The organism is Rubritalea squalenifaciens DSM 18772 (assembly GCF_900141815.1).
GTDB classification, from domain to species: Bacteria; Verrucomicrobiota; Verrucomicrobiia; order Verrucomicrobiales; family Akkermansiaceae; genus Rubritalea; species Rubritalea squalenifaciens.
This window is the reverse complement of record NZ_FQYR01000008.1, coordinates 1-57,671: the sequence shown is the minus strand read 5'-3', so window position 1 is coordinate 57,671 and position 57,671 is coordinate 1. Positions and strand designations below refer to the sequence as shown.

Here is a 57,671-nt window from a genome sequence, read left to right as displayed (position 1 = left end):
ATTACAGAATTATGGCCCCCCATGCCCACGGCGATCTTAAGGATCGTTCCCGAAGCTTGGGTGGTGCTGTCTGGTAAATGGAAGGGAGCGGGAGGTGAAGTGAGGCCTTTTAAGTTGGGAGGGAGCTGCTTGATTCTCAAGTAGTGAACGAGAATGCCCGTGTCCAGCGCGCCGGATGCCCCGACGGTGTGGCCGGTGAATGGCTTAAGGGGGTGGAGGGAGACATCATTTTCTGGTTCTAGAGCTTCTAGCAGGGCCTGCTTTTCAGCCATGGCGTGCAGCAGGGTGCCGGAGGCGTGTGGACAGACGGCGGCGACTTCTGGCTGGATTGTGTCTGATAAGTCATGGACAGCCTTGGAAAGGCATTCGCGCAGACCATGGCCATCTGATGGCATGCCAATGGGGGAGTCTGCGTCTGAATTGCACCAATAGCCAGTGAGCTTGGGCGCCGTCGGTACATCCTCTGTGGTAAGTACGAGGGCGCAGCCCGCTTCTCCCGGGAAGAAGCCGGAAGTCTCCGGGTGATAGGGGTCATTGATACCGTTGGTACTGAGAACTCCCGTGTCTTGGTAATCCCTGACTATGCCTTCGACCAATGGAAGTTCTACTCCCAGCACGATGACGTGACGAACGATGCCGGACTGCAACATCATCCAGGCCATGCCAATGGCATCCAGGGAGGCTGCACAGCCGGAAGAGATGACTTGCCACGGGCCGGTAATACCGAGCTCGATAGAAACGGCGGAGGCGATTTCCCCATGCATGGAGTTGGAGGCCGCCATGAGTTTGAAGGGGCGTCTTCCTGGCCAATCGTGCAACCAGGCATTGCCTCGGGAGGATCCGCCGATGACTGCGGCTTGCTTGAGATCCGTGCCGCTGAGGCCTGCATCTTCAATAGCCTGCTTGGCGCAATAGAGGGCGAGAGCTGAGGCTGGTGCCCATTTGCGGGAATTGAGGATCTCGCGGTTCTCGATCCAAGAGCCTTGCAGGCCGTCGGTATCCATAGCATCTCCCAGCAGGTCACTGAGTGGGCGTAGTCCCGTAGTGCCAGCTTCCATGGAGGAAGCGTGCTCGGCGGGTGTAATGCCCAGACCTGATACGCAGGAGATGCCTGTTATAGAGACTGGTTTCAAGGGAGCTGAACTTAGCTTAGCCGCAGCAAGGGGAGAGTGGCTTGTCACACTCAGGTGCTGGGGCATCCATGGCAGGGTTTGGCTGCTTGGCGCTGAGACCGAGAGTCTCGATCAGCTTAAGGTCTTTCTGAACCGCAGGGTTCTTCGCGGTAAGGAGCTTGTCCCCGTAGAAGATGGAGTTTGCTCCAGCAAAGAAGCAAAGAGCCTGACCTTCCTCAGAAATTTGGGTACGGCCTGCAGAGAGGCGAACCTTGGCCTTTGGCACGGCTATACGAGCCACGGCGATCATGCGAACCACGTCAAAGATAGTCACTGGATCAGAACCTTCGAGCGGAGTGCCAGGCATTGGCATGAGAGAGTTGATCGGCACAGATTCCGGCTGCGGGTTGAACTCGGAGATGGTTTCGATCATCTTGAGGCGGTCGTCTGGTGTTTCACCGAGACCAAGAATACCACCACAGCAGACAGACATGCCAGCATCCTGCGCGTTGCGGATGGTGCGGAGGCGGTCGTCGTAAGTGTGGGTAGAGACGATGTTCGGGTAGTGCTCACGTGAGGTGTCCACATTGTGATTGTAGGCAGTTACGCCAGCCTCTTTGAGGATCTTGGCTTCGTCTGGTCCGAGTTCGCCGAGGGTGACACAAACCTCCATTCCCAGCTTGGAAACGTCCTGGATGATATCGACTACCTGGTCAAAGCGCTTGGTGCCTTTGCGGACACCGCGCCATGCTGCACCCATGCAGAAGCGGGTAGAGCCAGAATCTCTGGCGGCTTGAGCACGCTCCATGACGGCTTGCTTTTCCATGAGGCGCTCGACTTCAACACCAGAGTTGTAACGAGAAGACTGTGCACAGTAGGAACAGTCCTCCGAGCAACCGCCAGTCTTGATGGAGAGCAGAGTGCAAAGCTGGATTTCGTTGTCGTTCCAGTTTGCATCGTGCACTGCACGTGCCTGCTTGAGGAGATCAAAGAGGGGTAGCTCGTAGATGCGTTTAAGTTCGTCGAATTTCATGAACGAAGGTAAGTTGGAAGTGATGAAAGTGGTTTACTGTGACCAACGACCGGAAACTGACGGAAGTTTGCCGTGAGTCAAGGTCGCGTAGTCAGTTTTTCCTACGGCACCGATCAGAGGTACCCCTGTGGCTGACTTCCAGTACTTGCTCATGCTTTCAGCTGTGTGGCAACCCCAGCTTTTACAAATTGCACCTTTGGCCAGTGGGCGTCCACTCAGTGAGCGTAGTTGGCTCTCGTGTAGCCAGGCGGCGCTGGCCCCTAAGATCTGTGACGAGTAGTCGAGCAAGAAGCAGTGCTTATTCGAGTGGCCAAAGAAATCAAACGTGGCAACGGAGCGGGCTGGCAGTCTGTTGAACTTGGAAATGAAGTCATTGCCGGAGCTGATCCAGACGAGGCGGGCATTGCGTTTGGCTGCCTGCTCGGTAATCCAGGTCGTGTAGGGTTTGCCGTCCTCGCGGCCACGCTTATCATAACCAGTGCGGTAGACGTACCAGACGAAGGAGGTGCCCTCCGTGCCATAGGCTCGGCGGATCTCATCCATGCGTAGAGTCGAAGCGCGTACGAAATTTGCCCACCATCGGTCATGGCGATCACGTTCAGTCCGGTAGTTTTCCCACTTTCGGAGCGCAGGTCCACCTGTAAGAATGACGTGTTGTGCAGCTTCCAGGAAGCCAACGGATGCAAAAAGGCAAATCAGTAGCAAGGCTATACGCTTCATGTTTCTAGGCTGCACCATAATGGGGGTGGAGGAAAGTTTGAAATGATTGAATTTCAACTCAGTTTCCAACGGCTTCGATGCGTGCTTTGACCGCCATCTCGAAGGCTTGGGTGTCCCCATAGCGTTTGATGGAGAACTTGACGCAGCGTCGCTTGCCAGGAGCCGGAGACCAAGTGGCTTGCCAGAATTGGTAGCTGATTCCGTTTGCCGCGCAGACGGTCACTTTGGAGACACCGACCACTCCAGAAGAGTTTCGTGTGGAGCGTTGGCAGATGCGTGCTCGGTCATCATTCTCCAATTTATCCAGCAGAGCGTCACGCCAGTCTCGCGCTGCTTGAAGAGAATTCTGAGTAGAGCCAAAATTACCATCGGCAAAGAACTTGGCGTACTTGATGCCGCGCCGCTGGAGCCGGACCTGCCAACCAAAAGTGCATGAATCGGGAAGATCGATTCGGGCAATGGCATAGTCTGGGTTGGTCTCGGGCATAAGCTGTTATTAACCTTTGCGGAGTCTGACGCAATTGTCAAATCGTGCGTATTGCTCTCATCGATCAGCTTGTGGGCTGCGTGACAGAAAAAATTTCCCAATGACCTTCTATGACACTTGGCTTGCGACGGGGGAGCGGCTAGGGTGCATGGCTTATGAGATGCCCCTGCTGCAGCCAGAAGATTCACAAGAGTGCGGAAGCATGTCCGCACTGCGGTGGAGACTTGCTGCGGCTCAACAGGGTCTACCGAAATTTTGATAAGCGGGTACGGCGCCCGCATGACGTAGCCGGTGTGCTGCGTGTGCAGCAGCGCCGCAAAATGGAAGCTTGGATCAGGAGTCTGGAGAAGGCGTTTCCAGATCTCTTTATCTCAGTAGCCTTGGTGGCGTTAAACGATGGCCAGGATGTCCGTTCTTATGGTTTCTGGCTGCTCAATACAGGTGAGTTTGATGATGTGCCCTCGACGGCTTATGAAGAGGGTGGGGTGATGCTTGTGTTGGATGTTCACAAAAAGCAGATGTGCTTGCATTTTGGTTATCTGTTAGATGATCTGGTAGATGAAGTGGAGGCTTTTGAAGTGGTAAGCAAAGCGCATCCATACTTACTGGAGGCTGACTATATGAATGCAGTCGAGTTGGTGCTGAAGAAGCTCAAAGCCTTCCTGGTCAAAAAAGCACGTGAGTCCAGACGGCTCAGCCGTAAACTTGCGAAAGGAGGCAAAGTGTGAAGTTGTCTTTGATCGTCACTGTGGTGAGTCTCCTCGGGCTTACATCCCTGCTTGCTGCCAAGAGTAATCTGCCGCCTCTACCGACCTGGAATGAGGAAGATCTGCAAAAGCTTAAAAAGGGAGAGCTCGTCCCCGGCCAAGCCTTGTTGACTGAAAAAGGAATTCCTAAGAAGGAGGAGGCTGAGAAGTCCGAAGACCCTAAAGATGTGCTTCCGGACAAAGCGGCTGAGAAGCTGGAGATCAAGCCCGTACCTGAAAAGCCAGAGATCGACCCAATTCCTCTTCCGGACCATCGTTCCGAACTTCCTGAGAAGCTACTGGCGAGGTATTTCTCCTCGAAGCCTGATAGCAATCTGATCGACCCGCAGCGTTTGCTAAGTATGCAGGAGAGGGCCGATCTGAGTTATGCGCTTGAGATGCATACTCACGAATCTCCTGTTCCCATCTATCTTTACCTTTTTGATAACCAGCAGAAATTTCCGGATGCCTATGAGCCAGATCAGATCTATCAGCAGTTCTTCAGAGAGGACGGAAAGCCTGTGGTGCTTGTCTATTACTTCATTGGGCAGCCTGAACGCTCACGCTTCTATCTAGCAGGTGGAGCCAGCGAGGTAGTGCCTGACTGGCGCAAGCGTGAACTTCTCTCGAATGCCAAGCATACTGCCCGAGAGAAGTCCGAGGTGTTTTCTCAGTTAGAGGATTTCGTGGGGCAGCTGTCCATGCGTCTGTTTTGGGTAGAACAAATCATGGCTAAAGCGGTTCTTCCTGTGATCGAGGACGAGCTACCGGTGGATCCGGCTGAGCAGAAAGCGGTTGGGGCTCTCGATAAGCTGGCGAGTTTCTGGTACGACACCTTGGCTCCCAAGTTAATGGCGATGCTTGGAGCGGTGCTCGGCCTGAGTTTACTCTGTGGTCTCTGGTGGATCTACCAGTCGACGCGTAGGTATCATTTTGCGGAGCTGCCCGTGAAGAAGAGGCTATCGGGAAACCGAGGGGCGAATTGTGGTGGAATAGTTCATTATAAAGACCCTAATCAGCCTCCATCAGCTCAGAAAGAGCAGTTTGATGAGGTGCTCTGACATGTGTGTGAAGTTCCCATTTGCGTTCAATTATGCTGAAAACGCACCATTACTTGCCTGTTCCGGCATTTAAAACGGTAGTTTTTGTTTTTTGAGCAATTTTTTCTTTTGTTTGCGGGAAATTGTGTCAATTTGTTCACGTTCCTGAGGGAACAAAGACGATCCAGTAGAGTTATCTGTTCTTATAGGTTAGGGGGTTTCCTTTAGAATGGTCTACCGGGTCGTCTTTTTTTGTGCTTTGATTGAACTTAGTTGTCTCTGATTGAGACTAATTGTAAGCTCCTGAACGAATATGCCACTTCGTGGCGTTATAGTACTGAACATGAGAAAGCTTTTTCCACTGAAACCCTTACTCGTTCTCACCATCCTGACGAGTGCCTTTGGCATCCAGGGTGCTCTGGCTGAGCGGCCTTATTTTAATGACAAGAAAGTTCCTGATTCGCGTGAGGATCTCTTGGCGATTCAAGACGCCTTGACTTCAAGTCTGGAGAAGGCGCGCGCAGCTACGGTGTGCATTCAAATTGGCAAAGGTTCTGGTAGCGGGGTGATTATTTCTGAGGATGGACTCATCCTCACCGCGGCACACGTAACAGGCGCTACGAATAAGAAGCTCAAGGTGATCATGGAGGACGGTACAGAGCTTGAGGCTGTCTCTATGGGGCTGAATTCAGAGAATGATGCCGCCATGATGAAGATCACGACCGAAGGGAAATATCCGTTCGTGGAAATTGATTCAGCAAAGTCATTCGATGAATCAGATCTCAAGCTAGGTGACTGGGTGTTCTCTCTTGGCCACTCAGGAGGATTTGATAAAGAGCGGGGATCCGTAGTGCGACTGGGTCGTCTCGTGCGCATTGCGAATCATACGATTCAGTCTGACTGTATTCTGATTGGTGGAGACTCTGGTGGTCCCTTATTTGATATGAATGGCAAGCTGATTGGCATTCATAGTCGTGTAGGCAAGGTGCTAGATCAGAACATGCACGTACCGATGCATGTGTATCATACTTTCTGGAAGCAAATGAGCGAGGGAGAGTTTATTGGTGACGGGCCATTTGCGCAACGCCCTGTACCTGGTTCAGGATTTATTGGAATCGCTGTCAAAGAAGTCGAGGGGGGGCTTGAAATCACTGAGCTTGATGAGAAGGCTCCAGCCAAGGCCGCTGAAGTGAAAGTGGGGGATATTCTAATCAAGGTGAACGATGATGTTGTCCAAAAGCGTGACCAAATGGCCAAGCTTATGAAGCAATATGCGGCTGGTGATGAGCTAGAGTTGACTTTGCTGAGGGAAGGAAAAGAGCTTACTGTGAAGGTAGTTCTGGATAAAAGATAAACGGTGAAACTGAGAAACGTGATGATGAAAACTTTTGGACTAGGGGCTGTGGCAAGCCTATCTCTTCTTCTGTCTTGCTCCAATCTGCCTCTTTGGGCTCAGGCAAGTCTGCCAGGAGAGCAGCGCACGAACGGGTATGATGTGGAAGCGGCCTTTGAGCCGCAGAGACAAGTCTTGCAGGGGAGTTCTGCTGTCTTCTATACAGGACGTAAGAATTTTCTCTACGGTGTCGTGATGAGTGAAGATGGTTGGATTTTGACCAAGGAAAGCGATATTCATGGTGCGCAAGATCTCTCAGTCCGTGTAGATAAAAACAAATATACGGAACCGAAGATTATGGCGAAGGACGGTCGCTGGGATTTGGCTTTGGTGAAGATTGATGCTGAGGGGTTGACTCCGGTAACCTTTGCTGAGTCGAGTGCCATTCCTCAGGGGAGCTGGGTGATCGGTAATGGCTCATCAAGTCGAGCCAATCGCCGAGTCAGTATCGGTATTATCAGTGCTAAAAGCCGCAAGATCGATGGAGCCGCTCCGGTCGTTATGGGAGTTCAACTCGAAGAAGTGGAGAATGGTCTGAAGATCAATGATGTGACTGCGGATACCGGTGCCGCGAAAGCCGGTCTACTTAAAGGCGATATCATTACCAAATTTGAAGGGGATACAGTTCTCAAGAGAGAGAGTTTGATTGAGAAAATCTTGGATAACATTCCTGGTGATAAAGTGGAGGTGGAGTACCTTCGCGGCGGTCAGAAGATGACAACTGAGATGGAACTGATGGCTCGTGAGGATGCTTTTGGTGAGCAGCAGAAGTCCCGGAATGACCAAATGAGTGGAGATGTGTCTGGTCGCCGTAACAATTTCCCTCGGGTGCTGCAGACTAACTTGCCCCTGAACTCTCGTACTGTGGGTGGTCCCTTGCTGGACCTCAACGGCATGTGTATCGGGATGAATATCGCGCGTGCCAACCGTGCAGAAAGTTACGCGATTCCCCTTGAGGAGTTGAAGGAGGTTTACCAGAAGCTGCGCAAGGAAGCGTCAGGTAACTGATCTAGTTGTCTCCCGCTGATGTCTGAGACTCATCCTCCTGCTTGGGCAGGGGGAGATCCTTGGGGAGGGTGATGCGGAAGATGTTCACTCCGCCGTGAGACTGCACTAGCTCCAGCTTGCTGTTGTTGATTCGGGCTAGCTCACTGGCGATATTAAGTCCCAGTCCGAAGCCTTTGATGTGTTTCTGGCTACGAGCTTTATCGAGGCGAACGAAGCGTTTGAAGATGCTGTCTTTACGGTCCTCGGGGATAGCTGGCCCGGTATTTTCCACATCGATGCATTCGACACCGTTTCGCTTGTACAGACGGCAAGCGATCGAGCCGTTCTCTTCATTGTACTTGAGCGCGTTGGTGAGCAGATTATTGAGTACTTGCCTCAGTAGAGTGGGGTCCAAGTTGAGTTGAACGTCTTGTTCGATCTGTTTGATGAAATGGATGCCTTTTTCTTCACTAAGAATTTCAGTGTCCTCACAAAGTTCCTCGCAGAGCACGGAGACATTCACATCCTTGATATCGGCCTCGATCGATCCTGAGTCGATGCGGGTGAGCATCAGAAGGCTGTTGATGATCTGCTTGAGCTTTTGTGTTTCCTCGTAGGCCGTGAAGACAGCGTTCTCCATATCGGGGAGACTGTCTGTTTTTTGTAGAGCGAGTTCCAGAGTGCCCTGAAGAGCCGCCAAAGGAGACTTGAGCTCATGCGAGGCATCGGCGCTGAATCGAGCGGCTTGGTGATAGTTGCGCTCCATTCGGTCGATCATCTCATTGATGATCTTAACCACCTCGATAATTTCGGAGCTCTCGTCACCTTTGAGCTGAACTCGCTCGTTCAGGCTGCCCTCGATAATCTTTCGGGAAGTCTGGGCAATGTTTGTAAGTGGCTTCAGTGCGTGAGCAATGATCAGCCAGGTAATTGCGGCTACGATCAACACGAAGATAGGCGCTGCTACTAAAGTGAGATCGAGTGTGTTCTCAATGGGGGCGTTGATGTGGTTCGTGCTCGCCGCCATGATGAGTGTGTAGCGCGGGTTGCTACATGAGATAAGGCGGTGAGGGATACCATTGAGGGCAATCGTATCGATGGGGGGTACGAAAATGATTGGCTCTAGCTGGGTCGGAGAGCGTAGATTCGAATTACTCGTGAAGGTTTTATCAAAGTTTTCGACAGCTTGCTCGCTGGGAAGATAGCTGGAGAGTGTGATGGCGCTCAGGAGGATGTCTGAATTCCGGTAGATGATCTCTTTCTCCCGGTGATCTACTAAGAGAATGTGAATCGGGTCGCCTTCGCTGGGGAGGTCGAAGGGGAAGCTGGACTCTAGCTGGGGGAGGATCCTATCCCAATCGTCGGGCGACGAGATCTGCATGCAAGTCTTGTGCACCAAAGGTGACAGAACAGGGTCGACATCACGGTGCCGTTGAACCTTAAGGTGTTCCCAGCCAATATATAGGAACAAGGAAAGAATCCCTCCGGTGAAAAGGGCTGCTACGATAGTTAGCCTGAGCCGAAGGGACTTATTCATCCTTTACTGATGAGCGGGCTCATTAGGTGGTACCACCTTGTAGCCTACACCTCGTACTGTGTGGATCAGCTTGTGATCTGCATCAGTATCAATTTTCTGTCTGAGACGTCTGATATATACATCCACCAGATTGGTTTGAGTATCATGATGGAAGTCCCATACTTTTTCACAGATCTGTGTACGGGTAAGAACGCGATTCTTGGACTGCACCAGATATGCCAACAGATCAAACTCTCTGGAGGTGAGATCGATGGCTCTGCCATTACGTTTTACCTCTCGAGTGATACGGTCAATGATCAGGTCATCGACTTGCATGATGTTAGACTGCTCCGGGCTGCTACGTCTCATGATAGCAACGAGGCGGGCATGAAGCTCATCCATGTGAAATGGTTTTGGAAGATAATCGTCTGCACCAGCGCTGAGTCCCTCTACACGTTCATCAATTTCTGAGCGAGCGGTTAGGAGGATGACGGGTACATGATTGTTCTGTTTGCGTAGGTTGGAAACAATGCTGAGTCCATCTCTACCAGGTAACATGATATCGAGAACGATCCCATCATAGGGCTTAGACTTTGCTAGTTCATATCCCTCGTCACCATCGTGAACACAATCGACAGTCATGCCGTGCTCTTCCAGTCCTTTGGTGATGAAGGAGGCAATGTTTTCCTGATCTTCTACAACTAGTATATGCATGGCTTTATTGGGGGGTGAGTTTTCTATGCCCCAACATTAGCGACAAATTGTCCATTTGTCTCCCAAAAGATGTAAGAAAATGTTAATTATCCGTCATTTTGTGAGGATTTGCCTCGATATTATGAGCTTCTCCAGACGAATCATGTCTAAATTTTCACCTATCCGTTAGCGGGAAGGTGAGGCTCAAAAGTCGTGCTCAATCTCTGAGCTCGTGATTTGGCGGCTTTTTCAGCTCGTTCTTGAAGGTCTTTCTGCATCCGGAATTTCTTCTTCGGTCTATCAGTAATTCTAGCAGAGGTGCCGTCTGGTAGAATCAGATGCGCTTGCTGGTTATCTTTGAAGGCTGCTTCCAAGATGTTGGTGAGGCGTCTTTGAGCATTTTTTTCCAATATAGGAATCATCAGTTCGACTCGTTTTTCCAGATTGCGGGTCATCCAGTCGGCCGAGGAGATATACATCTGAGGTGAACCTCCTTGGTGGAAGGAAAAGATTCTTGCGTGCTCAAGATAGCGATCAATGACGGACACCACCTTGATGTTCGAAGCTTCCGTAGACTTACTTGTTTTGAGGCAACAGATGCCACGAATATTGAGTCTCACACTGACGCCCGCTTGAGCTGCCTGATAGAGGGCGTCGATAATGTCTTGATCCTGCAGTGAATTGACTTTTGCCGTAATGGATGCCTCTTCGCCCTGTTTTGCCCGGGCCGTCTCACTGGCAATGAGTTCTAGCAGTTTCCGCTTCATATGTGTCGGTGCAGGGACGATACGGCTGAAGTCGATCAGTTTAGATCTTCCGGTAACGGCGTTGAAGAAAAGTGAAGCGTCAGCTCCATACTCCTTGCGGCATGTCAGGTAAGAAGCGTCAGTATAGAGCTTGGCGGTGGATTCGTTGTAGTTTCCTGTGCCTAGGTGGCAGTAGCGCATGAGCTGGCCTCCTTCATTGCGTATGATGAGTGTGATTTTTGCATGCGTCTTGAGACCTTTGACCCCGTAGACGATCTGCACTCCCGCGCGCTGAAGTTCATCTGCTCGTTGAAGGTTTCTCGCCTCATCAAAGCGAGCTTTAAGTTCAACGAGAACGGTGACTTGTTTGCCGTTTTCGGCCGCCTTGATTAGGGCATCAATAATGCGGGATTGCTTGGCGGTACGGTAGAGAACTTGCTTGATCGAGAGAACGTCTGGATCTGTGGCAGCCTCTTCTAGCAGTCGAATGACTGGCTCGAAGCTCTCATAGGGATGGTAGAGCAGGATGTCCTGTTCGGAAATGGAGTCGAACATGGAGACTTGCGGATCCAGCATAGATGATGGTTGCGGTTCCCATACCGGATCTTTGAGTTCGTCATGGCCGGATAGAAATGCGATCTCCATGAAGTCATTCAAAGCCAGAGGTCCAGGGATTTTGAAGACGCTCTTGCTTGGGGCATGGGTTACCTTTTTGATCAGGCTCTCCAAGTCTCGGGAGGTTCCCTTGGGGAACTCAAGTCTAACGGTATTGCTTACCTTCCTCTCAGCGAGGACGTCTTCCATTTCACCTGCAAGATCGATTGCGTCTTCTTCATGTACCGCGATGTCTCCATTACGTGTTATTTTGAAGGTGCTGTGTGAGACGGCGGTCTCACCGGGGAATAGATAAGAAGCATAGTGGGCGATGACATCTTCCAAAAGAACGATGATTTGTTGATCGTTCTCCGAGAGGTAGATGATGCGGCCCAAATGGTCCGGGATGGGAATGAAAGCATGTCTTTGTTCCAAGCTTTCATCATCTTGCAAGGTGCATGCCACGATCAATCTGAGTGCAGGTAGCTCTGGGTCAGTCTGATCCTCATCGTAAGCTAGGGGAGTGAGGAGAGGAATGATCTGCTCTTTAGTTCTCTCCGACAGCTGTTCTGAGAGAAATGGAGAGAGAGTTCTCGGGTGCTTGAAGAGAATATTATGTCGCTCGAGCTCGGGTAGAAGGGTGTCGTTAAGCAAAGAGTATTGATCCGCGATCATCTTCTTAGTCCGAGTCCGAATGGCGGAAAGCTGTTGTAAAGGAGTGAGGCCAGAGAAATCTGGTTTTCGGTTCCCTGTGCGCCTTAGAATCGTTAGTCCACCCACGCGGACTTGGAAGAACTCATCTAAATTTGAGGCAGTGATGGCGAGGAATTTGACCCTCTCGAGTAGAGGTAGGTCTTCCCTCTGGGCCTCGCTGAGAACGCGCTGGTTGAATTCCAGCCAGGAAAGTTCACGGTTGATGTAATTTGCAGACATATTGCTTCTAAATCTTATTTGTCTTCCACGAGGTTAATTTCGAGACCAAAGATGTTCTCGAAGAGGTTGCCTTTGGAGCGCATAGCCAATCGCTCTACATTGGCATCGGTAATATTTTTGAGTAGGAAGTGGATCCGGCGTTTTGAAATACGAATCTCCAGGTCCTTGATGCGGGCAGAGTGGGTGCGCTCCAGAGCATCTGCTACTCGCAGAATGGCTGCTAGTTTACAGACCCGCATACGATCCTCGTCGCTGAGTTCCCGGTAGCCGGAGTGACCAGGCTTAGGTTCTGAGTTTCTGTGATAGCGGGCGACCAAAGCGATGAGTTCGATATCCGTATAGGCAAGACCAAAGATCTCACAGTTTTGGATGATGTACTGGGAGTGTTTGTGATGCGCACGTGAGCTAATGAATCCGCCGCACTCATGAAGGATGGCTGCTATGTGTAGAAGGAGTGCATCCTGATCCGTAAGGCTATGAAGCTCTTGAGTCTGCTCGAAGATGGTGCGGCACAGGTAGGCCACATGTTTAGCATGCTGATTGTTGACGCGGTATTTTGCAGCGATAGATTCAGCGGATCTAACCACTTCTTCCGTAAACTCCTCGGAGAGAGAAGTGGAGCTATAGAGGTCCTGTAACAGGCCTTTTTCATAGTCGCTACCAGGGATGTGTATCGTATCTATATTGAGGGCCCTGGCGATTGTGAGATTGATTTCCAGCGCAGGAAGGAGTGCTTCGGCCGTCTGGTAGTCTACCCGGAAATGAGCCACTAACTCATCGTCTCCCATGCTAGCAGCTTGCCTGCACAACTCGGAGAAATGCTGGAGTGAGCATTGCGTCGTAGACTGTTGCGATTTTTGGATGAATGCACTAACCAATTGGATTTCGTAGCCAATGAGGACAATGTCTTGGATGCCTTGACTTCCATAGTCCTCGCGAATGAGGTCTAGTTGACCACTGACGTGCTCACGAATGACCTTGCGGGAGTTTTTCTGGTCGTCGAGGATGGAGTCGACAGCTTCACTAGTCCGGTGAGTACCCAAGCGGTAGTTGCTGTAGTGCTCAATGCGCCCATTGCGGAACAGGATGGCTCGGGTGTTTCCTGGGCCAACATGCAGAATCAAAGTGGTTCTTTTCTGCATGGACGGGGTGTCGCTGAGGCGGCGCCGGGTCTTCAGGTAAATGAGGCGTGTCATTTCGCCATCATCGAGGATTTCAATATTGATGCCGCAGCTGATGCGAATCCTGTTCAGGAAGATGTCTTTGTTGGTGGCCTCTGAGAGGATATTGGTGGCTACAAGGCGAGTATTCGCATTGTTCGGCTCGATTCCGAGTTCCTGTAGACTGGCGATGAACCCTTGAATAATCGTGACGCAGCGCTCGATAGTTTTCCGTGAGAGTTTGCCCTTGCTGAATACATCGTGAGCAATGGGGGTCGACTGTTGAAGGAAATCCACGTGCTCCATCTGTCCGCTCCCAGTGTCTGTCATGGCCAGCAAGGAAATCGAGCTGGCGCCGATGTGGATGGCCGCATTGAGATCGGGAGTGTGTGGCTGATGGAGGACTTCCTTCATGGGTGTCTTTGATGTCATGATTTAGGCGAGGGGGGACAAGGTACAGACTGTGACATTTCCGGGACACAGGTCACAAGCAATGATGTGTAACTCAAATGCCTTGATTTGTCCAAATATGATGGTTGAGAATCTTTTCGCGGAGGGGGCTGTTTGCCTGGAGTGCATTTCATGTCTCTCTAAACAATGATGTATCAGTATGGTGTTAGGGTGTAAATAGCACTCGCTGGCATCTGCCAATATTCTATTCAGAAATGAAAACATACGCAGCACAGATTCAAGTAGAGACGCGAGGTAAAGGAACTTATTGCTTAACAGGTGAGGTGGAGAGGGTGTTGAAGGATTCAGGAGTCAGGCAAGGTACGGTCACTGTCTTTGTGAAGCATACCAGTGCCAGTTTGGTACTCATGGAGAATGCGGATCCCACAGCGAGAAGGGATTTAGAGGAGTTTTTTGAACGGCTTGTGCCAGAGGATACGGAATACTTTATCCATACTTATGAGGGTCCGGATGATATGCCTTCCCACATCCGGATGGCCTTGACGCGCAGCAGTGAGGTGATTCCAGTGATTCGTGGAACTATGGCACTAGGTACCTGGCAGGGTATTTATCTTTTCGAACATCGTAGAGCTTCCCATGTGCGCAATTGCGTTGTCATGGTCATGGGCGAAGAGTAGCGTTGATACGTGAAAGAGAAGCTCATCGCTGTTGAGGAGGATTTTGCCGTCATCGATGAATCAGATGACTGGATCGTCGTGGATAAGCCGGCTCCTCTAATCGTGCACCCTACGAATAATTACAAGCCGGAGCCCACACTCATTGGTGGGGTGGAAAGCCTACTCGCCTATGAGATGATCAATGGTGCGCGCCTCTCAATCATCAATAGACTGGATAGAGAGACAAGCGGTCTGGTGATTATTGCCAAAAACCGAACGGCAGCCAGAGCTCTGTGCCGGGCGATGGAGCGCAGACAGGTTGAAAAGACTTATGATGCGCTCGTCTTTGGTTGGCCTGAATGGGAATCCAGGTTTGTGGATGCCCCTATCCTGAGAAAAGGAGAGATTACGCCGTCTCCAATCTGGGTGAAGCAAATGGTGCATGATGAGGGTAAGGCCTGTAGCACAGGGTTTGAGGTGGTTGGGCGTGCCATGGTTGGAGAAGTGAAGGTCACGCATCTGAAGGCCAAGCCTCATACAGGTAGGATGCACCAGATTCGCGTACATGCTGCTCACCTCGGTCACCCTTTGGTCGGGGATAAAATTTATGGGGCTGATGAGACCTGCTACTTGCGCTTCATCGAGACCGGTTGGACAAAGGAGTTGCAGCAGGCTCTGCTGATGCCCAGGCAGGCACTCCATGCCTGCGGGATGAAGGTGCTGCTGGATGATGGCGAACTGCAGTGGAGCACTGGGCTAGCTGCTGATATGAGATCATTTTTGGATGGCAAGCCGTGTCTTGGGCTCTCATGATGAGTTTATGGCAGATCTGAAAAGTATTGTTCAATTTCTCGATGAATCTTTGAATACATGCGGCATTCCGGATTATCCGGGCGCTATGAATGGGCTCCAACTGCAGAACAATGGAGAGGTGACTAAAGTGGCTTCGGCTGTGGATGCCTCACTGCCGGTGATCCGGAAAGCCGTCGAGGCTGGGGCGGACTTGCTAATTGTGCATCATGGTCTGTTTTGGCAAGGAGCCCAGAGGTTTGTCGACGCTCAGTATTCGAAGATCAAAGAGGCCATGGACGCGAACTTGGCGATTTATAGCTCTCACATTCCATTGGATGTTCATCCTGAGTGGGGGAACAATGCTTTGCTGGCCAAGAGTATCGGGTTAGAGAATGCCGAGAGCTATCACGACTGGAAAGGGATTCTCCTGGGGGTCAAAGGTATCGTAAGTGCAAGCTTAGATGAGCTAGTGGCGAAAGTCAGCGATGCTGTAGAGAGCCCTGTGCATGTTTGCAAAGGTAAGTCAGATGGGGGAGTTGGTGTGGTAGGGGTGATCACCGGAGGTGCAGGCTCGGAGGTAGCAGCTATGGCAAACCAAGGTATCCAGACATTCATCACAGGGGAGGGACCTCACTGGAGTTTTCCTTTGGCTGAGGAGTTAGGTATAAATGTCATTTATGCGGGGCATTATGCCTCAGAAACTTTCGGAGTCCGAGAACTCTCAAGAGTTCTTGAAAAAAAATATGAGTTAAACACTCAGTTTATCCATCACCCCACAGGTCTCTAGATTGCGGCAAATAGGACGAATCCTTTATAAACCCATGCATGAAATGCTCTTTTGGTTCCCTTAAGATATGGAAATTATGCTTGATTCTGAACTACAAAGGAGATTAACCTGTAACGGATGAGTACAATTATCGTTGCTTTCTATTTACACCATCTCGTGTAAGCTATGGAAATCTGCGAACTGTATGGTTCTCATCAATCGACAGAAAAAAACGTTCACCCAAAAAATACTATGAAAGAAACATTGAAATTCGCACTTGTAGGTGTGCTTTTCGCAGCAGCACCACTTGCAGGTGCTTCTGAAAGTAATTGCAACGAAGTGGTTAAGATCACCAACTCCGCGATCGCCCAATCCCCGGACAAGGTTCTTGATGTTGTTGCAAAACTTGTCACCAAGCACAAAGACTGCTCCTGTGAAGTAGTCAAAGCTGCCATCATTGCCACTGAGGCCGATAAGGAACTCGTAGGCAAAATCGTGGAAGTAGCTGTTAAGGCTGCTCCAGAACAACTTTCTTTGATTTCAACTTGTGCACTCGTGGTCGCGCCAGATGCTCAAGCTGAGATCGTTTCAGTCGTATCCAAGCATAGCCAGTCCGCTGGTGGCGATTATAGCGCCAAGGCCGATTACAGTGCCAAAGGTAAAGAGCCTCTCCCAATGGCTGCCGTGAAGGCAAACCCACTTGATTTCCCAGGTGTTGGTCCTATCGGTCCAGAACTTGGAAGTACAGGTGGTACCCCACTACTGCCATTTGGTCTCCCACCACAGGCACCGCCAGTTACTCCAGTTTCAGCGACTCGATAAGCTACTAACGCTCTGAACCTACTATCACTAAATAAAACCAACTATATATGAAACTATTTACAGCTAGTGCTCTAACACTTTTGGCGGCTGGTGCTGCTTATGGCCAAGGTATCTTCAATATCGTGCCACACGATGATTCTACCGAATCACTCCCGCTTCAGTACCGTTTGACTGCAGCGATTGGTTATGACGACAACGTTTCTCCTCTTACTGAAGAATTGCCGGATCCTGACTCACTCACAGATGAGTTGGGTGAGCAAGATGCCTTGTACTCACGAGTTGAGCTGGGTGCTTCCTTTGTTTCCATCAGCCCTCAGACAAACTTCAACCTCGATGCTAACGTCAACTACACATACTACTTCGATAACATCGAAGGTGGTGATGATGGTTACGTAGGTACCAGAGTGGCTCTCAACGTAGCGCACAGTGTCAGTGAGAGACTGCGTTTGGTGTCCCGTAACTTCGTAAACTACGGTCTCGAGCCTGACTACCAGTACGGTAGTGCACAAGACCGCCGTAATGACGAGTATCTCTACCTTTCTACAGAGAACGCGATCGGTTACAAATGGACTGACCGTTTCGCTACCTACTCAGGAGTTCGTTACGATACTCTCGACTACGATGAGTCTAATGCAGACCGTAACAACTTCACTGTATTTAATCAGTTCCGCTACATCGGATCACCACAGACAGTTTACACACTGGACTACCGTTACCGCTGGGCTGACAACAAAGGTGCTAGAGACTCTGACAACCAGTATATCCTTCTTGGTGTAGAACACCGTCTCAGTGCCAACTCCGTGGTGATCGCTCGTGCAGGTGCTCAGCTTCGTGATGTTGACGGTGGTGATGACGATACCAGCCCATTCTTTGAGCTTGGTTACCGTTCACGTATCAACGAGCAGTTTGATATTCGTGCTTGGGCCAGATATGGGATCGAAGATTACGATACATCCGTAGATGGTATTCAGTATGATAACAGCCAGACCTTGAGAATCTCTCTTGCGGCCAACTACATGCTGTCTCGCGAAGTGACTTTTACTGGTGGTATCAACTACATCAATACCTCTTATGAAGATGGATTCTCTTCATTCCCACTTGCTGATACATCTGATGTAGATGTTGATCTGATCAACCTTTACTTGGGTGCTACTTACCAGTTCAGCGAGTGTTGCTCAGCAAACATTACGTACAACTTCACCACATCTGACTCAGATTCAGATTCACGTGATTACGACCGTAACCGTATTCAAGTTGGTTTAACTTACGTATTCTAAGTTCTTAAATTTCTGTCGAATAAATCTGAACGTTTAAGCCTTCCTTGTGTCAGAAGCAAGGAAGGCTTTTTTCTTTGCCATCTCCTGAGCGGGATGTAAAAAGTCTGAAAATCCAAGAGGCTATCTAAAATCCGAAATGCAACAGAACAATTCTCTAAACCCAAGCGAGGCTTCACTTCATGCGGTAGATTACTGGCAAATTGTTAAGAACCGGTACGGCATTATTCTTCTAACATTTATCCTAGTGGTAGTTACCGCCGCGGTGATCACTTATGTGATGCCAAAGAAGTATGAAAGTGTTGCTCAAATTGAAATCAAGCCGCTAGGGATTAAGACAGATACTGTCCTGGGTCAGGATACTTCTGGCAGACTCATGACCAGGCAGTTCTTTGCTACTCAATTCCAGTTGATCGAGTCTGAAGAAAACCTCAAAAGAGCGGCTATCCGCTGCCAGTTACCAGAGCGCTGGAATTTGCCCATGCAAGAGGTGGTCAGCATCATGACCAAATCCCTGAATACGAATCAGGAGCGCGGTACTGATCTTGTTGAAATTGCATTTGTGCACAGTAACCGCGAGGACGTTAAAATGATCACTCAAGCGATCGCCGACTCCTACCGCGAAATGAGAATTGAGGATGAGGAAAAGCGTCGTACTGAAGCTAGCTACGAACTGGAGAAGAAAATCCAGGCTCAAGAGGATTTGGTAGCCGACCACCGTAACCGCCTTGCCACCATGTCTCAAAAAACGGGGATTCCTTATGCTGGTGACAAGAACTCCATTGGAGCGGGGTCCAACCCGGCTGAGCTTAACTTCCGTGAGAATGAGCGTCTCTACCAAGAGGCTCTGCGTGACAGGGATAGTTTGAAATCTATTGTACAGCGCTTGGGTGATCTAGACAATGAGGCGTTAATTTCCGCTATGGCCGGTCTTAACCTTCCTGAGATCAAAGTAGTACAAAATCTCAATGAGATGTATCTGGATGCGAGCCGTGAAAGAGGCTCTCTCATTGCTGCAGGCCTTGGGGCTAACCATCCAAGAGTCAAAATGAGCCGCACACGAGTCGAAGCACTCAGGAAGCAACTTGATGAGAAGGTTACCGAAGTACGTGACGTTCTAAAGGATAAGCTGGATCTGGAGAACCAGCGCGTACAGCGACTTTCTAAATCCAAGGATTCAGCTAAAGGTGAGCGTCTGGCGACAGCTTACGATTATACTTTGTTCAATGCATTGGTTCAGGAGTATGAGCAAGCTCGCGCAGTTCTTTCTCAGATCAAAATCAACCTGACCAACGAGTTGCTGAAAGACAATTTGATGGTCGATCCGATCAGATTCTCGAAAGTGCCGAGCGAACCAGCCGCGGATGAATATGTATCTCCCAACTGGACGCTAAATATGGCTCTCGGAGCTGTAGCAGGACTTGTCTTTGGCGTTGGTATTGCCTTTGCCCTGGAGCTCATGGATACCTCTGTGAAAACTCTTGAGGACGTTGAGCGCTTTCTTCAGGTGCCAGTGCTTGCCGTGATTCCACGTGACGTGGGCGTGCTCCACAAGCAGAGCGGAGCGAGCCCAGATGCTGAGGCATACCGGATTCTCAGAACCAACATCGAATTCAACCGTAAGAATCCGGATGATAACTCCATTACCGTAGTTTCAGGTGGAGCTGGTGAAGGTAAGTCAACAACCTTGGTAAACTTGGCATACATCTGTGCACAGGGCGGATACTCCACCTTGATGATTGATGCCGACTTGAGACGTCCTAAGCTCCATACCTTCTTCGATATCAACAATACTGTGGGTCTTACGAATTATCTGACCACTGATTTGATGCTTGAAGATGTGATTCTTCAGACACCGATTGATAATCTCTTCTTCATGCCTTCGGGTATTCTGCCGGCAGATGCTGCTGGAATTCTCAACTCTCGCAGAATGTCTGATCTAGTTCAGGATGTTAAGCAGCGCTTTGACCTGGTGCTTATTGACTCACCTCCGATTCTTGGTGTGAGTGACGCATCAGTACTGGCCAGTGAGGTTGATCTCACCATGATCGTGGTTCAGCATCGTAAACTTCCTCGCAAGATGCTTGTACGTGTGAAGCAAGCTGTGGAAAACGTGGGTGGTACAGTGCTTGGAGTGGTGCTCAACAATGTGGATGTGAAGAGCGATAGTCAGTATCAATACTACACAAGCTACTACACCTATTATGCTCCTTCAGAGGCACCTCAGGAGGTGAGAGCGGCAGCTCAGCCACAGGGTGCCCAGAGTAACAGTGCAGATCTTTACTAATCCCTGAACTGAACTATATTTTAAGCGATAACCTTCCCTCTTACTATGAATAAACTAATCAGATCCTTTCTATTGTCCCTCCTAGGACTTCTTAACCTGAGTGTTTACGCCGCTCCGATTACGTCAGGCGAGAAAGTGACTATCAGTATCTATGGAGTTCCTGCGGATGAGAAGCAGCAGATCAATGGTGACTACATCGTCAGTGATTCCGGGATGCTCTATCTGCCGATGCTTGAAAACGGCATTAAGGCATCAGGTAGTAGCAGTTCAACAGTTGCCCGCCGTATTGAGGCTGCCTACAAGAGTGCTCAAATCTACACGAGCCCTCGTATCACGATCATCACTGTGCGTGACGTAGCAGAATCCAACACAATAGCTCAGAAATTTGTTACTGTTGCGGGGAACGTGAAACGCCCAGGACCGGTACAGTACACAGAAGGTATGACTATCTATGAGGCTGTGGCTGCGGCAGGTGATGCGGACCCATTCGGGGCAATGAACCGAGTTGAACTGCTGCGTAATGGCAAAAAGTATGTATACAACCTGAAGACCACAGCACACAGGACCTTGAAGGTGTATCACGGAGATACGATCACCGTACCCCAGAAAAATTTCATCGGCCAATAAACTGGCTAGCAGATTTTTAATACGATAAGCCGGGCCTTCCGAGGTTCGGCTTTTTTCATGATTGAGTGATTGGCTTCTAGTTGTATTCTAAGGAATTAAGATGAATCTGTTTGGAACCATAAGAGTATTTGCTCTGACTGCTGCTTTCGGCACTGCCGCACCTGGGGATATGTTTAAGGATCTGAGTTCAGATGACTTTAAGGTGCGCGAGGAAGCTCAAAACAAGGTCGAGCAATGGGCTAGGGAGTTAAGCACGGAGGCAATTGCTCCATTGTTTGAGCAGTATAAGCAACTGAAGAGCCCGGAAGCTAGATCCCGAATTGAGTCCATACTGAAAGAGCAAGTGATTCTAAAGCGCTTTGGGGCTGGCCCTGGATTCGTGGGTATTCGGATGCAAGATGGCAACATTCAAGTGAATGGCCAAGTAGTACCAGCAGTGGGGGTGATTGAAGTAGTCAAGGACTCTGCAGCCGAACGTGCAGGTCTTAAGATTGGAGATCATGTCGTGGGGATCGATAAAGTCCAATTCGGAGATGATAATCTAGGCCGAGTGGCGCCATCTCTTGTGTTTTCGAATTATGTTCGTACCAAAGCAGCCAATGATGTGGTGGATTTGAAGCTGCTACGTAATGGTGAGATACTGGACGTCAAAGTGACTCTTATGGCGATGCCGGAGAAAGTGAGGCAACAGCAGATGGATATGAATCTGCAGGATTCAGGTGCTACAGAGACTGAGAAAGAGCGTTATTTCCAACGCTGGTTACTTCAGGAGCTTCGTAAGGCTGAAGCTAAGAAGTAGAGATGCTGATCATGTGAAATAGATCACTCTGTATCGCAATATAGAGCAGAAGGCTCATTCCCAGTAGCATCAGTAGAAAACTCTTTGCTCCCATCTTTAGATGGGTGAGAGTGTACAGAAGATCTCCAAAGACAGGTAATGATATGCCTGCAATCAGCCATAAAAGATCAGTGCGGCCTTCTGCTAGTTTAAGTTTGAAATAGCCAAAGCAGAATAAAGTAATGCCGAATACCGCAGTCCCGAATTGCCATAAATCAGGTTTATACCAAATATAGGCCCCACAAACCAATGTGCCAAAGAAGATAATCAGTAGTTCAATGCTGACTATACTGGCGCATGAAGATAAGATGCCCGAAGATGGCTGATCACTCGTCTCAGGTTTGGACTTGTTTTTGAAAAGCCTGCTGAAAAGAGAAGCCGTGTCAGGTTTATTAGCCTCTTTTACTTTGTCTAAGTACGGTTTTAGTTCCTCACAATCCTGTACCTTGCACCAGTCATCATAGGCCGGGTGCCACACAGAATCCTCTTCACGTAGTTGACCATTTTCAATGAGGCCACCAAGGCTCTCTATAGGAATTGGACCACGACGCTGTCCTTTAATGGTGAAATACCAAATCGAGTTAGGTGCAATGCGTATGACTTGCTCAGCGAGTGCTTTGGGCTCTTTAGGAGCAGAGGGGAGAGGCTTTTTCACCTCATTGAACTCTACTTTTTGATGTTTTTCAGCAAGCTGAGCAGCATGCGGAGGGAGGACAAATTCAGAATCTTTTTCATTACCAGTCTTTGCCTTTTTTGATTCTTCTGGGGCTAGAGACGATGTGGTAATGGGACGAACGTCTAAAGATGCTCGTTTAGACTTGGAGGAAGCTTCCAGTTTGAAGGCCTCGGTCGGGCATTCGACGTTTAATTTGATGAGGGCATTCAGAGCGTCTTTACAGCTCTGGAAGCGATCCTCGGGATTTTTTGATATGTGTTTCTCTACCCAATCACAGAGTTCATGAGGAAGGTCTTTCCGTATCGTAGTGATTGGTTTGTAGTTCCCCAGCATGTGGGAGGCCATTACTTGTACCGTGGTGTCACCGTCAAACGGATGGGCACCAGTGAGCATATAATAGAACAAACAACCTAGGGAATAGACATCAGTCTGCACAGAGACTTCACCTTTATCCAGTTGCTCAGGAGCCATGAAGTAGATGGAACCAATAATCTTTGTGGTTTGTCCGGTAATGTTGGATGCAGAGGGGGACATACCAAAATCCACGATTTTGACCTCATAGTTGTCGCCTTGAGTCGCACATAGCATGAGATTACTAGGCTTTAAGTCGCAGTGTAATACGCTATGCTTATGAGCTACGGATAAGGCGCTGAGAATTTGCGTAGCAATGAAACTGAAATCGCGAGCGAGAAGAAGGTGGCGTTTAATCAACTGCTCTACAGTGATTCCTTTTACCAACTCCATGATGATCTCAGCATGCTCATCAGTAGACTGAATATCGAAAATGGTTACGATATTTGGGTGCCGTAGAGCTGCCAGAATCTTGGCTTCCTCAAGAAGCGTGGACATCAACTCCGACCGGTTTGATCCCTCAGTAGCTTTGAGACGCTTAATAGCGATCTCTCGATTCAATTGGGTGTCTTTGGCTCTGTAGACAGTGCCGAACCCTCCTGAACCGAGTTGCTCAATGATTTGGTGTCTGGTGCTCATGTATTTCTGAGCCAGATGGGGTGGTGGTATATGCTATTCACTCTCTTGGGGGGAGAAGTGGGCTCAACCCTGCAGGAGGCGAAAAACTATTACTATTTTCCTTATTTTGCTCCGTACGTAAAGGTCTAAAACTCTCACTGTGTGTATCTACAATAAATCGCAGTGATTGAATTTCACGATTAGCCTCCAGTAGTTGGGTACTCAGGAATTCGTATTTCTTGGAAAGTTTAGCAAAGTCGGATTCCAATTTGGCTACTTTGACTGCATCTTCAGGATTTGATTGGTAGATGGTTTTCTCCACGGTGGTGGGAACTGCGGGAGTACCTTGAAATGCTGGAAGAGTATTGGAATCCTGGTCAGTTGCTTTGTCGAGATTGTCTGCCTCCTGGGCGCTCTGAGTATTCAATACGTGCAAGGCCGTGCCGATCTGGGATTTATGGTTGAGACCAGCCCCAACTACAACTCCGATGATTAGGGCGCAAAGAAGGGTCAATACTTTCATCGTCCGCTAGAAATTAGTTTTGTGCTTCAGGCTTAGGTAATGTGAGCAAGAGTTCTCTCAAATCTTTGATGGATGTATCCAATGCCGCAGAGGTGTCCGCCAGGAGTTTGGAGGACTGCTTGAGAGAGGATTCAATGTTGTATTTTTGCTGGTATCCGCGTTCAGGCTGGTAACCCGGCTCTAGTACTTGAACTACTGTAGCAGAGTTTTCTGGAGCCAAGACGTAAGGAGTGATTTTAAGTTTAAGCGTTTTACCTGATTTTAGAGAGACGCTATGGGCATAGCTGTGAGATGGGTCAGCTGGGATGTACTGCCAACCAAGTGGAGCTCGCTGCATCGGTTTGGGCGACCACGGAGAAAGTAGTTTGAAAGAGGAATCGTCGCCGTCCAATTGGATCTGTTTTGGTATCTCTGTGCGTACAACTACCCCAGGTTCCTCCTGCTCATCAGTGGTGCTCTCAGCATCATCATCTGAGTTTGACTCGGACTCGTCCCCATTGGAGGAATCCTGGCTGTCTTCATCAGAAGTAACGACCTCGTCCGAAGTGGTGTCTTCGTTCTCATCCTGAGCAAGGAGGTGCTGAGCTCCGAAAATAGCAATGAGATAAATGATAGATAAAGATTTCATTATTCGTCGATGGAAATGGTTGCAGAGCTGTTTTCCTTGAGTGTGTCAGCTGATGGATTGTTATTCTGGGGAAGCGACGGACTGTCTGCGCGTAGGGCTTCGACTGGCTGTGTGGACATCAGAAGACTATTCCATGCTTTGCTGATGTTTTCTCCGTCTTGCTGAAGTTTATTGATCCGGTCCTGATAGATCTCCATGGCCTTGAGAATACGCCTAGCTTCCTCTGCTTGCCCAGGGCCGAGGCGCATACCGCGCGTCATGTAAATTACTGGCACTTCAATGATGAGGCGCTCGGAGTTACCATTTCTCTGGGCAGTGATAATGTGCTGCACGCGGTCATTGGTCTCCTCCCATGAAGCTTTTCCTGCTGTTGAAGGGGTGTTGGCTAATGGGATGTTAGCGGAGCGGGTTGGGTTGACTGGGGACAAATGGGAACCCTGAGCTGAATTCGCTAATCCTGGTAAAGTTTGGTCAGATGGAGGTATGAAGTCAGTAGGATTGCTCAATCTTTCAGTCTGTACAGAGCCAGAATCTTGAGGCGACTGATCAACGTCGTTAAGTTCAAACGTTGAATCATCATCTTTGGGGGGCTTAGACAAGCTAAGCTCATCTTTCTCTGGCGCAGCAGAAATCGTCGTTGGCTTGGTGATGTATAGCCAGCAAAAAAAGGCTGCTGCTGATGTGGTTGTCAGTAGTAGGAATTTGTAAGTCAGGGAAGTGACAAATGATGGTGATGATGATTGCTCGGACATGTGAGACAAGTTGTGTAAATCTATTTAGATTCTATTCTCTTGGCGTATAGGATAGTTACCGCATCAGAGAGGGGAGGGATTAGGGTGATCGTTAGGCTTACAGGAGACACGCTCAATTGTTTAAAAATAGCGCCCTGCACATTTTTGGCCTGTAGCCCTGGTAGCACTCGAGTCGTGCCGTCTTGATTAAGATTGCTGATGCCGTCTGAACGGTAAATTTCATATTTGTGAAACGCGTCAGGCACATCGCTATTGTAGACACGAATGGTCTGGCCGTTACTGAAAACCTTGTAGGTGACTTTAGGGGCGAGCTGTTGGATGCTCTTGCCGTCATGAACACGAGTCTTGCTGCTTACCAGGTAGATGCCAACTAAGTCATAATCTGAGGGCAAGTCGTTGGGGCGAACCAATTCACTGGCTCCCGCTATCGTGGATAGCATGATCAGCAGTGAGAAGACTTTGCTCAGCAAATGACCAGTAGCATCTAGAGGTGAATGAAATCCACGCCAATTGATCATTTTATTTACCCGCGTCCCAGAGGTTGTCGGTTGTGGAACCAGAAGGATCATACACTGTACCACCGTCCATGAACACAGGAGGGCTCTTGGTGATGTCGATCGTCAGAGTTTGATCGTCCAAGCCCTTCACTACAGGAAAGTCAGCGGCGCCATCAGGTAGATAAGGAACAACTTTTTCTTTTGTGAGATCTGTTACGAGCACTGTAGGGTGCTCAGACAAATAGAGGCGTTGTGCAGCATAGACTTCTTTGAGGTCCTCGCTGGCCGCGACTCCTTTTTGCCAATCTCTAAAATAGCCGACACCAAGGAAGGCGCTGGAGACGAGCAGCAACAAGATAAGAATAACAATGGTAAGTTCAATGAGGGTAACCCCCTTACATTTGAAGTGACGGAATTGAGTTGGAGTTTTCATAATTAATCAGAAGAGTTCATGAGGTTGTCGAAGTCTTCGAGCAGTTTTTCATAAAATTCCGTTTGGGAGAGTTCGTGGAAGGCTACAATGCCAATACATATCATGATCAGGGTGAATGTCCACCAAAACACTCTGAACGTGAAGCTTTTACGTTTATTGTTGATGAGCCAGTTGTACCAGTGCTTACCTTCAACAATATTGGTTTTGAAAGTGAGGCCTTCCTTACGATAATCTTCAATAATCGTATCTGCCTTTTTCTTACTTTTCACCCAAATTTTATACTTAAATGGGGTACTCGGGGAATACGGAATCTCACTAACCTTCATGCCCCACCCCTTTTTTTGAGGGGGCTGGATGACTAAGATATTGTACTCATACACAAAGGTTTCGATGAGCCATCGGTCTAATTTCGTCTGCATCATGGCTTTAGGTGATTAGCGTTGATCCATCATTTCTGGTCCCATGAGGAAGATTGGCATGAATACGCCGAGGAATACCAAGGCGATCATGGAGGTCGCTACAAGCATGACTACCAGGTTCAAGACGTTGGTGAAGTCCTCCATCAGCTGTTCACAATCACTTTCGTACATTTCAGTGAGCATGGCCAGCTGGCTGCCCATAGAAGCAGATTTCTCACCAATAGAGAGCATGTGAACTACCTGATCATCTACCGAGGTGTATTTTGTGAAAGCAATCGATAGTGGAACGCCTGCTTTTTCATATTTTTCAGCTGCCATCAGGAGCTCATCATGTAGAGGGGTGCCTTTCACACTAGTCGCAGAGGTGGTGATGGCTTTAGCCAAATTAATCCCGTTGGCATGGAGGAGCTTAATTACGCCTAGGAAGGTGACTTGGCGAAGCCCCATAATGAGTTTGCGTAGAGTACGCCATTTAGACATTACCAAGGTGATGATGATTTGTCTGATTTTATTGGATAAGACAGGTATGGCGATAATGATAGCTAGTGCAATAACACCAACAATCCACCAGCTAATGACAAAATCACTGAGCGTGAAGAAAAAGCGCACCGGGCCCTTAGGTTCGTAGTCTCCCACGATAACCATCTCTTTGATCTTAGGGATGATTTTGACTTGAGAGTAGACGAAGGCGGCAATCAAAATGGGGAAGATCAGAGCGGGAATAAGTACAATCTTACGGATTTTCTTTTTCAGCGCGAGGGTTGATTTAGCTCTTTCTGATAGATCTTGAAAGGCTGCATCCAGACGGCCTGAGTCCATACCAGCTTTGATCAGGCCAAGAGTCATATCGTCGAAACGCTTGCTGCGTTTGAAGGCTTCATAGACGGAAATACCAGCATTGATATCATCGCGAATACCCATCAACGCCGCTGCCATGATTTTATTGGGAAGGCCCTCCGCATAATATTTCAGGGCATCCGCGGTATTGATCTGTGCTTTGATCATGGAGGCAATACCACGATAAAACTGGATCGACTCTTTAGTGCTGAAAGTCTTTGCCTTACTGGATCCGAATAGCTGAATCTCTTTGTTCATGCCAGTCTTTGGTTTTTCACCTGGCCTTGGAGATGAGCTTTGGCTGTGGTTTGCAGTATTGGATTGGATATTATTCATCGGAGTAGGTCATATCGATTACTTTACTTACGGCATCGATGTCGGTTTTTCCTTGTTCCAGGAGACGTAAGCCGCTCTTACGCAAGTTGGGGAGTACTCCTTCATTGGCAATTTGAACCTCCAGCTCGTAGGGAGAAATTTCTCCTTTTGAGAGTTGGTCCGAAACTTTTGGGGTAATGGGAATGATTTCTAGGATGGCAGTTCGGCCGGAATAGCCCGAATTACGACATTCTTGGCAGCCCTCTGGTGCAGCTTCGTAAAGCTTTCTTTTAGCCCAAGATTCATCCAGGTTGAAAGTTCGTAGGTCCAGATCGGTCAAACCGTCAATTTCTACTTTGCAATAGGGGCAGAGTACTTTGATGAGACGCTGCGCACATGCTGCCTTCAATGTTTGTGCGATCTTCCACCGTTCGATTCCGAGCTGTTCGAAACGTTCAATAATTTGAGATGCTCGAGGAGTGTGTACGGTGGTAAGAACTTTGTGACCAGTAACCGCAGCCTCGATGGCGAGCTCAGCAGATTCGGTGTCACGTACCTCACCCATGAGAATAATATCCGGGTCAGAACGCATGAAGGAGCTGATCATTGGTTTGAATTCTGACGGGCTTTTCAAATCACAGTGAGTAATTCCTGGGACTTCATCCTCCACCGGGTTTTCCAGTGTGAGAATATTCACCTCGGGGCGATTGAGCTCACGCAGCATGGCGTTGAGTGTCGTGGATTTACCCGAACCTGTAGGCCCTGACATCACAATAATGCCAGCTGGTACTTTCATGACCTTGCGAATGGCGAACAGGGTTTCCTCATCAAAAGCAAGCGAGCCTTTACCTAGGGTCACGTTCAAGTGGCCTTTGTCCAGAAGACGCATCGTCACGTGATAACCCCGGTAAGTACGGTGGCGCTCGTAACGAATATCAATCGGGCGGTGGAAATAGCTAATGGTAAAACGTCCAGAGATACCACAGGCGGTGCTGCGGATTTCCGTAGGTAGTTTCATCAAGTTCAAAAGATAGGCGTCAATACGGTCCTTGAGCTTCATGGGAAGCTCGCGTTTTGGACCTAAGTCACCGTCGACTCGGAAGGTGTAGTAGAATACTTCCTTCTCCACCTTAAAATGGATATCTGAGGCTCTCTGCTTGACGGCGTCGGCCATGATCGTCGCGGTGAGCTGGGCCATGGGCTCCTCGTATTCTGTGGAGGTAACATCAAAGTCTTTGATCTCGACCTCGAAATCCTCTACGTCAATGGCCTCCAGTTCTGACTTGCTGGGGCCACCGGAAGTCGTCGCGTTCTCAATTGTGCGACTGATTTCATTGGAGAGGGTGACCAGTTTGGCTATTTGAAAGTCAGGAAAGCGTAGGGCCAAGTAATCATCGGGCTGCGGATTCCACGGATTAGAGACTGCTACGATGAGTGTATTATTGTGGATACAGAGAGGTGTGAAGCCTCCCCTAGTGAGAGTGGAGGGATCACACTTCTCGAGTAACTTTCCATTACAGAACTCGGCGACTTTTGGGAAAAAAGGGAGGCCGTTGATTTTGGCCAAGGCCGCCATGAAGGTTGTCTTGGTGACACGGTTTTGCACCTCTTTGTGGTCGAGGTTGGCAAAGTTTTCATCGTGCTCAGTCAGTTCAACCATAATTTGCTGACTGATGAGCTCATTAAAATGCATTCCGTCGAAATCGATCATCTGGTAAAGTGTCTTTCACAAAGGGCTACCCAAGAATCATAATTCAGTCTGACGCAACTTATGAAAGGACGGATGCCTTGGGTTTCAGAAATATATGCGTGCATGGCCTGGCCGAATACAGTGGCTGTCACGGGGTTGACAGAGCCAAGGCCGAGGACATCAGCGTCCTCATTGTATAAGATGGGGCATTTGAAAGACTTTGCCATCTGGTATGCCGCTTCATGCTTTTCGTAAAATGATGTAGGGGTCATCATTGTGGAGGCAAAAGGTGCGGGCAACATATTGGCTGAGAAAGCTTGGGCAATCATGGAGCTGGTGTGCTCCATGATTGCTTCAAGCTGGCTGCTGTCCGGCTCTTGGAGCCGAAGAAGCACTTCTAGTGGTTCGCAGGGCAAACCTTGAGACCACGCATGGATCGTGTAGCCTCGTACCTGATCTAGCTCGCTCTCGTTAGACATGGATGCTTCAGACATGATTGAGCATGTCTGCTCCAGAACGTACTGGTGCCACTCGGAAAAATGTTCTGAGGTTTCAGTGTTCACGTTGTCGTCGGTTGCGAGCATGAGTTTTAGGTTGATAGAAAAAATCCAAGAGGATTATCGGCGCAGGCGGAATCTGCGGCTGTTGTCACTTTGTGAGCTGTTGTAGGTCGAAGAACTGCTGCTACCAGATCCGTGGGTATTGAGTTGTGTCTCGTGCCCAATGTTGTGGAGAGTGCGCTTCAGGTTTGGCTCATGGTAAACACCAGGGTGCTCCTTGCTGATGGACTCATGGTCGCATGGAAGCTCAAGCGTGCTGGAAACTCGGCTATGAGTCTTGTGGTGTGAGTCGTGGTTGGCCGGGTCGTACGTACTCGGAGTTACCACAAAGATGAGACTAGAAGTCTCTTTAGAGGTGGTTTTGTTCTTAAAGAAGAAATTAAGCACAGGTACATCACCAAGAAGAGGAACCTTGTTCTTGTCTGTAATCTCGGATTCTTGGAAGAAACCACCAACAATGAGGGAGTGACCGTCTGGGATACGAGCAATAGTGCTAACGGTAGATTCTCTAACCTCTGGGTAAGAGTTGCCAGATGGTGAGTCAATATAGCGAGTCACAGACGCGGTACGTGGACGCATATTGAGACGAATCGTGCCGTCCGGTAGTACTGTTGGGGTGAGGAAGATAGTGGTGCCAATCTCACGGGTGGTCTCTGGATCCGTAGAATCACTTTCATCAATTTTGTAACGAACTTCCTCAGTCTCAGAAGAACCGGCGGAGGTGTTATTTGTGGTTGTGGTGATAATCGGAATACGGTCGATGACAGAGATTGAGGCAGGCTCATTGTCCTCGGTAATCAGAACCGGGTTGTTTTGAAGTTTGGTAATGCCTCCTTCGTTAAGCGCTCTGAATATCCCTCTAAGTTGGTCTGGAGCCAAGACGATGTCCTCAGCAACTGTTGAGCCAAATGAAGGAAGTCCAAGTAAGCTATTGATACCTGGTACGATTTCTAAAACCTCTTGATCATTCGCACTTCTTCCCAAACTTTTGGACCAATCAACACCAAGAGCTTGTGCCGCACCGCTGTTGACGCGATAGATTTTTACTTCGATGACGATTTGCCCTTTGGCGCGGTCGACACGTTGAAGAAGGTTTTGTACGCGTTCGATACGGTTAGGTGTATCGATGACAATGATTGTGTTCGTCTTAGGCTCGAAGTTTACTATGCCTGTACTTGGGCTGAGAAGTGGAGAGATGAGGGCTTTGATCTGCTCGATATCTTTTGGGCGTAGGTAACGCAGCGAGTAATGCCACTCATTGGCTGGCAATTGATTCAACTGGTCAGGTGTGAGGGCGTAGGCTGTGTCGCCTTTGCGGTAGAGGGTCAGGCCAAACTGGAAGGCGAGATCATTCATCTGCTGAAGTGGATCTCCGTTTCGGAGGTAACCATTCACTTTGAAGTCATCGCCAGAGATGCGGTTATTGTGGAAGTAGGAGAGTCCTGCTTGGGTAGCAAGGAGCTCCATAATATCATTGAGGTTGGCGTCTTGGACGCGGAGACCATCTTCCAGATTGTTGGCATTGACTACGGGTTGGCCAGCAGCTGCTTGCTCTTCACCAGGAAGGGCGACATCTTCTCCTGCAGCTGGTGCCGGAGGAGCAGGAGGTGCAGGTTGTTCATCAGCAGGTGGCGCGGGTGCCGCAGGGTCTTCTGTTGCTGGTTGTGCATCTGCGCCAGGCACAGGCGCTGCATCTTGAGCCATGGCGACGGATGTCGCGATAGCGAACGCTGTCAGGGCTGTCGGTAACCCCTTAGTATGTAGTTTTTTGGCTTTCATGATGTTAGTGTATTTATGCCACTTTAGGTAGGTTAAATGATTAGAAGCATGTATTAACTTCGAAAACAAGGATATTCGGGCTATTTGGTGATGTCGATTTTGTCGTCTTTGTTGCTCTCGGGCAGTTTAAGGTCTTCGGGTTTGCCGAGGTTGAGCCCGCCTCCCAGCTGTAGATAGTGAAATTCGCCTGAGTTGGTGTTACGGAACGCAAGGAGACTGGATGTTGCTCTGGCGAGTTGTACTTCAAAGACCTGTTTCTTGCGTGTTTTAGGATTCACCGCCTCAAGCTTGAGGGTGTCGCCCTTCAGGTAACGGCGTCCATTGATGATCGCCATATTGTTGCCTGCCGCGTTGACCTTGTCTTTCAAATTTCCAATGAGGTCTTTGAGCTCAAGTTCGGGTGTTTTTTCAACGACAGGTGCCTTGGTCTCCTCCTTCTTGGGAGGTGGCGGCGGTTTGGCATTAGGATCTTGATTTTTGCCGAAAGGTCCGTAGGTGCGTTTGTTGATCGCTAACACACTCCTTCGCTTATCGATGAGCTTCTGAGGCTCATTCAAATTAAATCTGGCGGCATTCTGTGTGCTCTCTTCGCCATGCACGCTTGTGATCGCGATGAGTAGGATGAGGGTATTTATTCTTTTGACCATGCCAAGTAAGTGAGGTTGAGGTTGAGAAGTTTACCGCGGCTCGGTTTGACCTGAAAAGAGTATAGGAAAAGATTCGGAGTGGTTGCTTCTAAGGATAAGGTGGCGTTTTGGATTTCTTGGTAAGTGCCGGCGATAGAGAAGTCTATCCCTACAATATTTCTCTTAAGTGTCTGCTCCAGGCTTTTAGCGTTTTGAGAGCGGCTTTCAGAGGTGATCATCATGCTTTGTGTTGGGCTGTTGCTGGCTTCCTCGCGTAAATTCGAGCTGATTTTCTGGTAGACATCGCCACTAACCAATTCTTCCCATGTTTTGAATTGGTTGAGGTTGGAAGAGGTTTTGCTTTTCAGGTCTTGAGCTTGCTGCTGAACCATGAGTTCTTGCTCGTACGCCAGCTTGTTGTTCTCAAAATCTCCCATGAGGCTACCTTTGATGGCGGCAACGATGATGAGCAGGATGATGGTAATAACTAAAGGTATCACAATTCCAAAAAGGATGACTGGGGTGGAATATTGCTTATTCATAGCTAGCTGGTGATGGGTTAGTTGACGGTGATCATGAGAGGATCGTTGTCATTGAAGCTTTGAATGATGGTGATGTCGAATGAGACTGTGAAGGTGGAGCTGGATGACCTTGTATTCATAGAGTTGAAAGTGATGTCTACATTAGGCGCCCTTCTGTAGACATCAGGGTTAAAAGATTCGTCACCAGTTACTTTGTAGACCTCGCGGAACAGTTTGGTGATCCCGTTTTTTGTGTTGAGATCAAAGAGGTGTTTTTTAGAGGCATCTGTGGCTTCCCCTCTAATTCTCCAGGTTCTAGAGAAGGCGACCATGGGCTCGTTTTTCACGGGTGCGGAGATTTGGGTGGAATAGCTGTAATCGTTGATGACTACTTGGGGTTGCTCAGGGAACATCCTAGTAAGGAGTTCCATGTTGGACCATAATAATGATCTTTCCTGTAGCAGATTGTTCCAGGTGTTGTAGCTCGCTAAATCTTTCTGGTACTTCATCAGTTCCATTTGAGCGAGTCCGGGTTCGTAGCCCCAGGCTTCATGAGACTTGGCTCGGATGTAGCTGAAAGCTGAGTATCCTGCGAAGCCTAACACAAGAGTGGCTGCGCTAAGTTTGAGTAGCCGACCGAAGCGGATAATTTTCATCTCAAATTGGCCAGGAAATAGGCTGGTTTCCTCTGTGGGTGCTGGGAGGAAGTCTTGGATGGGCCACATCTCGCGAACCAGAGTGGAAAAGGTGTGGCTCTCCGCCAAAGGGGAGTTGCTGGCCGTCGGCGGGTTTGTGGTGGAGACCACTTCCAGGCGGACCTGGGAAAGCATGGCGGTGGCCGCCATATCTTGTACTCGCCATGGGCGTGTTACGCCGGGGATGGCAGAGGCTGATTGATCTTCTTGAGTAGGTGCAGATGATTCCGACTCTAGTTTGGTTTGCGCTGTTAGGTCGCTCCATTTCCAGGGGCGAGTCATGCCGAGTAGTTCTTTTTTGCCAGAAGCGCTGGGTGCGGTGGGGATGTGAAGTTGGGAGCTGGTTGGGCTGAGCGTGATTACTTCTGAATCCGGCATGATGCTGGATATAGACCCGCTAAGTCCCATCGGTGGCTGGCCGGCCATGGGGAGGATGAATACATGCGGATTGGAGAGTTCTAGAGAGGTTGCCGTGGTGTTGATCGCGCTGGCTGTATTGGGAGCAAAGGGGGCATTGCCGTGGTGTTGCAGTGTGCGAATCAGAATGAGGTCGCCGTGAACGTTGAAGAAGGCCAGAACGGTAAAGCGAGGGTAATGGAGGGCGGTAACAAAGCCGTTTTCAGGGGTGTGCTCTAGCAGCCAAGGGAGGGCGCTAATGGTGCAGAGAGGGGCGCTGACAGCTCGGGTGTTGATTGGAAAGTTGTTTTCTCTTCCGTATTCCCTGAGGTAGCTGAGAAGTTTGTCGTGTTTTCTGGAGAGTGAGATGGCGGTGGCGAATGCGTTGCCGCCTGAGGCTCCTGGATAAGGGAAGAGTCTCCAGGAGTGAGTTTCGTTAGAAATCGTCTGATCTTCAAGAATGGAAGATGGGTTCTCAATGATCAGCTTCCTCAATTCGTCAATTTCAGCGGGGTTCTGGTGTTCCGGGCCCAGCTCGGCGGTTGAGAATTCGTCGGCCACATAAAGGATGACCCCCATGGAGGGTTTGGATTGCTTTGACAAATGTTCGTTGTAGATGCCTTGAAGAATCTCATTCAGTAGCTCGGGGTTGGCTTGAGCTTCAGGGGAGATATTGGGACCCTTCGCCCAGGAGCTTTCGCTGGTATTACGGATATAGGAAATGGCACCTGAGTCGCTTCCGACAAAGATATGAAGCTGCAAATTGATGCCAAGTGAATCCTTGTACCAGTCTGGATTACTTGAGCGAGAGGTTTTGTGACTGAGTTCAATCGCTTGCTTGTATCTTTTGCGGGCAGAAAGTGTTTCAGGTGAGCTGAGGTGCATGGCAGCTTTAAAGTAAGATAAATGGAGAGTTGTTCAGGGCTTCTCTGAGGGGCTTAGCCTAGACTGAAGGTTGGGGGCGCGTTTAGTAAATGACTAAATAAGCGTTGGTGTAGGAGCTTTTGGAAACTGTCTGATTCTTACAGCTTATAGGGGGGGATGTTTTTTTCAAAAAACCCCCTCCTCAGACACTGTTGAGGTGGGGGTTGCGAAAGTCAATGAGCCAAACCTAATAATGGGTATAGCATTATTGCTATGGCTTATTCAACGTGTGTAGTGTCGGAGCATGAAGCGGCAGGTACGCCAGCAGTAACTGTAAGTGAGTAGGAGCCCGCGCCTTCAGATGGGCATACTGGTATAGATGCAGCCAATGGGCCAGTTCCTGTGGTAAGGTCATTCCAAGTAGGGTCCGTGCCGTTGATGTTGATGTATGCAGAAGCAGCTTTGAAGATTGCGTTCTGGTTGATCACGCAAGCAGATCTGTTGGCACTGTCTTTGTAGAACTTGGCACCGATGAAGAGTACGGAGATAAGAACGAGGATCACAGCGATAACCACAGTAAGCTCGATCAGTGTCACACCCTTACGGGACTTGATTTTGGATACGTTCATTTTCATTTTATTATTGGGTTGTGTTTATATTAGTTTTTATTTTTGGTTTTCGAGAATGTGAGGGTGTTAGTCGTCTGAGCGGCCAATTCTCGCGTTCTCAAAATCTTCTAGGGTGATGAGGCCCTGCTGGTGCAGGCGCATCAGGTTGTGATCCCACTGGATGTTTCCGGCGCGACGGATGGCGTCTTCTACGGAGCTGGCGCCATCGTCATAGGCTGCGATGGCTGAGCCAACGGAGTCATCATTATTATGGAGGAATTCGTAGTTAAGAATTCTGCCTTGCTGGCCATTGAGTAGGCCTTGGGAGTGGATGAAAATTAGTGTTTCACCAAGACGGTTAAGGACCGCCTTGTGTTTTTCTTTGGGGTACATCTCCAGGATACGACCAAGGGTTTTTACTGCGCCCGTGGTATGAAGAGTGGAGAGGACCAAGTGGCCAGTCTGGGCTGCCTCCATACAAGTATCCATGGCCTCGCGGTCACGAATCTCACCAAGTAGAATGATGTGGGGGGCTTTACGGAGTACATCTTTAAGACCTTGGCGGTAGGAGGCTACATCGCGTCCGACTTCCTGTTGAGTAACGATGCTGGGAGCCAGGGCGCGCATGCCGGCGATGTCTGGGTCCTCCATATCGTGCGGATACTGGTATTCTACTGGATCCTCAACAGTGACAATGTGTTTGGGGTAATTCTGGCGTACCCAATCAATAAGTGAGGCTAGGGTGGTAGATTTACCTGAACCAGTCGGTCCTGTCACCAGGCAGAGGCCGGCACGTCTCAGAACGCAATGCTTGAGAGTGGTGATAGTGTCAGGGAGAATGCCAAGCGTTTCCAGTGTCGGAATGTTATCGTTAAGAATACGGCAGGTGATGCCGAGACCTGGGGCGCTGAGGTGGGCTTGGATACGAAGTCGTCCAGATACCTCGCCGTTATCTCCATACTGGATACCATTGCAGGAGAAGTCATCTACCAGCTTCTCTTTGAATTGGTTGATGCTGTGACCAATGGGGTCAGCAGAGCGCTCAGATAGGTCATCAAAGCCGTGTGAGGCGTCTTCACGGTTTCTCAGTAGTTCTTTATACACTTTTAGTGTATTGTCGGGAGAGAGGGTACCGAGATCTGGGATGGCTTCCATGCCGTGGTGAGTCTCGATATACATTTCGCGGCCAGCTCTGAGCTGGATGTCTGAGACGCCACGTTGTTGGCAAACTCTGAAGATGGTCTGCAGCAGCTCCTTGCCTGTCATGCTCTCGCTAAACGGGAGTACTCCAGGTTGGGTTGGGAGCGGTGGGGGGGTAGGAATGTTGGCGGCTGCTTCCATGAGATAGGGTTAAGTCATCAATGATGCGGGGTTATCAATTTATCTTAATAAAAGATTAAGAGACGGGCAGCATATTGATGTGAAAGTTGTGATATGAAAAGTAAAAAGTTGAGTGAGGTTTTAAGTTTGTATCTGAATTACTCTTCTTGAAGTGCTAAAAGCATGAAATAAATCTTTTCTGCGATTTGGCGAGAAAAATCTTACAAAATATTCATAAAGCTGTCATCCAAGGGTCGGGTTGCTTGATTTTGCTTGATTCGCAGGGGAATCTCATTTTGGTAGTGATTCAATGTCTAGAGACGTAGGAATCGAATTAAGTGAAGATTTGGCCATAGGGTATGATCGTGTACTCGCTCGTGTGGCTAGCTCTATCAGTTTGGGGGAGGGTACTCACTATCTATTAGCGCGAAATGGTAGAGGTAAAACTACGCTGTTAAGGAGTTTGGCAGGGGTGCTTAAATTGAAGTCTGGAGTCACTGGTGTTAGAGGAGTTGCTCAGTTTGTTGCAGAAGATATCTATTACGACAAGCATCTAACGCCAAAGTCTATTCTTTCATGTGTGCTGCCCAAGGAGAACGTGAAATCTTGCTTGGAGTTTGCGGACAAGGTTGAGTTGGATGTATCCAAAACTTTTCGCGAACTATCTACGGGAAATAAACGTAAGGTGAGTTGGTTGATGGCGGAATTTAGTTGTCTGCCGGGTGAAGGGGATGTTCTATTGTTAGATGAGCCCTTCACGGGGATTGATTCTCACGTTAGAGAGTTGTTTATGGAGTATTGGGCTGAAAATGAAGTGGGTGTTTGCCGGTTGGTGAGTTGTCATCCGGATTTCAACTCGATGAAGATTGAGAGTGCCCTGTTGATATCAGAAGGGGAGATTTGTGCGACCTCGAAAGATGAGGAGTACACTTGGGGAGAGTTGAAGAATTCATTGGTTTAGAGATGAAAAAGTTGATTAAATTATCACTGTCTAGTGTGGTGCATCAAAAGCTGGGGATTCTGGTTGTTCTGCTTGCGATGTTTCTGCCTTTTGTCTTTGCGGAAATGACCAATTATGGTGTGGATGCAGAGGTGTTGAAATTGGCGCGTACCCAGGTGGCTTGGCAGTTTGCGTGGATGGCGTGCCTTTTTTGGTTAACGTATCAAGCCGCAGATTTGGCTGGAAGAAATGCTGATTCAGGTATGGGCTGCTATTTTTATAGTAGGGGAGTGGGGAAGGATGGTCAGCTGACAGCCATTTGGGCCAGTGTCATGATATTTGGCGTCGCCCTTTGTGTGATTCCGGCTCTCATCTCTGTATTGTTTGCGGCACCTGTGCATCCTGATGATTATAAGCATTGGGTAGTGCTTAGTGTACAGCATGTGGCTCTGATGTTGATCGTTGTCAGCTGCTGGGTCATGCTTGCTGTGGCCTTGGCTAGCCGTTTTGGGGTTGTGATCGGGTATCTTGGCGTCTTGGCGATTGGCTTGACTGGTTGGTACGGCGTGGTGCTACTTGGGAAAGTGGCGGCGGCTGAAGAGTCCATGTTCTTGGACTTGGTCTATGTTTCTCTCCACCATTCATACTTGGCGGATCTGACGCACCGTTTTGTGCATAAGCAGGGGGCGATGACGAACCTTGAGTTCATGTCCGTTTTGGAATATCTTGCCGCGTGGGCACTGGTTTTTGCGGGCGTGAGCCGCTTTGTGTTTAACTACAAGCAGCGTTAGTCAGGATGAAAAAGAATGATATCATATGGCTTCTGGTGATCTTATGTGGCTGCGTCGGTGTAGTTATTTCTGGTCGTGCCGTGGAGCAGGATTACAAGCGGGACCTCAATGTGCTCGAGTTAAATGGTAGTCCTTATGGTGAGTTGATTGGTATTTCTGTGCAAGACGCCGTTCATCTTCTGATTCATGCTGGTCAAGGTCACGAGCATCTCAAAGAGGGTGAGTCATGTGAAGTGTGCGGCGAGACGCATGGAGTGGTTAGGGGGCAAGGTTGGAGTCTTTCTGATTGTAAATGGAAGCTTCAAAATCTTGAGAAAGATGTTCGTGCAAATAACTCACCGACTCCGCATGTGGGGGCGGCTTATGCCTTTGAGATGAAGAGGGCTGGAGAGCTGGTGGAGATGGCTTATGAGTTGGATCCCACGAATTATGCAAATTTTAATGCATTGAGTTACTTTTATGCCTCCTCTCTTCTCAAGTATGAGGGTGCTGAGAGTGGATTCGAAGCTGTGCTAGCTCTGTCACAGCGAACCTTGGAAGAATGTGACAAAAAGCCTTTGGATGTTAATGACGCTCTAACCGCAGCATCCGCCACAGAGTCTATACTCATTTATAAGACGAGCTTATCAGGTGGAATGGAAGGAGTAGAGGCTTATCTTCCTTATTATCAAGAGCATGTTAGTCGGGTGCAGCGCTGTCACTGGGTAATTGAACAGAGTAAGCTAAACGGGGCGTTTGATGGCTTGTCAGAATCCAGGAAGGCTGAGCTTGTGGAAAGAGTGCAGCAATTTAATTATCTCCTTAATCAGTACGCGCTTAAGGTCAGGGCTTACAAGCAGGAGTTGCGCGGGAAAAAATCTCTGCCAGAATAGAGATTCAAGCCCTTCAGGTCTCTTTCTGTGCTAGCAGGTAACAATAAAAATGCGCCAGTGAATATTCAGCTGGCGCATGGCTTAATGTTAAGAAGATTGTGCTAACTTAGTAGCTGAAAATCTCGCCTTCGTTGAAGAAGCGCTTGAGTTCAGCAGCAGCAGTTTCTGGGCCGTCGGAGGCGTGGCAGACGTTGGTCATCATGTCTTCGCCGAGGTCGCCGCGGATAGTGCCGGCAGGAGCTTCCTTGGAGTTGGTTGGGCCGAGGAGGTCGCGAACGCGGCCGATGGCGTTTTCACCTTCGAGAGCGAGTGCGATCACTGGAGTCTTCTGCATGAAGGCAACGATCTCTGGGAAGAACGGCTTGTCTGCTACGTGAGCGTAATGCTCAGCGAGGAGTTCGTCGCTGAGGGTCATCATTTTGATGCCACGGATGGTGAGGCCTTCTTTTTGGAAGCGATCAAGGACGGAGCCGGAGAGGTTCTTTTGAACGCAGTCAGGCTTGAAAAGTATAAGTGTGGTTTCTGTTGCCATGCGGTGGGCATTACCGAAGATGACGCTCAGTGACAAGTGTGAATGCAAAGCAAAATCGTCAGGATGAGCGGGGAATGCCTGTGTCAGGAGAGAAATCCCTTGCATTTTGCTCTGGTTGTGATTCTCTTCCGCGTCCCGAAGCAGGGAGGTCTGGCCATGAAGGCTGGTCCTGAACACATACATTCAAAATGAGCAAAAAAGAAATCAATCCAGCAGACTACCAGCTTCACGAAGGTGATACCGGTAGTGCCGACTATCAAGTTGCCCTTCTTACCCAGCGCATCGTTGATCTTACCGATCACCTTGGCACTCACAAGAAGGACGTTTCCAGCCGCCGCGGTCTCCTTCGTCTCGTAGCACGCCGCCGTAAGCTGCTTGATTACCTCAAAGCTAACAACGAAGAGCGTTACCAGAAGGTTATTAAAGGCCTTGGTCTTCGCCGCTAAGTTAAGTTTTAAAGGATTGGCCACGGGATTCCGTGGCTTTTCCACTTTTAGGGGGATGCATGATCCACTGTCATTGACTGCATTTCCTGACTGACAAGTTACCACCAGAGACGCGGATGTATGCTTCTCTGGTGTTGTCGGTTAAAAGAAGAAAATCCGCGACAGCCTGCCCCTTCATGGATGAATGGGTGGATGAAGACCGCGGAGGCAGACGAAAGAACGAAAAGAAATAAGATGAATATACAAAAAGTAACGAGCCAGGTCGGCTCGAATACCATTACCTTCGAAACAGGTAAGATGGCAAAACTGGCAGACGGTGCCGTGACCGTGCAATGCGGTGAAACCGTTATCCTGGTGACAGCAGTGTCCCAGACCAAGATTAGAGAGGGGCAGACTTGGTTCCCTCTTTCCGTTGAATACAAAGAAAAGGCTGCAGCCGCAGGTGTTTTCCCTGGTGGCTACTTCAAGCGTGAAGGTCGTCCTACCGAGAAGGAGATCCTCACTTGCCGCATGACTGACCGTCCTCTGCGTCCACTTTTCCCTAAGGGATACCTCTACGACACCCAGATCATCGCTCTCCTTCTGAGTGCTGACGGTGTGAACGATGCTGATATCCTCAGCATGAACGGTGCTTCTGCAGCACTGGCTATTTCCGACATCCCATTCGCAGGCCCTATCGGTGCCGTGCGCGTTGGCCGTATCGACGGTCAGTTCGTGGTGAACCCGACGTTTGAAGAGCGTGAAGAGAGCGATCTCGACCTCGTCTACGTGGGTAATAAGACCGACGTGATCATGATTGAAGGTGCTGCTGATGAGATTCCAGAAGAGGAGTTCATCAAGGCGCTTCACTTCGCCCAGGAGAACGTGCAGAAGCTCATCGCTGCTCAGGAAGAGCTCGTGAAGCTCGCAGGTAAGCCAACTCGTGAATTCGAAGTTTGCAACGCCAAGCAGGACCTTCTCGACATCGCCTACGAAATCGCAGGTGACCGTATCGAAGATGCTATCTATGCCGCTTCCAAGGTTGAGCGCGGTAAGAAGGTAGGCGCACTTCGTGACGAAGTAGAAGCTGCTATCAAGGAGCGTAACCCAGAAGTAACAGACTTCGAAATCGAGCAGGCATTCGAATTCCTTCAGAAGAAGGCGTTCCGTATCTCCATTCTCGATCAAGGTAAGCGTGCTGACGGCCGTACACCTGGCGATCTCCGCCCACTCTTCGCTGAAGAAGGTCTTCTTCCACGCGTTCACGGTTCCGCTTTGTTCGCCCGTGGTGAGACTCAGGCCCTCGCGGTAACGACTCTCGCTCCAGCAGAAGAGCGTCAGTACTTCGATAACTATGCCGGTGGTGAAGACAGCAAGCACTTCATCCTTCATTACCACTTCCCACCATTCTCAGTGGGTGAGTGCGGTCGCATGGGTGGCCTGAACCGTCGTGAGATCGGTCACGGTGCACTCGCTGAGCGCTCCATCGAGCCAGTGATCCCATCCGAGTCTGAGTTCCCATACGCCATTCGTACCACTTCCGAGGTTCTCGAGTCCAATGGCTCCTCTTCCATGGCGACAGTTTGTGCGGGTACCATGTCTCTCATGGGGGCAGGTGTTCCACTGAAGCGCCCAGTTTCCGGTATCTCCGTAGGTCTGGTAACAGATTTCGATGACGATGGTAACCTCAAGCGCTACAACACGCTTCTGGACATCATCGGTTCCGAAGACTTCTACGGTGACATGGACTTCAAACTCTGTGGTACTCCAGAGGGTGTGACTGGTTACCAGCTCGACCTCAAGCTTCCAGGCCTTCCTCTCTCCATCCTTGAAGAGGCTATTCATCAGGCACGCGATGGTCGTGGTCTAGTTCTCGATAAGATGCTTTCTGTCATCAGCGAGACCCAGTCTATCTCTGAGCACGCTCCTCGTATCGAGACCGTCAAAATCGATCCAGATAAGATCGGTATGCTCATCGGCCCTGGTGGTAAGAACATCAAAGGTATCCAGGCTGAGTCTGGTGCTGAACTGAACATCGATGACGACGGTACTGTAAATATCTATGCTTCCAAGGCTGAGAGCCTCAACCGCGCGAAGGAGATGATCGAAATGATGTTTGCTGAAGTGGAAGTCGGTAAGACTTACACAGGCAAGATCGTTTCCTGCACCAAGTTCGGCGCCTTCATGGAAGTGCTTCCTGGTAAGGATGGACTCATCCACATCTCTGAGCTTGCTGAAGGCCGCGTAGAGAAGACTGAAGACGTTGTCAGCGTTGGCGACGAAGTCACCGCCAAGTGCATCGGTATCGATGACAAAGGCCGCGTGAAGATGTCTCTCCGTGCTGCTTCTCGTGAAGCCAAGCAGGAAGAGCCAGCAGAAGCTTAAGCTTAGCTAGCTCGTATCTGATCAAAAAATAACGCCTCTCTGCTTCGTGCGGGGAGGCGTTTTCATTTTAGGGGTGGGGATGAGCCAGAGATGAAATATCTGGTCCGGTTTATATTCTGGACTATTGTGCGGTTTTCTCGGTGCCTGGAGTTTCTGCCTTGGTATTGATGCTCGTCACATAGATGAGACCACCAGTTCCAAGGAAGCAAACTAGCACGAGAAGGATGATGACAATGAAGAGACAGGACTTCATAGGGCGAAGGTTAGGTCACGAGGGCGGCTGCCGTCCAGCGCGTTTGTTCGGATTTATGAATAAGTTGCAAATATGACTGCTAGGGGATCCAAAAAAAGAGTGATTTTTTAGCAAAAAATACTTGTGCGGAGCAGCCTGTCGTGTAGAAAGCGCTCCGCCGCAGCGCAACAAGCGGGTGTAGCTCAGTGGTAGAGCGCGACCTTGCCAAGGTCGATGTCGTGAGTTCGAATCTCATCACCCGCTCCACTCCCTGCAAAGGGAAGCGCCAAGGCAAAAAACATAATCAGGAACGCGGGTGTAGCTCAGTGGTAGAGCGCGACCTTGCCAAGGTCGATGTCGTGAGTTCGAATCTCATCACCCGCTCCATTAAATTTTCAAGGCTTAGGATCATTCCTAAGCCTGTTTTTTTGGGTCTACACCAATCTTTGATGAAGAGCCCCTTTTTTTGTCTATGCGTGGCGCGGTGTGCTCTGCGGACACAGTTAGATCGTCACACTTTTGAGGCAGGTGTTCTGAGTAGGTAGCAGGAAATAGCGGCATCTTGTATCGCCCTTCAATCTGCTTCACTGAGATATGAAGAACTCCATATATACTTTCATTGTTACCTTGCTATGCGCGGTCATGCCAGCTGTAGCTGATACGCTTATTAGTTCGAATTTTGATGCGAATACCGGAGCCGCCGTTCTCACGGGGGATCTGGATAACTCGACAGGTAGCGCATCAGTAAACATCACGGATTGGGTGAAGGATCCGAGGATCTCCAGTGTTTCTGGACTGACTGCGATCAGTCCAGGTGGTGGCTTTGCCGTAGCCCGCAGTGGCTCCAATGTAGCTGATGAGGATATGGTGGTGATCAATCATAACCTGAATATTTCACCAGCAGCATCCAAGCGGGGATTCAGCGTCAATTTCACCGTGGATTCTGGCAGCTATTGGGATCTGACGAGTCTCGTGGTGAAGGCTGGCCACACCAGTAGTTCAGGCGCAGCACAGGTGTATGCATCAGACCTAAGATATACGCTCAGTGGAGGCTCTCTGAGTTCTCCTGTTACAGGTTCAGTCACGGAATCCTATGGAGACAGGACCCTTCACTCCATTAGCTTTGATCTTACTGGCACAACGATCGAGGCCGGGGAATACACACTGGAGATTACGATGAACAATCTTTCCAGCGGAGGCGCCTATGCGAGTTTTGACGGGATCACCCTGACCGGGCAGAATGATCTGCCATCGCTGCCAGTGATCCATTCCTTCACTGCGGACAAGAGTTACGCTACCGCAGGTTCCACGATCAATCTGCTCTGGGAGACAAGTGATGCCACCAGTCTGTCCATCACTCCGGGGCCGGGAGATGTGACCTCTGTTACCAGCAATGGTGACGGTTCAACCAGTGTTGTCATCTCTGAAACGACTACCTTCACGCTCAGTGCTACAAACGATCTAGGAACTGTGCAGCAAACTCTGGAGATTCTCAGCGGACCAGCTCGCCCGAATATCGTGCTGTTTGTGGTCGATGACTTTGGCCCGCATGACACCTCTGTGCCGTTTAACCTAGATTCCGGGGGGAATCCGGTTGCATACAATTTTAACGAGTTCTACCAGACCCCCAATATGGAAGTACTAGCTTCCCAGGGTATGAGGTTCACCTCTGCCTATGCGCAGACCGTCTGCAGCCCGACGCGCTGTGGTATCATGACTGGGCGTAACAGCGCCCGCCACGGAGTGAGTGATTGGGTTGGGGGAGGAGGTAGTGGATCTCCGGCGAACTGGCGAACCGGTGGTATTGGAGCCTCAGATGTGACTTTGCCGGAGTTGCTCGGTGGTGCTGGCTACCGTACCATCCATGTGGGCAAGGGGCACTTTGCTCAGACATCGGTGGATATTCAGCAAGATATTGGTTTTGACGTAAACATCGCCGGTGGCCGCTGGGGGCACCCACCGTCAAACTACATCGGTACCGCTGGCTATGGCGGACTTCCCGGTCTTGAGGGCTACGATGGATCTTTTTACCTCACACGTGCACTTTCTATGGAGGCGAACAAGGCTGTGGAGAACGCCGTCAATGAAGGTCGTCCCTTCTTTTTACACATGAGTTTTTATGCCGTACACGCACCGTTTACGACCAATCCGGATGCATCTGGTGACTACAGTTCAGCTGTTAATGGCACACACGCGAGTTTTGCCACCCAGGTCGAGGGGATGGACATTGCTGTGGGAGCTATCAGGCAAAAGCTGATCGATCTGGGAGTAGCGGAAGACACTTTCATTATTCTGGTAGGAGACAATGGAAGTGATTCTCCCGCGACCACAGTCAATGGGCTGCCAAGCGGTTCATTCTCGGACTGGCCGATGCGTGGTAAGAAGGGATCCAAGTGGGAGGGCGGGAGCCGTATTCCGATGATCGTAACTTGGGCGCGACCTGATAGTTCCAATACCTTTCAGCAGGCTTTGCCTATACCTGCAAATAGTGTTGAGACGGACATCGTTACCACTTGGGATATTCCCACGACTCTACTTGGTGTCGCCGGGGTAGATACGAGCCTGGAGTTTGGCGAGGACGGTCATGATCTGAGTTCCTATTTGAGTGGTGCAGCAGGGTCTCATCGGCCACAGGAGATTGTCGTGCACTACCCTCACAAACACCGCAGTGATTATTTCTCCTGGATTCGTCAGGGAGACATGAAGCTCATCTACAACTATCAGACGAACAGCCACGAGCTATACAACTTGGCCAATGACCCAAGCGAAACGACTGACTTGGCGAGCAGCGAGCCGGAAACCACCATGAAACTGGCGCGTGCTTTGGCTCAAAAGTTGGACGCAACCTGGGGGAGTGCTGGGGCGCTGAAGCCGACAATCAGTACCAGTGCTCCGAATGGAAATGTGATCTCAATCCCAAACGACCCGTCTGTGGATGTGGATGAAGATGGTCTGGCTGATACGAATGAGGATCCAGATTTAGATGGTCTGATAGATGCTGGGGAGACGAATCCTGACAATGAGAATACGGATGGAGATAGCACCAATGATGGGGATGAGTTGAGGACGGGAACTGACCCGCTGAGTGGAGCTAGCGACTTTTTAGGCACCCTCTCCGGGGATTCTCTACAGGGCTGGTCCGTCACTTGGCCATCCAAGCCGGGTGCTACTTATGCGATCTACAGTAGTGACTCACTCACTACCTGGCCGGAGACGCCCATCGCGACTGTCCCGGCAGCTGCGGCAGGTTCCTCGACCAGCTATATCCTGCCTCAATCCAGAGATCCGCAAAGATTCTACAGGGTGGTACTGAGTCCTTGATGGCCATGGTGTTATCTGAGTGGAGTGAGGTCTGGGCCATTTTTCTCTATAATTGCGCAGGTGCCGACGTTATTCGGCTTGTTTCCTGATTGCGCTGGGTCTAAAAGCCAAAGATATGTGGCACTGGTCCAAATTATCCTCCGTTAAATGGCTCGATGCATGGGAAGAGCGTTTCTATGGCAACCCGAATAGCGTGATCGATGAGATCAAGGGGGGAAAGAGTATCCGTGTTCAGATCTACTGTGAGAGTAAGGAGGAAGCTCTGGTTATCCAAAAGCAATTTGGCGGTTCCGTTCGTCAATTGAAGATGGAGAATTGGGCGGCAATCAATGAGGTGGCCAAGCCTCCTTTGAAAATCCGTGATGCTATCATTATCAGTGGAAGCCGCGATGAGGAGGTAATCTCTCAGCTCCAAGAGGAATATCCGAAGAGACATTTGATCAAGATGCCTGCGGAGATGGCCTTCGGTACTGGTGATCACGCGACAACATCTACCTGCCTGCGCTTTCTCGTCGATATTGCTCGCGAACGCAAAGGGACTGAGTGGGAGATGCTGGACCTCGGTTGTGGGACCTCCGTGCTGGCGATTGCTGCCAAAATGATGGGAGCCAAGGCTGCGGAAGCCCACGATTTTGATCCTCAGGCCGTCAGGGTCTCTAAGCAGAATTTGAAATTGAACGAGATCAAAGGCATCAAAGTATTGGAGAAGGACGTTCTCAAGTGGACTCCAGAGAGGCAATGGGAAGTCGTAGCTGCAAACTTATTCTCCTCTATCCTGCAAGAAGCGTTTCCGACGATTGTGAAGGCCATGCTTTCTGGCGGAGATCTGGTGATATCTGGTATTCTCAAGGATCAATGGGAAGCTACCAAAGCTGTCGCTGAGCAGAATGGCCTCGAGTTTAGTCAAGTCGTGACCAAAGGGAAGTGGGTCGGAGCTCGCGCCAAAAAACGCTAGTCCATGGCCGCGATTGGTCAGTTTTCATGAAGCTGGCATGATAATTTTGCAATGCTGCCCATTTCACTTGCAAGCTGGGTAGGATGAGGTCATTAATGCATCAACTCCGGAGGGGGAGTTGACGTTTTCCATCTAACTGTTGCTTCGCCTCCTGGCGGAACGTTTATATTTTTAACAGCAGCTAGTATGGAAAGCATATCATCACGTATCGAAAAAGTCTCTCCTTCCCTGACCCTTAGCATCACGAATCAAGCTAAGGCAATGAAGGCAAGGGGTGAGGAAGTCTACGGACTCGCAGGCGGCGAGCCAGAAATGGATACACCTGAATTCATCAAGGAAGCCTGCATCAAGGCCATTCAGGAAGGTAAAACCAAGTACACACCTGCTGCAGGTATTCCTGAGCTTCGTGAGGCCATTGCTGAAAAACTGAAGGATGAGAACGGCATCGATTACGATCCTCGTCAGATTTCGGTCAACAGCGGTGCCAAGCATTCCTGCATGAATGCCATTATGGCCATCATTGAAGAAGGTGACGAAGTGATCATTCCTGCTCCATACTGGGTATCTTATCCGGAAATGGTGCGCTTGGTTGGTGGTGAGCCAGTGATCGTAGAAACCAAGGAAGAAAATGGTTGGAAGATCACTCCTGAGGAATTCGAGGCTAACATGACTGGCCGTACGAAGATGATCATTCTGAACACCCCGGGTAACCCTACAGGCGCAGTTTACACAGAAGAAGAGCTTCGCGCGATTGGTGAAGTCGCTCTCATGGAGGACATCATCATTCTTTCCGACGAAATTTACGAAAAGCTGATCTATGGTGAAGCCAAGCACGTCAGCATCGCTTCCCTCAGCAAGGAACTATACGACCTGACCATCACCATCGGTGGCTTCTCCAAGGCATACTCCATGACTGGATGGCGTGTTGGTTACACTGCGGCTCCCAAGGAGATCGCTGAGGCGATTGCCAATCTTCAGGGGCACACCACTTCCAATGCTTGTACATTTTCTCAGTACGGTGCTTTGGCTGCTCTCAAGGAAGAAAGCACCTTCATCGAAGACCTCAGAGCTGAGTACGACGTTCGTCGCCAGTTCATGTACGCCAGACTCGCTGCCATTCCAAATGTCAGCGTAGTAGAGCCTGAGGGCGCATTCTACTTCCTCGTCAACTGTGAGCAGCTGGGCATGACTTCCGTCAACCTCTGTGACAAGCTTCTAAACCGCTATCGCGTGGCCGCCGTTCCTGGCATTGCCTTCGGAAACGACAACTGCATCCGACTCAGCTACTGCACGACTCTGGATGTTCTCAATGAAGGTCTTACCCGATTTGAGGAATTCTGTAAGTCTCACTAAGCTGATTCACAAATTTCTTATCAAACGGCACCTGAGATCAGGTGCCGTTTTTTTTGTGCTGACGTATTTGCAGGAACATAATTCGTTTTTGGCGATAGTAATGGCCTCTCAAGTACGTTAGATTGTTACTATGAAGCTCAGAAGTATTCCCTTGGCCATGGCACTGCTTGGTTTGTGCGGTGTTGGCTTGATGGCTGTAGCCCAAAAGAAAGACGAGAAAGAAGTCAGTAAGCAAGAGAAGGTGGCTGCGGCATTGCCTGAAAAGGCCCCGGCTGAAGCCAAGAAGAAGCGCAAGCTTCTAGTTTTCTCCGTAACTCGCGGATTTCGTCACGGCTCCATTGGTACAGGGAAGATGGCCCTGCAAATGATGGGCGAGAAAACAGGCGCCTATGAAGCGGTTGTCAGTGATGATCTGGCCAACTTTGAAGAAGACAAAATCAAGCAGTTTGATGCGATCTGCTTCCTGAACACAACTATGGAAGTGTTCCTGCCTCCTAAAGGGCAGTGGAACAAGATGAGCGATGAGGAGAAGAAGAAAGCTGAAGAGCGCGATGCGCGCCTCAAAAAGAACCTTCTCCAGTATGTGAAGAATGGCGGAGGCTTTGTAGGGATCCATGCCGCATCCGATACGTTCTACAAATGGTCCGAGTATGGTGACATGCTGGGTGGCTACTTTGATGGGCACCCATGGAGAAGCAATACCAGTGTTTCAATCAAGGTTGAAAAGGGTAAGGAGAAGCACCCTATCGTGGCGAACCTGAATGGTGAGTCTTTGAACTTTAAAGAGGAGATCTATCAGCTCAAAGATCCGTATGATTCAAGCAAAGTGAACATGCTTCTGCGTCTCGATACCGAGAAGTCTGATATGAAAGTGAAAGGGATCAAGCGCACCGACAATGATTTTGGAGTGAGCTGGACCAAGCCATATGGTGAGGGCAGAGTCTTTTACTGCTCACTTGGGCACAATGACTACATCTACTGGCACCCGAAAGTGCTGGGAATCTACCTTGCAGGTATCCAATGGGCTTGCGGTGATCTTGAAGTAGAATAATCACCGAGCTGGTTGAATTTGATAAGGCGCGCTTAGGCTTTTGCTTGGGTGCGCTTTTTTATTTGCTCAATAGCCCAGGTGGCATGTTCGCTCACTAGTTCATTATCTCCCTGAGCGAGTGGCCGCAGGAGGTCAATGTCAGCCTCTGTGCCTGTATTGCCCAGTGCGATACAGACATTGCGGATAAAGCGCGGGTGCTTGATGCGTTTGATGGGGGACTTGGCGAAAATCCTACGGAAATCGTCCTCATCAATTTGCACCAGATCTCTCAGGCTATGTTGGAAGATCTCCTGTTTTGCATGTAGCTGGGTGTGTCGGCTGATTTGGGCAAAACGGTTCCACGGGCAGACCTCGAGACAGACATCGCACCCATAGATGCGGTTGCCCATCAATGGGCGTAGATCCTGGGGGATACTGCCGAGGTGCTCGATCGTGAGGTAGGAGATGCATTTGCGCGCATCGACCCTGTGTGGGCCAGTGATGGCTCCTGTGGGGCAGTTGTCTATACAGCGGGTGCATTTGCCGCAATGGTCGCCAAACGGGCTGTCAGGCGTCAGATCTAGTGTGGTAATCAGTTCACAGAGGAAGAACCAGGTACCAAACTTGCGGTGGATTTGGACGGTGGACTTGCCATTCCAGCCCAAGCCTGCATCCGTGGCGAAATCACGTTCCAGAACCGGACCTGTATCTACGTAGTAGCGCTGCTGGCCACCCATTTCCTCCATGGCAAGGTTCAGATCACGGAGCTTTTCATCAATGATATCATGATAATCTTCATTCCAAGAATATCGCGCGATCTTAAAATCGTGTTCTGCGGGCTGGTCACCGGGGTAATAGTTGAGCGCCAGGGTCACGATCGACTTGGCTCCGGGCAGGACTTCGCGTGGATCCACCCGACGGTGCTGATTTCTTTCCAGCCAGGCCATATCGCCGGCGCAACCGTCCTCTACCCATTGCAAATAGTCGTCAGCATGGGTAGCTGTTTTGGCCGCAGCTATCCTGCAGTCGCTGAAGCCCAATTGCTTGGCGATATGCTGGATATTGGATTTGAGAATGTCTGCGTTTGGCTGCACTGCAGGGCACGATAGGGCTTACTGGAGAGAATGCCAGCGTTCAAAGGAAGTCATTTTATAAAAATGTAATTTTGATCTATTTTTGCCTTGCAAGGAAGCGCAAGTCTCCATAGAAACGCCGCGCCCGAGGGTGCTAGCCAAAAGCAAGCAACCAAAGGCAAGACAGAAAGGAAAAAGGGTAGGTGGCCGAGTGGTTAAAGGCGGCAGACTGTAAATCTGCTCACGAAAGTGTACACTGGTTCGAATCCAGTCCTGCCCACCACCTTTCAGATAAAGGACTTACGAGTGAATCGTAAGTCCTTTTTTGTTGTCCGTACTAGATCTGCTTGCCAGTTGCTTGCCACTTTTCACGGATCCGAATAGGAGCTTTCTGATCCACTCTGAGCCGTATGTTGATGACCAAAATATTTTTTCAGATCGGCTTTCAGGTAGTTTGGCATCCTTAAGTGTTAGTGTTGAGGTGGAGCACATCGTCTGTCTGCGGTGCTCGCTATCACGGTGCAGTGGATCGTAGTAGCTGATACAGTGGCTTTGCTGAGGCTAGTGATTGGTCGATGTTGTTTTCTGGATTGGCTACAAATTCGTACTATGGTTTCCATCTTTGGAAACTACAGTGGAGGAGGTGTTCCCTTGCTACTGAAGATTTCTCCTGGTGAGCTTTCTACTGACCATCGGTGGGTTCAGTAAGCTCGTGTAAAGATGGTTATAAATGTGAGTATTAAAAAACTTGTTTTTGTGTATTTTCAAGGTGTTTACTTTTAGTAGGTTGACGAGGTTTTTTATGGGGATGCTGGTGTGATTATAAAATCAGTGTTTGACTAAGGATGGGGTTTTTGACTTGTTGGTATTAGCAATACACAGGTGTCTGTTAGTGCTAACAGGTGCCGCGTTTTCTTTTAGTAATAAGATTCTACTTACATCATGATCAAAAACCGTCGATTGATTCAATCTGCATCCTTTGGTGCGGCCTTAACCTGCTTAGGTGGCTCAGTTTTCGCTGGAGAACCCGGCAAGCTCACCCGTGAAATCTGGAACAATGTCGAAGGTGGGAAAGTAGAGAATCTAACGGTTCTTCCTCAGTTCCACGGTGGTGCGGACAGTGTGTCCACCATCTCCGGCGCCGAGGCGCCTAGCAACGTGGCGAACAACTACGGCTCACGCCTGCGCGGCTACATCATCGCCCCGGTGACTGGTGACTACACCTTCTGGGAATCCGGTGATGATGCGGTCGAACTCTGGATGTCTGAGACACCGAGTAAATTTGATGCCAAGAAAGTAGCTTGGCACGGTGGCTGGACCTCAAAGAACCAGTGGGACAAGTACGCGACCCAGAAGTCCGAAGCCGTCCGCCTGACTGCCGGTCAGAAATACTACATCGAACTCCGCCACAAGGAAGCGAACGGAGGCGACCACCTTTCCCTGGCCTGGTCCTACCGTGAGGTGCAGCCGGGAGTGAATCTCGCGCTCGAGGCTGGCGTTGTGGCCACCCAGTCTACCACCTACCCGGGTGGAGCCGCATCCAATGCCATCGACGGCAATACCAGCGGTGTCACTGCTGAAGGCGACCCGATTTCCCACACCAAGAACCAGGACGGCTCCTGGTGGCAGGTAGATCTCGGCACCATGCGCTCCATCGACCAAGTCGTGCTCTGGAACCGCAGCTCCTGGAGAAACCGCCTTTCCAACTTCCGCGTCAGCCTGCTCGATGACGATGGCACCGTGATGATCTCCAAGGATTTCCACACCGACGGCACCCACGTTGGTGAAAAACTTGAGTGGTGCCTCTGCAGCGCCATCAATGCCCAGACCGTGAAAGTCGAGCTGCTCGGCGTGACCGCGTCCGGTGAAAAGATCCTCGCGCTCGCGGAAGCACAGGTCTTCGGCCAGCTCTCACCCCAGCCGGTCATCGACCTGGCCCAGCAGTCCGGCGTGACCGTTTCCCAGTCCAGTACCTACCCGGGAGGAGACGCTGACAATGCCCTCGATACAAACACCGGCGGTGTCACCGCCAACGGGGACAAGATTTCACACACCCGGAACATCGAAGGTTCCTGGTGGCAGATCGACCTCGGTCAGGAAAAGACCGTCGAGCGCGTCCTGCTCTGGAACCGCAGCACCTGGCAGAAGCGCCTGGCGAACTACCGTGTCAGCTTCATCGCAGCGGACGGCTCCGTCGTCCACGCCCAGGACTACCACACCAATGGCACCTGGACAGGAGCCACTGAGGACATTGTGCTCAGCCACGCAGTCAGGGCCCAGAAGATCCGCGTCCAGAAGATCGCCGCAGATGCCTACGGCACCAATTTCATCTGCCTGGCAGAAGTCCAGGTCTTCGGGGCGGACGACCGCCTCGAGGTCAAACCTCGCGAGCTGGTAGACGCCAGTGCGCTGGAAAGCTACGACATTGAGCCTAACGACCTGGATGACGACGATCTGGATGATACCTGGGAAACTCTCAATGGCTTCGATACCTCCACCTGGCAGGATGGCATTTACGCCTATGATGCCGACAGCGACCGCGACTACATGAGCAACGCGGAGGAAGCCAAGCGCGGGATCGAGGCATTCATTCCTAACAGCGTACAAGGCACCCTCACCCTCGAGCAGTGGTACGGCGTTCCTTACTACTCCATCCACGAGGCCGCCCAGGAGTCTGACCACGTTTACGAGCAGGCGGACCACATCGAGTTTACCAATGCCAGCACCACGGGCGAGCATGTCCGCTGGAACATGGCCCAGCGCATGCGCGGCTACATCATCGCCCCGGAGACCGGCTCCTACCGTTTCTGGGTGAGCGGCACCAATGGCGTCCAGCTCTCCATCTCCACGGGCGAAGACAAGTACAGTAAGCGCGTGATCGCGGAAATGGGCCCAGAGCTCGGCACCGGCCACGGCATGCATATCAATGATTCTAACAAGTGGGACCGTTTCGTCTGCCAGATGTCAGAGGAGGTGCAGCTGGTCGCCGGCCAGAAGTACTTCATCGAGGTACTGCAGCAGCACGGCCACGGCCACTATCCGCACGCAGACCTCGCCTGGGCACGCCCCGGTCAGGAGCGTGAGGAAATCCCCGCCGAATACCTCTACAGCTACCACCACATCGCTGCCGACGAGGATGACGATTCCCTGCCGGATGCCTGGGAAACCGCCAAGGGTCTCAGCGCTACGGACAATGGCCTGCTCGATCGCGCCCGCGAAGGTGAGAACGGAGACTTTGACAACGACGGCCTGAACAACCGCGCCGAATACCTTGCCGGCACTGACCCGTGTAATGCGGATACCGACGGCGACGGCATCTCCGACGGCCAGGAAGTCAACAGCCACGGCACGGATCCGCTTCAGTCGGATGCTCCAGTGGAAACCATCGCCGGCACCGTGGACGTCACCACCTTCACAGACTCCGAGTACGGCTGGAACTACGTGGACGGCGGTCTGATCTCAGACACCTTCCGTGGCGAAATCAGCTGGAACGTGAACATCCCGACCACCGGCTCCTGGATCATCCAGGTGGACACCCGCCTGCGCGGTACCGTCTACGCCAATGAGACCGTACACGTGAATGCCTCCATCGACGGTACCCCGGTAGGCCGCTACGCCATCACCTACGGCGCCAGCCACAACGGCATCATGCGTGTGCTCACGCCTAACATCAGTGCAGGCACTCACAACCTGACTCTGGAAATTGATAACTTGTTAGGCCGCCGCACCGTGCAGATTGATTCCATCACCGTGCGCCAGCCTTCCGGTGCGGACTATGACGGGGACAACATCCCGGACTGGGTGGAGAACCAGCTTGCCGCCGTGGACTACGTCACGCCTCATGGTACTTCTTCCCGCACTTCCCCGGCCTTCATCGAGGGTGGGGCCCGCATCATCGACGGCCTCTTCCTCAATGGGAACGCCGTACTTCCGAGCACCGACTCCGAGCACTGGTACGCAAACCTGCCTCTCACCAATGGTGAAGACACCAGCTACACCGCGGCCTTTGCCAACGGCCAGCAGGTACAGGGAGACATCTACTGGTGGGCCACCAACGTGCTGGACAACGAATCACTCGTTATCCGCCAGGGCGACACCCTGAGACTGGGTTGCTGGGTCGGCGGAGGACCAGGTGCTAATACCGAGCACCCGAACAACCGCCAGAGCACCGGCAACGGCGTCGTCTCCACCCTCACCGTGGAAGGCCAGAGCACCACGCTTGGAAACAGCAAGGACGTCCTTCTGCACCAGTTCAATACCCCGGGTGTCTACACCGTGGACGCCAGCCACGTCACTGGCGCTACAGGGACTCTCAGCGTCACCGTCGTCGGAGCCCAGCTCCCTGACGACACGACCATCGTGCAGAACTCCGTCAGCTACCTCGACCTGACCGATGCCCAGGCCGACCGCAACCTCTTCTTCGAGACCGGCAAGGGCCTCAACCTCGTCTCCATCGAAGACATCGACACAGACAACTACCGCATGCGCCTCGATCCGGCCAATGGCGGCCACTACGGCCTCGTAGCCAGACTCTACGCCGGCGGCCCGATCGTCGACATCGGGGATGTGACCTCGGTCACTGTGACAGACGCTTTGCAGAACGGGCTGGACCAGACTTACGCCACCCAGAATTATCCGGGCTATTATCTGCTGACCACCCCAATGGTGGTTCAGGATCTGCCTCCAGGTGGAAAGGTGGTCGTGACCATCTTCCGTAACGGCGTCATGTTCCCGGACGGAACCAAGGAAATGACCTTCTACTATGAGGACTTGGTTGATGGTCTGGTCTACCTGCAGTTCCTGCTCCCAGAGGGTCAGAACGGAGGCTATTGCCACAATGTGAGTGTCTACGATGCCGACGGCAAGTTGCTCAACAAGCGATAGTCCTGAGTACACAAAGTAATTGAAGTACAGATTTCTGAACTGATGAGCAGAAAAGTATTTTTAGTCACCTTGCTTTGCGCGGTCACAGCCTTCGCTGGTTTCGTAGGCTGGGCGATGCGAGGAATGTCAGACAAGGGGGGGGAGCTAGCCGTGCAACAGACCCAAGACCTGGAGCTACCTTCAAATTCGCGTACAGCAGCCTTACCCCTGGATGAAGGGATTGAACAGATGAACGGGAGTGAGCTTGCTATGCAGGAAGATCTCTCTTCGGCTATCAGGGCTCTCACAGATCCTACGGTGTCCGAGCGTCTGCGGCTTGATCTGGCTCGTCGTATTGATACGGGGCTGGAGTCCGGTGATGTGGATTATCTCTTCGGCCTATTTCGCCATAACCCCGGCGGCGACAATAAAGTCTGGTGGGTAGTGCTCAATGAGATCATGCAACAGATGGACGCCAAAGGTGTCGGTGCTGACAGGTTTGAGGCGGAGCTCATCCAGCTAGTCAAGAGCAAGGGGGCTCATGAGGTCGCCCGGGACTACGCAGTCCAGCATCTGGCCTTGTGGATCAGGAACCAAGGCTCTGGCCTGAGCCCTGAGAGTTCTGAAGCCGTGAAAATGGGACAAGCCATGCAAGCCATCGCAGACACCATCACCGACCCGTCCCTGTCTGGAACTTCTATCCCGGGAACAGCGATCATGTCGCTGACCCAGGCATCCAGGCAGTTGCCAGAGGAGATCAGCGCTCCTGTCTGGCAGAGGCTAGACCCGCTTCTTAGCTCCATGATGAAGGGGGAAACCAAGGCAGATCTGGGTATGCGTACCTCCATCGTGCAGGCGGTGGCTTTGCGGGACAGCCAGGCCCACCTGCCTCTCATCCGGGAGATGGCCAGAGATGCCGAGATAGATCCTTCCATGCGACTGACATCGATTGCAGCGCTGGGTGTCTACCGCTCCGAGGAGGATAAAAGCTATTTGGAAAGCATCGCTAACAGCAACGACCGCTTTCGTTACGCAGCCCAGTCTGCACTCAAGAAATTTCAAAACTAATTAATCTACCAATCTCACAACCTACTTTTAATTCTATGAATCTACCATCTGTTCCACGATATTGTGTAACTAGCCCTCTGGCAGCGCTTGCCTTGGGAATTTCCCTGTTTTCAGTCAGTAGCCATCAGCTGGGGGCTACTCAGGTCAACCCTCCCTACACTGACCCATCCGGGCCCAAGTGCGGTCCTTGCTGTGAAGGCGGGGAGAATGTGCCGACTAATCCTTCTGGCTCCGGTACTAACAGTCTTCACTGGAATGTCGGGATCGGTGTCTCCAGGCAGGATAAGGACGTGGACATCCAGGTTCTTTCCAGGCAGCCCGCCGTCGAGGGGCACTCCGGCGGGACGAAGCGTACTTTCGAGCAGACCTTTGACAGCCTTTTTCACGATGATGCCATCGGACGTATTTCCCATAAGTTGGAATTGGATGTGGCTGACTTGTCAGGCGATGTCTTTGATCCGGCCGTCCTGAAAATTGCCAGTTCAGGCCATGATGAGCGGATCGAGCTGAACGGCTTTATCAATCAGGTTCTTACAGACAATGCTTTCACTCATGTCGACAAGAATACGGATGGCTTCAGGGTCAGGGTCTGGAACCGCATGGACATTAGCTTAGTCAAGCCATCGGGTGAGACCCTCTACACGGTACCTACTGAAGACCCTCTACAGGACATCACTTTCACCAAGCTGGCCGACTATCAGCTGCAGATCGTCACCAAGGAGGACTTTGGAGCTAGTGGAGTGAGCACCAAGACCCAGAAATTCGTGCAAGACACTGTCAATGACACGATGACCACCTACACTTATGAGGGTGAGGGAACGGGAGGGACACTAGTAGCCCGTGAGGAACTCACGTTCTCCAACAGGGGGGCACGCAAGTGGGACTATACCATCGAGAGAAAGCAGTACCGCGCTGACCTCAATGCAGATGGTACCTACGGAGCCGGTACTCTCGACCTGATAAATCATACCAGCGAAGTCTATCAGGATTTCTCGGAGAGCACCAATACGGCGGGCGGAGATCCGGGAGCCAAGAGACTGGTTTCAGTCGTGGTGGACCCTGGTACAGGAGGTGCTGCGCTGACGACCAC

Annotated in this window: 51 protein-coding genes and 3 tRNA genes (1 of these 54 running past the window's edge); 27 read left to right on the top strand and 27 right to left on the bottom strand. The window is 50.4% G+C overall.

Features of this window, described 5'->3' with window-relative positions; translation table 11 throughout:
- The 4 genes in view from BUB27_RS17555 to BUB27_RS17540 are tightly spaced (at most 58 nt apart) and all read right to left on the bottom strand, a layout consistent with a single transcriptional unit that may run on beyond the window.
- Positions 1 to 1,133 carry the 5' portion of a beta-ketoacyl synthase N-terminal-like domain-containing protein gene (locus BUB27_RS17555; RefSeq protein ID WP_159435059.1) on the bottom strand. The gene continues 22 nt to the left of window position 1, outside the view, so the window shows 1,133 of its 1,155 coding nt (coding positions 1–1,133); it begins with the start codon at positions 1,131 to 1,133; its stop codon lies beyond the left edge, outside the window.
- Positions 1,134 to 1,149: 16 nt separating this feature from the next.
- Positions 1,150 to 2,145, bottom strand: a complete 996-nt coding sequence (bioB, locus tag BUB27_RS17550) for a biotin synthase BioB (RefSeq protein WP_143185195.1) — start codon at positions 2,143 to 2,145, stop codon at positions 1,150 to 1,152.
- A gap of 33 nt (positions 2,146 to 2,178) precedes the next feature.
- Complete coding sequence (locus BUB27_RS17545) at positions 2,179 to 2,865, bottom strand: hypothetical protein (RefSeq protein WP_143185194.1); 687 nt, start codon at positions 2,863 to 2,865, stop codon at positions 2,179 to 2,181.
- A 58-nt stretch (positions 2,866 to 2,923) separates the two neighbouring features.
- Positions 2,924 to 3,352 carry an AP2 domain-containing protein gene (locus BUB27_RS17540; protein ID WP_143185193.1) on the bottom strand — a complete coding sequence of 143 codons (429 nt, stop codon included), beginning with the start codon at positions 3,350 to 3,352 and terminating at the stop codon, positions 2,924 to 2,926.
- A 155-nt stretch (positions 3,353 to 3,507) separates the two neighbouring features.
- Here BUB27_RS17540 and BUB27_RS17535 point away from each other — a divergent pair, with 155 nt between their 5' ends.
- The 4 genes from BUB27_RS17535 to BUB27_RS17520 all read left to right on the top strand — a co-directional run bounded on the left by BUB27_RS17535 (position 3,508) and on the right by BUB27_RS17520 (position 7,539).
- The gene (locus BUB27_RS17535) at positions 3,508 to 4,080 is read left to right on the top strand and encodes a TPM domain-containing protein (RefSeq protein ID WP_143185192.1); all 573 of its coding nucleotides are present in this window, start codon (positions 3,508 to 3,510) and stop codon (positions 4,078 to 4,080) included.
- Positions 4,077 to 5,159 carry a hypothetical protein gene (locus BUB27_RS17530; RefSeq protein WP_143185191.1) on the top strand — a complete coding sequence of 361 codons (1,083 nt, stop codon included), beginning with the start codon at positions 4,077 to 4,079 and terminating at the stop codon, positions 5,157 to 5,159. Before BUB27_RS17535 ends, BUB27_RS17530 begins: the two co-directional genes overlap by 4 nt.
- A gap of 322 nt (positions 5,160 to 5,481) precedes the next feature.
- On the top strand, positions 5,482 to 6,492 hold the full coding sequence (locus BUB27_RS17525) for a S1C family serine protease (protein ID WP_159435058.1): 1,011 nt from the start codon (positions 5,482 to 5,484) through the stop codon (positions 6,490 to 6,492).
- Positions 6,493 to 6,513: 21 nt separating this feature from the next.
- Positions 6,514 to 7,539: a S1C family serine protease gene (locus tag BUB27_RS17520; protein ID WP_143185189.1), complete on the top strand. Its 1,026-nt coding sequence runs from the start codon at positions 6,514 to 6,516 to the stop codon at positions 7,537 to 7,539.
- A gap of 1 nt (position 7,540) precedes the next feature.
- Here BUB27_RS17520 and BUB27_RS17515 read toward each other — a convergent pair whose 3' ends face one another.
- The 4 genes from BUB27_RS17515 to BUB27_RS17500 all read right to left on the bottom strand — a co-directional run bounded on the left by BUB27_RS17515 (position 7,541) and on the right by BUB27_RS17500 (position 13,592).
- On the bottom strand, positions 7,541 to 9,055 hold the full coding sequence (locus BUB27_RS17515) for a sensor histidine kinase (RefSeq protein WP_143185188.1): 1,515 nt from the start codon (positions 9,053 to 9,055) through the stop codon (positions 7,541 to 7,543).
- A gap of 3 nt (positions 9,056 to 9,058) precedes the next feature.
- Positions 9,059 to 9,748, bottom strand: coding sequence for a response regulator transcription factor (locus BUB27_RS17510; RefSeq protein WP_143185187.1), 690 nt, complete (start codon positions 9,746 to 9,748; stop codon positions 9,059 to 9,061).
- 158 nt (positions 9,749 to 9,906) lie between these two features.
- On the bottom strand, positions 9,907 to 12,000 hold the full coding sequence (gene ppk1, locus BUB27_RS17505) for a polyphosphate kinase 1 (RefSeq protein ID WP_143185186.1): 2,094 nt from the start codon (positions 11,998 to 12,000) through the stop codon (positions 9,907 to 9,909).
- Between the two features lie 14 nt (positions 12,001 to 12,014).
- On the bottom strand, positions 12,015 to 13,592 hold the full coding sequence (locus BUB27_RS17500; RefSeq protein WP_143185185.1) for a Ppx/GppA phosphatase family protein: 1,578 nt from the start codon (positions 13,590 to 13,592) through the stop codon (positions 12,015 to 12,017).
- A gap of 233 nt (positions 13,593 to 13,825) precedes the next feature.
- On the opposite strand from BUB27_RS17500, the gene BUB27_RS17495 reads away from it, so the two are divergent.
- The 8 genes from BUB27_RS17495 to BUB27_RS17460 all read left to right on the top strand — a co-directional run bounded on the left by BUB27_RS17495 (position 13,826) and on the right by BUB27_RS17460 (position 21,594).
- Positions 13,826 to 14,248, top strand: coding sequence for a secondary thiamine-phosphate synthase enzyme YjbQ (locus tag BUB27_RS17495; RefSeq protein WP_143185184.1), 423 nt, complete (start codon positions 13,826 to 13,828; stop codon positions 14,246 to 14,248).
- Between the two features lie 9 nt (positions 14,249 to 14,257).
- Positions 14,258 to 15,040, top strand: a complete 783-nt coding sequence (locus BUB27_RS17490) for an RluA family pseudouridine synthase (RefSeq protein WP_234991784.1) — start codon at positions 14,258 to 14,260, stop codon at positions 15,038 to 15,040.
- A gap of 7 nt (positions 15,041 to 15,047) precedes the next feature.
- Positions 15,048 to 15,806: a Nif3-like dinuclear metal center hexameric protein gene (locus BUB27_RS17485; protein WP_143185183.1), complete on the top strand. Its 759-nt coding sequence runs from the start codon at positions 15,048 to 15,050 to the stop codon at positions 15,804 to 15,806.
- A 231-nt stretch (positions 15,807 to 16,037) separates the two neighbouring features.
- Positions 16,038 to 16,607 carry a hypothetical protein gene (locus tag BUB27_RS17480; protein WP_143185182.1) on the top strand — a complete coding sequence of 190 codons (570 nt, stop codon included), beginning with the start codon at positions 16,038 to 16,040 and terminating at the stop codon, positions 16,605 to 16,607.
- A gap of 47 nt (positions 16,608 to 16,654) precedes the next feature.
- A complete protein-coding gene (locus BUB27_RS17475; protein WP_143185181.1) occupies positions 16,655 to 17,884 on the top strand; it encodes an outer membrane beta-barrel protein in 1,230 nt (409 codons plus the stop codon).
- Between the two features lie 136 nt (positions 17,885 to 18,020).
- Entirely contained in the window at positions 18,021 to 20,168 is a 2,148-nt protein-coding gene (locus tag BUB27_RS17470; RefSeq protein ID WP_143185180.1) for a GumC family protein, read from the top strand.
- Positions 20,169 to 20,213: 45 nt separating this feature from the next.
- Entirely contained in the window at positions 20,214 to 20,795 is a 582-nt protein-coding gene (locus BUB27_RS17465) for a polysaccharide biosynthesis/export family protein (RefSeq protein WP_143185179.1), read from the top strand.
- A 100-nt stretch (positions 20,796 to 20,895) separates the two neighbouring features.
- Positions 20,896 to 21,594 (top strand): PDZ domain-containing protein, encoded by a 699-nt coding sequence (locus BUB27_RS17460; RefSeq protein WP_143185178.1) that lies wholly within the window; start codon positions 20,896 to 20,898, stop codon positions 21,592 to 21,594.
- On the opposite strand, the gene BUB27_RS17455 is transcribed toward BUB27_RS17460, so the two are convergent.
- From BUB27_RS17455 to BUB27_RS17380, 16 genes are all read right to left on the bottom strand, one after another.
- Positions 21,584 to 23,299, bottom strand: a complete 1,716-nt coding sequence (locus BUB27_RS17455; RefSeq protein WP_143185177.1) for a protein kinase domain-containing protein — start codon at positions 23,297 to 23,299, stop codon at positions 21,584 to 21,586. The genes BUB27_RS17460 and BUB27_RS17455 overlap by 11 nt on opposite strands.
- Before the next feature lie 37 nt (positions 23,300 to 23,336).
- Complete coding sequence (locus BUB27_RS17450; RefSeq protein WP_143185176.1) at positions 23,337 to 23,801, bottom strand: hypothetical protein; 465 nt, start codon at positions 23,799 to 23,801, stop codon at positions 23,337 to 23,339.
- A 13-nt stretch (positions 23,802 to 23,814) separates the two neighbouring features.
- Positions 23,815 to 24,429, bottom strand: a complete 615-nt coding sequence (locus BUB27_RS17445; protein ID WP_143185175.1) for a hypothetical protein — start codon at positions 24,427 to 24,429, stop codon at positions 23,815 to 23,817.
- Positions 24,429 to 25,181 (bottom strand): hypothetical protein, encoded by a 753-nt coding sequence (locus BUB27_RS17440; RefSeq protein ID WP_143185174.1) that lies wholly within the window; start codon positions 25,179 to 25,181, stop codon positions 24,429 to 24,431. The genes BUB27_RS17445 and BUB27_RS17440 overlap by 1 nt, the downstream gene beginning before the upstream one ends.
- A gap of 20 nt (positions 25,182 to 25,201) precedes the next feature.
- A complete protein-coding gene (locus tag BUB27_RS17435) occupies positions 25,202 to 25,699 on the bottom strand; it encodes a hypothetical protein (protein ID WP_159435057.1) in 498 nt (165 codons plus the stop codon).
- A gap of 1 nt (position 25,700) precedes the next feature.
- Positions 25,701 to 26,111 carry a prepilin-type N-terminal cleavage/methylation domain-containing protein gene (locus BUB27_RS17430; protein ID WP_143185172.1) on the bottom strand — a complete coding sequence of 137 codons (411 nt, stop codon included), beginning with the start codon at positions 26,109 to 26,111 and terminating at the stop codon, positions 25,701 to 25,703.
- A gap of 2 nt (positions 26,112 to 26,113) precedes the next feature.
- Positions 26,114 to 26,533: a hypothetical protein gene (locus BUB27_RS17425; protein ID WP_143185171.1), complete on the bottom strand. Its 420-nt coding sequence runs from the start codon at positions 26,531 to 26,533 to the stop codon at positions 26,114 to 26,116.
- A gap of 12 nt (positions 26,534 to 26,545) precedes the next feature.
- Positions 26,546 to 27,625, bottom strand: a complete 1,080-nt coding sequence (locus BUB27_RS17420) for a type II secretion system F family protein (protein WP_159435056.1) — start codon at positions 27,623 to 27,625, stop codon at positions 26,546 to 26,548.
- A 70-nt stretch (positions 27,626 to 27,695) separates the two neighbouring features.
- Positions 27,696 to 29,393, bottom strand: coding sequence for a GspE/PulE family protein (locus BUB27_RS17415; protein WP_143185169.1), 1,698 nt, complete (start codon positions 29,391 to 29,393; stop codon positions 27,696 to 27,698).
- Positions 29,390 to 29,956 carry an adenine nucleotide alpha hydrolase family protein gene (locus tag BUB27_RS17410; protein WP_143185168.1) on the bottom strand — a complete coding sequence of 189 codons (567 nt, stop codon included), beginning with the start codon at positions 29,954 to 29,956 and terminating at the stop codon, positions 29,390 to 29,392. The genes BUB27_RS17415 and BUB27_RS17410 overlap by 4 nt, the downstream gene beginning before the upstream one ends.
- 33 nt (positions 29,957 to 29,989) lie before the next feature.
- The gene (locus tag BUB27_RS17405; protein ID WP_143185167.1) at positions 29,990 to 31,711 is read right to left on the bottom strand and encodes a type II secretion system protein GspD; all 1,722 of its coding nucleotides are present in this window, start codon (positions 31,709 to 31,711) and stop codon (positions 29,990 to 29,992) included.
- A gap of 80 nt (positions 31,712 to 31,791) precedes the next feature.
- Positions 31,792 to 32,358, bottom strand: coding sequence for a hypothetical protein (locus BUB27_RS17400; RefSeq protein WP_143185166.1), 567 nt, complete (start codon positions 32,356 to 32,358; stop codon positions 31,792 to 31,794).
- Positions 32,343 to 32,879, bottom strand: a complete 537-nt coding sequence (locus tag BUB27_RS17395) for a hypothetical protein (protein ID WP_143185165.1) — start codon at positions 32,877 to 32,879, stop codon at positions 32,343 to 32,345. Before BUB27_RS17395 ends, BUB27_RS17400 begins: the two co-directional genes overlap by 16 nt.
- 17 nt (positions 32,880 to 32,896) lie before the next feature.
- Entirely contained in the window at positions 32,897 to 34,834 is a 1,938-nt protein-coding gene (locus BUB27_RS17390) for a hypothetical protein (protein WP_143185164.1), read from the bottom strand.
- A gap of 257 nt (positions 34,835 to 35,091) precedes the next feature.
- Positions 35,092 to 35,442 (bottom strand): type II secretion system protein, encoded by a 351-nt coding sequence (locus tag BUB27_RS17385; RefSeq protein ID WP_159435055.1) that lies wholly within the window; start codon positions 35,440 to 35,442, stop codon positions 35,092 to 35,094.
- Between the two features lie 66 nt (positions 35,443 to 35,508).
- Complete coding sequence (locus BUB27_RS17380) at positions 35,509 to 36,687, bottom strand: type IV pilus twitching motility protein PilT (protein ID WP_159435054.1); 1,179 nt, start codon at positions 36,685 to 36,687, stop codon at positions 35,509 to 35,511.
- Positions 36,688 to 37,051: 364 nt separating this feature from the next.
- Between BUB27_RS17380 and BUB27_RS17375 the strand changes: the two genes are divergently transcribed.
- Genes BUB27_RS17375 through BUB27_RS17365 form a run of 3 tightly spaced genes read left to right on the top strand, consistent with a single transcriptional unit; the run spans position 37,052 to position 39,344 of the window.
- Positions 37,052 to 37,702, top strand: coding sequence for an ATP-binding cassette domain-containing protein (locus BUB27_RS17375; protein WP_143185161.1), 651 nt, complete (start codon positions 37,052 to 37,054; stop codon positions 37,700 to 37,702).
- A 2-nt stretch (positions 37,703 to 37,704) separates the two neighbouring features.
- Complete coding sequence (locus tag BUB27_RS17370; RefSeq protein WP_143185160.1) at positions 37,705 to 38,472, top strand: hypothetical protein; 768 nt, start codon at positions 37,705 to 37,707, stop codon at positions 38,470 to 38,472.
- Positions 38,473 to 38,477: 5 nt separating this feature from the next.
- A complete protein-coding gene (locus BUB27_RS17365) occupies positions 38,478 to 39,344 on the top strand; it encodes a hypothetical protein (RefSeq protein ID WP_143185159.1) in 867 nt (288 codons plus the stop codon).
- Positions 39,345 to 39,450: 106 nt separating this feature from the next.
- Here the strand turns inward: BUB27_RS17365 and ndk are convergent, their stop codons facing one another.
- The gene (gene ndk, locus BUB27_RS17360; RefSeq protein ID WP_234991783.1) at positions 39,451 to 39,981 is read right to left on the bottom strand and encodes a nucleoside-diphosphate kinase; all 531 of its coding nucleotides are present in this window, start codon (positions 39,979 to 39,981) and stop codon (positions 39,451 to 39,453) included.
- A gap of 83 nt (positions 39,982 to 40,064) precedes the next feature.
- On the opposite strand from ndk, the gene rpsO reads away from it, so the two are divergent.
- Positions 40,065 to 40,322, top strand: a complete 258-nt coding sequence (rpsO, locus tag BUB27_RS17355) for a 30S ribosomal protein S15 (RefSeq protein ID WP_143185157.1) — start codon at positions 40,065 to 40,067, stop codon at positions 40,320 to 40,322.
- A gap of 234 nt (positions 40,323 to 40,556) precedes the next feature.
- Complete coding sequence (locus BUB27_RS17350) at positions 40,557 to 42,686, top strand: polyribonucleotide nucleotidyltransferase (RefSeq protein WP_143185156.1); 2,130 nt, start codon at positions 40,557 to 40,559, stop codon at positions 42,684 to 42,686.
- A gap of 121 nt (positions 42,687 to 42,807) precedes the next feature.
- Here the strand turns inward: BUB27_RS17350 and BUB27_RS19200 are convergent, their stop codons facing one another.
- Positions 42,808 to 42,939 (bottom strand): hypothetical protein, encoded by a 132-nt coding sequence (locus BUB27_RS19200; RefSeq protein ID WP_268793988.1) that lies wholly within the window; start codon positions 42,937 to 42,939, stop codon positions 42,808 to 42,810.
- Between the two features lie 171 nt (positions 42,940 to 43,110).
- Between BUB27_RS19200 and BUB27_RS17345 the strand changes: the two genes are divergently transcribed.
- The 6 genes from BUB27_RS17345 (at position 43,111) to BUB27_RS17320 (ending at position 49,598) form a co-directional block, all read left to right on the top strand.
- Positions 43,111 to 43,185, top strand: a tRNA-Gly gene (locus tag BUB27_RS17345).
- Between the two features lie 45 nt (positions 43,186 to 43,230).
- A tRNA-Gly gene (locus BUB27_RS17340) sits at positions 43,231 to 43,305 on the top strand.
- 207 nt (positions 43,306 to 43,512) lie between these two features.
- Entirely contained in the window at positions 43,513 to 46,239 is a 2,727-nt protein-coding gene (locus BUB27_RS17335; protein WP_143185155.1) for a sulfatase-like hydrolase/transferase, read from the top strand.
- Between the two features lie 115 nt (positions 46,240 to 46,354).
- A complete protein-coding gene (locus BUB27_RS17330) occupies positions 46,355 to 47,194 on the top strand; it encodes a 50S ribosomal protein L11 methyltransferase (protein WP_143185154.1) in 840 nt (279 codons plus the stop codon).
- A 186-nt stretch (positions 47,195 to 47,380) separates the two neighbouring features.
- A complete protein-coding gene (locus BUB27_RS17325) occupies positions 47,381 to 48,547 on the top strand; it encodes a pyridoxal phosphate-dependent aminotransferase (RefSeq protein ID WP_143185153.1) in 1,167 nt (388 codons plus the stop codon).
- 130 nt (positions 48,548 to 48,677) lie between these two features.
- Positions 48,678 to 49,598 carry a ThuA domain-containing protein gene (locus tag BUB27_RS17320; protein ID WP_143185152.1) on the top strand — a complete coding sequence of 307 codons (921 nt, stop codon included), beginning with the start codon at positions 48,678 to 48,680 and terminating at the stop codon, positions 49,596 to 49,598.
- A 32-nt stretch (positions 49,599 to 49,630) separates the two neighbouring features.
- On the opposite strand, the gene queG is transcribed toward BUB27_RS17320, so the two are convergent.
- Entirely contained in the window at positions 49,631 to 50,671 is a 1,041-nt protein-coding gene (queG, locus tag BUB27_RS17315; RefSeq protein ID WP_143185151.1) for a tRNA epoxyqueuosine(34) reductase QueG, read from the bottom strand.
- Positions 50,672 to 50,847: 176 nt separating this feature from the next.
- Here queG and BUB27_RS17310 point away from each other — a divergent pair.
- The 4 genes from BUB27_RS17310 to BUB27_RS17295 all read left to right on the top strand — a co-directional run.
- Positions 50,848 to 50,933, top strand: a tRNA-Tyr gene (locus BUB27_RS17310).
- Between the two features lie 659 nt (positions 50,934 to 51,592).
- Positions 51,593 to 55,534 carry a galactose-binding domain-containing protein gene (locus BUB27_RS17305; RefSeq protein ID WP_143185150.1) on the top strand — a complete coding sequence of 1,314 codons (3,942 nt, stop codon included), beginning with the start codon at positions 51,593 to 51,595 and terminating at the stop codon, positions 55,532 to 55,534.
- Between the two features lie 42 nt (positions 55,535 to 55,576).
- Positions 55,577 to 56,581 carry a HEAT repeat domain-containing protein gene (locus BUB27_RS17300; protein ID WP_143185149.1) on the top strand — a complete coding sequence of 335 codons (1,005 nt, stop codon included), beginning with the start codon at positions 55,577 to 55,579 and terminating at the stop codon, positions 56,579 to 56,581.
- A 35-nt stretch (positions 56,582 to 56,616) separates the two neighbouring features.
- Positions 56,617 to 57,671: hypothetical protein (locus BUB27_RS17295; RefSeq protein WP_143185148.1), on the top strand; the 1,055-nt coding region annotated here is incomplete at its 3' end.

Coding starts and splice junctions, on each gene's coding strand:
- BUB27_RS17470 (WP_143185180.1), top strand. CDS start 18,021: ATGCAACAGAACAATTCTCTAAACCCAAGCGAGGCTTCACTTCATGCG.
- BUB27_RS17460 (WP_143185178.1), top strand. CDS start 20,896: ATGAATCTGTTTGGAACCATAAGAGTATTTGCTCTGACTGCTGCTTTC.
- BUB27_RS17350 (WP_143185156.1), top strand. CDS start 40,557: ATGAATATACAAAAAGTAACGAGCCAGGTCGGCTCGAATACCATTACC.
- BUB27_RS17545 (WP_143185194.1), bottom strand. CDS start 2,865: ATGAAGCGTATAGCCTTGCTACTGATTTGCCTTTTTGCATCCGTTGGC.
- BUB27_RS17520 (WP_143185189.1), top strand. CDS start 6,514: ATGATGAAAACTTTTGGACTAGGGGCTGTGGCAAGCCTATCTCTTCTT.
- BUB27_RS17425 (WP_143185171.1), bottom strand. CDS start 26,533: ATGATGCAGACGAAATTAGACCGATGGCTCATCGAAACCTTTGTGTAT.
- BUB27_RS17400 (WP_143185166.1), bottom strand. CDS start 32,358: ATGGTCAAAAGAATAAATACCCTCATCCTACTCATCGCGATCACAAGC.
- BUB27_RS17395 (WP_143185165.1), bottom strand. CDS start 32,879: ATGAATAAGCAATATTCCACCCCAGTCATCCTTTTTGGAATTGTGATA.
- BUB27_RS17465 (WP_143185179.1), top strand. CDS start 20,214: ATGAATAAACTAATCAGATCCTTTCTATTGTCCCTCCTAGGACTTCTT.
- BUB27_RS17390 (WP_143185164.1), bottom strand. CDS start 34,834: ATGCACCTCAGCTCACCTGAAACACTTTCTGCCCGCAAAAGATACAAG.
- BUB27_RS17410 (WP_143185168.1), bottom strand. CDS start 29,956: ATGCTCGCAACCGACGACAACGTGAACACTGAAACCTCAGAACATTTT.
- BUB27_RS17335 (WP_143185155.1), top strand. CDS start 43,513: ATGAAGAACTCCATATATACTTTCATTGTTACCTTGCTATGCGCGGTC.
- rpsO (WP_143185157.1), top strand. CDS start 40,065: ATGAGCAAAAAAGAAATCAATCCAGCAGACTACCAGCTTCACGAAGGT.
- BUB27_RS17525 (WP_159435058.1), top strand. CDS start 5,482: ATGAGAAAGCTTTTTCCACTGAAACCCTTACTCGTTCTCACCATCCTG.
- BUB27_RS17450 (WP_143185176.1), bottom strand. CDS start 23,801: ATGAAAGTATTGACCCTTCTTTGCGCCCTAATCATCGGAGTTGTAGTT.
- BUB27_RS17485 (WP_143185183.1), top strand. CDS start 15,048: ATGGCAGATCTGAAAAGTATTGTTCAATTTCTCGATGAATCTTTGAAT.
- BUB27_RS17445 (WP_143185175.1), bottom strand. CDS start 24,429: ATGAAATCTTTATCTATCATTTATCTCATTGCTATTTTCGGAGCTCAG.
- BUB27_RS17370 (WP_143185160.1), top strand. CDS start 37,705: ATGAAAAAGTTGATTAAATTATCACTGTCTAGTGTGGTGCATCAAAAG.
- BUB27_RS17475 (WP_143185181.1), top strand. CDS start 16,655: ATGAAACTATTTACAGCTAGTGCTCTAACACTTTTGGCGGCTGGTGCT.
- BUB27_RS17515 (WP_143185188.1), bottom strand. CDS start 9,055: ATGAATAAGTCCCTTCGGCTCAGGCTAACTATCGTAGCAGCCCTTTTC.
- BUB27_RS17510 (WP_143185187.1), bottom strand. CDS start 9,748: ATGCATATACTAGTTGTAGAAGATCAGGAAAACATTGCCTCCTTCATC.
- BUB27_RS17380 (WP_159435054.1), bottom strand. CDS start 36,687: ATGACAGGCAAGGAGCTGCTGCAGACCATCTTCAGAGTTTGCCAACAA.
- BUB27_RS17320 (WP_143185152.1), top strand. CDS start 48,678: ATGAAGCTCAGAAGTATTCCCTTGGCCATGGCACTGCTTGGTTTGTGC.
- BUB27_RS19200 (WP_268793988.1), bottom strand. CDS start 42,939: ATGAAGTCCTGTCTCTTCATTGTCATCATCCTTCTCGTGCTAGTTTGC.
- BUB27_RS17300 (WP_143185149.1), top strand. CDS start 55,577: ATGAGCAGAAAAGTATTTTTAGTCACCTTGCTTTGCGCGGTCACAGCC.
- bioB (WP_143185195.1), bottom strand. CDS start 2,145: ATGAAATTCGACGAACTTAAACGCATCTACGAGCTACCCCTCTTTGAT.
- BUB27_RS17375 (WP_143185161.1), top strand. CDS start 37,052: ATGTCTAGAGACGTAGGAATCGAATTAAGTGAAGATTTGGCCATAGGG.
- BUB27_RS17365 (WP_143185159.1), top strand. CDS start 38,478: ATGAAAAAGAATGATATCATATGGCTTCTGGTGATCTTATGTGGCTGC.
- BUB27_RS17435 (WP_159435057.1), bottom strand. CDS start 25,699: ATGATCAATTGGCGTGGATTTCATTCACCTCTAGATGCTACTGGTCAT.
- BUB27_RS17540 (WP_143185193.1), bottom strand. CDS start 3,352: ATGCCCGAGACCAACCCAGACTATGCCATTGCCCGAATCGATCTTCCC.
- BUB27_RS17495 (WP_143185184.1), top strand. CDS start 13,826: ATGAAAACATACGCAGCACAGATTCAAGTAGAGACGCGAGGTAAAGGA.
- BUB27_RS17420 (WP_159435056.1), bottom strand. CDS start 27,625: ATGAACAAAGAGATTCAGCTATTCGGATCCAGTAAGGCAAAGACTTTC.
- BUB27_RS17415 (WP_143185169.1), bottom strand. CDS start 29,393: ATGATCGATTTCGACGGAATGCATTTTAATGAGCTCATCAGTCAGCAA.
- BUB27_RS17500 (WP_143185185.1), bottom strand. CDS start 13,592: ATGACATCAAAGACACCCATGAAGGAAGTCCTCCATCAGCCACACACT.
- ppk1 (WP_143185186.1), bottom strand. CDS start 12,000: ATGTCTGCAAATTACATCAACCGTGAACTTTCCTGGCTGGAATTCAAC.
- BUB27_RS17325 (WP_143185153.1), top strand. CDS start 47,381: ATGGAAAGCATATCATCACGTATCGAAAAAGTCTCTCCTTCCCTGACC.
- BUB27_RS17480 (WP_143185182.1), top strand. CDS start 16,038: ATGAAAGAAACATTGAAATTCGCACTTGTAGGTGTGCTTTTCGCAGCA.
- BUB27_RS17455 (WP_143185177.1), bottom strand. CDS start 23,299: ATGAGCACCAGACACCAAATCATTGAGCAACTCGGTTCAGGAGGGTTC.
- BUB27_RS17535 (WP_143185192.1), top strand. CDS start 3,508: ATGAGATGCCCCTGCTGCAGCCAGAAGATTCACAAGAGTGCGGAAGCA.
- BUB27_RS17430 (WP_143185172.1), bottom strand. CDS start 26,111: ATGAAAACTCCAACTCAATTCCGTCACTTCAAATGTAAGGGGGTTACC.
- BUB27_RS17385 (WP_159435055.1), bottom strand. CDS start 35,442: ATGAACGTATCCAAAATCAAGTCCCGTAAGGGTGTGACACTGATCGAG.
- BUB27_RS17305 (WP_143185150.1), top strand. CDS start 51,593: ATGATCAAAAACCGTCGATTGATTCAATCTGCATCCTTTGGTGCGGCC.
- BUB27_RS17405 (WP_143185167.1), bottom strand. CDS start 31,711: ATGAAAGCCAAAAAACTACATACTAAGGGGTTACCGACAGCCCTGACA.
- BUB27_RS17330 (WP_143185154.1), top strand. CDS start 46,355: ATGTGGCACTGGTCCAAATTATCCTCCGTTAAATGGCTCGATGCATGG.
- BUB27_RS17440 (WP_143185174.1), bottom strand. CDS start 25,181: ATGTCCGAGCAATCATCATCACCATCATTTGTCACTTCCCTGACTTAC.
- ndk (WP_234991783.1), bottom strand. CDS start 39,981: ATGCAAGGGATTTCTCTCCTGACACAGGCATTCCCCGCTCATCCTGAC.